Here is a 57671-nt window from a genome sequence, read left to right as displayed (position 1 = left end):
ATCCAGCGATTCAATCACACCCGGTTCGCTCATCACTTTAAGCAGCGAACGGAACACCTGTTGTGCATCGGTGACCGGCTCCTGGAAACCGATCTGTAGTGCAATACTGTTCATCGGTTAGTCCTCTCCTCTCACCAGGGTAAAGAAATCAACTTTGGTAGCAGCGGTCGCCTGCTGTTTCACCTGCTGGGACTCGCTAGCCTGCTGTTTCAGCGGTTCTATTACGTTGTCCGTCAGGTGCTGATGAAAGTCAGACAGTTGCAACATCGCATCCAGCTGCGCCGCCCGCAGCGCATGAGCCTTATTACGTCCGGCAACATAGCTGAACCCCAGAGAGTCCCCCTGACTGCGAACCACGCAACGGGTCACGGTCATATCCCCCATATTGAAGGCATCGCCTTTTCCACCCATCCGTGCACGCACCTGGGTCAGGCCAATTTCAGGTTCACGGATCAGCTCAAACTGCATATCACTAACCACTGAGTCAGATAGCTTCAGCAGAACTTCGGTAGGCGCTTTCGCCAATACCGAGATCCAGCGCTGACGCTGTTCAGTACTAATATTCATGGTGTTGGTTCCACTCGGTATTCAAAGTAATCACTGCGGCTACGGGCAATAGAGTATTCACGCAATACACCTGACTGCCGGCAGACGTTTCGGGTGTGTACCTCCATTACCGGAATCCCGCGACTGATAGCCAGTTGACTGCACTCATCAAAGGTAGGCATACGGGCCCTTAAACGGGTGGTGCCCCGCTGCAGCTCCAGATCAAAATTCTGTAGCAGATAGGCGTGCAGCGATCCCTCACTAAAGTTATTCAGAGCATCATCCGGCAGGCCAAACAGATAGTGGCGGATCAGACATACCGGATCAGTGCCGATAAAACGGCGGGTCTGTAATTCAATCACACTGACAGGTTCTGTCAGCTCCAGCTGATCTGTCAGAACGGCGGGCAACGTTGTGACCCGGCATCCCAGAATCTCAGTTTCCAGCCCCAATCCGATCTGATTCAGGTTATGGGAAAATGCCGCCCGGTCATGCAGGGCATAATCGATCGGTTTTTGCACCACTCGACAGCCAAGCCCCTGATGACGTCGCACCAGACCATCCTGCACCAGCTCATCGATCGCCCGCCGGACGGTATGCCGGTTAACATCAAAACGATCAGCCAGTTGGTTTTCCGGTGGTAACAGGTCTCCCGGCGTATACTGGGCACTGATCTCGTCTCTTAACTGAATCGCAATTTTGCGGTAAATAGCCATTTGTCTATACAAGTTCCGGGAGCTAAAAATTATCAGATAAATGCTTTGCGCAGCCGCTGCGACAGAAGGTCGGTCAGGGTGACGCAGATAACAATTACAATCATCACGGCACAGGTTTGCTGAAACTGGAAACCGCGAATACTCTCCCAGAGAATTACCCCCACACCTCCGGCACCTACCATGCCAACCACCGTGGCAGACCGTACGTTGGATTCAAACCGGTAAAGCGAGTAGGAGATCCACAAAGGCAGAACCTGAGGAATAACACCGTAAAGAATCTCTTCTAAAATATTGGCACCGGTTGCTCTGACACCCTCAACAGGACGTGGATCAATCGCTTCAACCGCTTCTGAAAATAGCTTTGCCAGCACACCGGTGGTATGGATAAACAGGGCGAGCACTCCGGCAAATGGTCCCAGCCCCACCGCCACCACAAACAGCATGGCGAACACCATCTCATTAATGGCACGGGTCGCATCCATCAATCGACGCACCGGCTGATAGATCCATACCGGCATCAGGTTTTCGGAACTGAGTATGCCGAATGGGATAGACAGCAGAATGGAAAGCACCGTCCCCCAGAGCGCGATATGGATCGTGACCGCCATCTCTTCAAGGTAAAATTTGATATCGCTAAAGTCAGGAGGAAAGAAGTCTGCGGCAAACTCCGCCATATTGCCCGCATCACGGATCAATACCATCGGGTTCATCTCGGCGCCTTCCCAACCCCATCCAAGCATGGCGAATAAAACACCCCAGCTCAGCGCAGCCATCCAGTTAAATGGCTTACTGACTATGGTATTTTTATTGACGTATGCATCTGTAGTCATCGTCTGATTCCGTTAAAAAAGCAGGAAACCAGCAGCGCTTGTACAAACGCTGCCAGTTGTTGTAACAATTAAAGTGCAGCAGCCTGAAGAGCTGCCATACGACGGTTCAGTACAGCCAGTTGCTCATCAATTTCCTGGATTTTTTCAGCTTTTTCAGCATCAGAGAGACCCGAGTTATTGATCATTTTTGCCCGGTTCTTAAACAGGGCCAGTTGACGGATAGGCAGTAACTGATCATCGCTGGACGCTTTGAACGGAGCCCACTGCAGTTCTTTCAGAATATCCAGCTCTTTAGCATCGTTGGTCTTTCCGTAAGACATAAAGAAGTCATAGATCTTGCTCTTGTCAGCTTCAGCCAGGTTCTTACGCCATACGATAGGGTCAGACGGAATCAGCGGAGATTTCCAGATCACCTTCACTTTATCGACCATTTCCGGATGAGTGATCGCAACACGAGCAAGGTTCTCAGTGTTGTTTGTAGCAACATCAACCTGACCGTTGGCAACCGCCATAAAGTTAGCTTCGTGGCTGGCATTGGTGACACGCTTAAATGCTTTTTTGGCATCGACACCGTTTTTAGCAAACACGTAGTAGCTAGGCACCAGGAAACCAGAGGTTGAGTTTGGATCACCGTTACCAAACGCCAGCTCACTGCTGTTCGCCAGAACATCTTCAACACTGTTCAGCTTGTCGTTGTTGGCAGAAGCCAGCAGCACACTCCAGTATCCAGGGTTGCCAGTGACATCAACGGTCTGAGCAAAGATCTCGCCACCTGCACGATCAACAGCTTCCATGGCAGATTTATTGCCATACCAGGCAACATCGACTTTATTGAAACGCATCGCCTGAATAATGCCAGCATAGTCAGAGGCAAAGAACGGCTTAACTTCCATATTCAGCTTTTTCGACATATCCGCCAGAAAAGGCACCCAGATAGTTTTCAGGTTCTGGGAAGTTTCGGTAGAGATAATGCCGAAATTCAGCGTCTTTAACTCTTCTGCCTGAGCAACACTGACACCAGTCAGTGCCGCAGTGATCGCCAGGCCAGCAGCCAGCTTAGAAAACACTTGCTTAAGTTTCATTGGATTTTGCTCCGGGTTTAGTTCAGTTTCACACAGGGTTAAGTTCAGGGTTTAGATCTAAATGAGAGTGTTTTACAGGTACTTCATGTGCCTGAGATCCAAGCGTTCCTTCGGATATCTGAGTACCGTAGAGATCGGTTAACAGAGAGGTTTCAAGCCCATCGATAGAACCATCAAAATAGATCTCTCCCTCTTTCAGCGCGATCGCACGACTACAATATTTCTGGGCATATTCAACCTGATGCAGCGTTACCACGACGGTGATACCCATCTCCTGGTTGATCCGTTGCAGAGTTTCCATCACCTGCCGGGAAGACTCAGGATCCAGCGATGCGATCGGCTCGTCGGCCAGAATAATTTCGGCTTCCTGCATCAGCGCTCTGGCGATTGCCACCCGCTGTTGCTGGCCGCCTGAAAGATCAGAAGCCCGCTTCAATGCATGCTGACGCAGACCGACAGATTCCAGCGCCTCAAGAGCTTTAAGTTTCTCTTCATCGGTAAACCAGCCCAGCAGGCTGCGATAGGTAGGGATACGGCTCAGCGCACCAATCAACACATTGGTCTGAACGCTGAGGCGGTTAACGAGATTGAACTGCTGAAAGACATTACCGATACGGGCACGGGTAGCCCGCAGTTCCTTTGCCGGCCGGCCGTTCTGCTGCACTTTGCGGCCCAGCACCTCAACCATTGATGGTGAATTACGATTGGCAAAGGTCAGTCCGGAAAGGTGGCGCATCAGCGTTGACTTCCCGGAACCGGAAGAGCCAATCAAAGCAACCATCTCGCCTTTTTGCACCTCAATCGACACATCTTTCAGAACAGCAACACGATTGAAGCTTTTGCGCAAAGCAGTAATTTTGATAGCAGGCATGAAATCCAATCCTCTATTTGATTGCATGCAAGCTTAGGGCGTTTTTATGACAGCAAAGTTATCTAGACATGTTGGTTTTCTTACAGTTTTATGGACGCTTTATGTCGAAACAAAGCGGGTTGTTCAAAGCACTTGATTTAACGGTACTTATTTACCAATACACATTTAACAGTACACATTTAGCAGTACTTAAGCAGAAAATCCTCGCCCGATAATACCCGAAAATCAGCCATTCGTTCAGCTAATAAAGCATCATCCCAGTCCCACCAGCACAGCCGGTTAAATCCCTGAATGACCTCATCGCTGAAGCGCTTGCGGACAGGCTTTGCCGGCACGCCTGCGACAATGCAGTAGTCTTCGACATCTTTGGAAACCACAGCTCCTGCCGCAATGACCGCACCATTGCCCACAGTAACTCCGGCAAGAATCACCGCCCCGTGGCCGATCCAGACATCGTTGCCAATGTTCACCGGCTGATCCCGACGCCACTGAAAAAAGGACTCATCATCGTCACCTAAGCCATACATAGAACTGCGGTAGGTAAAGTGATGCATCGCCGCTTTTTCGACTGGATGGTTGCCCGGATTCAGCCGGGTGTGGGAGGCTATCGAGCAGAACTTACCGATCTCCGTATTGATGATATCGGAGTCATTTCCAACGTAGGCGTAATCATCCAGGCGGGAATTCACCAGTTTACAGCGCTCACCGACTTCATTAAAACGGCCAAAATTAACCCCCTGAATCTCTGCATCCGGGGCAAGGGTAGGCTCTTCAGATAGCTTTTTCATCGTTGTATTCACGCTCTTTATCTTTATAGAAAGATCAGAGACTAATACCTGCCGATGAAATTAATATGACACCTAAGGCCCGGTGTTCCTGGTCAAACCGGAATTGAGTCATACAAAAACAGAGGGGAATTTAACCGCCCCAAGAAGAGTGGAAGGCTGATACGGGCGTATCAGCCTGACAGGCTCAGATCACCAGATCCTGCATCAGCATCTGTGTCAGAGAATCTCCTTCAGGATCGCGTCACCCAGCTGCTGGGTATTCGCGTTACCGCCCATATCCCGGGTCAGTGCTTTGCCCTCAGCTAATACGCTGGCCATCGCCTGCATCAGAGAATCGTGTACCGAATCATAGCCAAGATGCTGCATCATCATCGCACCGGCCCAGATGGTACCCAGCGGATTGGCGATCCCCTGCCCGGCAATATCCGGGGCCGAACCATGCACCGGTTCGAACATCGACGGAAAGGTTTTTTCCGGGTTGATATTCGCCGATGGCGCGATGGCGATGGTGCCGGTACAGGCAGGTCCCAGATCTGAGAGAATATCGCCAAACAGATTTGACCCCACCACCACATCAAAGTGTTCCGGCATGCGCACAAAGTTAGCCGTGAGAATATCGATATGGTACTGATCCACATTTACCTGCGGATAGTCTTTCGCCATCGCCTCGACCCGGCTGTCCCAGTAAGGCATTGAGTGATAGATGCCGTTGGATTTTGTTGCAGAACTCAGATGCTTCGCCGGGCGGCTCTGAGCCAGGTCAAACGCATACCTGAGAATGCGATCTGTCCCACGACGGGTGAAGATACTCTGCTGCGAAACCACCTCATGTTCGGTGCCCTCATACTGAATGCCACCCACAGAGGAGTACTCCCCTTCAACGTTTTCCCTGACCACGTAGAAATCGATATCGCCGGGTTTCTTTCCTGCTAACGGGCATGGCACCCCCTCAAACAAACGGACAGGACGCAGGTTAACGTACTGATCAAACGCCCGGCGAATCGGCAACAGCAATCCCCAAAGGGAGATATGATCAGGCACACCAGGAAAGCCCACCGCCCCCAGATAGATCGCATCAAAGCCTTTCAACTGCTCCAGACCATCTTCAGGCATCATCCGCCCGGTGCGATGATAGGTTTCACAGGACCAGTCAAACTCTGTCCAGTTAAACTCCACCCCATGTTTACGCCCTGCCGCTTCGAGTATCTGCATCCCGACAGGGATAACCTCTTTACCGATACCATCACCGGGAATCACCGCAATCTTTACTTTGTTCATCGTCGTACTCACTTGAAAAAGAGATCTTTTCGAATTCGGAAACAACCATCATATTCGATATGATACGTAGATTAAAAAGCCATAGTGTAAATACAAGGGTCACGAAACGTGAATCAACTTCCTCCCCTTAACGATATACAGGTGTTCGTAGTCGCTGCCCGATTGCAAGGCTTCAGTAGTGCGGCCGACAGCCTGGATGTCTCCCCGGCATATATCAGCAAACGGATCAACCTGCTGGAGAAGCATCTGGGCGTGCGCCTGTTTATTCGCAACGCCCGGCAGGTAATACTGAGCCCCGAAGGTAAAATTGCCCTGGAATGGTCAGAGCGCCTGCTGGAAACGATGGAGCAGATGGAAGCTGAAATTGTCAACGAACAGCTGATACCCAAAGGTAAACTAAGAATTGTCACCAGTAGCGGATTTGGCAGCCACTTTATCGCACCGGTGGTATCCCGCTTTAGCCAGCAGTATCCGCAACTGGAGATTGATCTGGAGTTGCTCGACCGTCCCGTCGATCTGATTTCAGAGGGGTTTGATATTGAACTGCGAGTCGGCGGTGAACTGCCTCAACAGCTGATCGCCAAACGCCTCGGTGAAAACCAGCGAATTCTCTGCGCCGCGCCAGCCTATCTGGAAGAGTATGGCACACCGCAACAGCTGGCTGAGCTGAACCGTCACCGCTGCATCGGCATCCGGGAACGGGATCAGAGCTATGGACACTGGCGTTTAGAGAGCAGAGCCGGCAAAAAAAGTATCAAATTAACCGCGCCGCTAACCACTAATAACGGCAGCGTGGCCAAACAGTGGTGTCTCGATGGCCGGGGTATCATGCTCAGATCAGTGTGGAATATCCGCGAGGAACTGAACAGCGGCCACCTTATCCGCATACTCCCGGACTATAGTCAGCAAGCTGATATCCACGCAATCTACCCATCACGGCTGGAGACCTCAGCAAAACGTAAAGTGTTTGTCACCCTACTCGAAACAGCACTGAAAAAGGTTTAAAGAGCCGCGTCTATAGGTTGACTGTATAACCCATATCAAAAAGCAATATTGTACTTATATCAGGCAAGCCAATAAGTTTGTTTCTATGCTGACTAAAGAAGGCTGGCTAACAAAACTGAATAAACAGTGCTGATATCGCACAGTCTATGTGCCAGCCCACTGAACATCTGATTGGGTATGAGAGATGAACTACGAAACTTTTTTTGCAATGCTTTGGCAGGACTATATCGACATCGCGCCCCAGGCACAGAAAATCCACGACCTGTTCACCAGCCTGGGGGAAGCCGTCATCAATGATCACGTGGCGTTCAGAACCTTCTCTGACTGTCCCATTGACCTGGAGCATCTGCAACCGGTTATTCTGGCGATGGGGTACAAACTGCAGGAGCACTATCATTTTGAGCAGAAGAAGCTGGTCGCCCGCAGTTATTCCCACCCGGATCCCGCTGCCCCCCGTATTTTTGTCAGTGAACTGATGCGTCACCTTCTGAGTGAAAAGAGTCAGCGCATTCTGGAGTCGGTTGTGTCCCAGATCGATCCCGGAGCAGTTGATGGTCCGGAGGTTTTTGCCCGGGGACTGCTGTGGCAACCGATCACTGCAGCAGACTACGATACCCTGTCAGAGGAGAGTGAATACGCCGCCTGGCTGACAAGTCTGGGACTGAGAGTTAACCACTTTACCGTCAGCCTCAACCACCTTAAATCCATCACTGATATGCAACAGGTGATCGATCTGCTGCAACAGCATCAATTCCCGATCAATCAGGCAGGCGGGGCGATAAAAGGGGTTCCGGCAGACCTTCTGGTGCAATCATCCACCATGGCAGATCAGACAGAGATGACCTTTAGCTGCGGCCAGACACGGACGGTCCCTACCTGTTTTTATGAATTTGCCATGCGCTATAAAAACGCCGGGGGCGAATTGTTTGATGGCTTTATTGCCAGTAACGCTGACAAAATTTTTGAATCCACTCACCGCACCTGACAGACAGTGCCAGAATCAACACTAAACGCATCATCCGGGCAGTTAGCACCCGCACCCTGCCCGACTATCTGACCATTAACGTAGAGAGTAAACAGCTGACTGATCTGTCGTTTGCGGCCCTGCATCTGGCCATAGTCCATTCCTATAGGGGAGTCATAAAAACAGTATTTCTGCTCGATCTGAGCCGGGAATATGATCGTGATATTGCGCACGCTTAACATTGCCTCAAAGTTGATCGGTTCTCTGCCCGTTTTATCCCATATACAAAGCGTGATCGGAGAGCTGATCAGATCATCGTCATGATGAATAGTACGATTTGAATGGAAACCCGACCATGAACAATCATCACATTATCCGGCACACACTTCCTGACTCATTGTGGGCAGCGAGTGCCTGCCCGGCTCCTGATACGGCCCCGCTTCAGGGACAGCACAGTGCAGCCGTCGTGATTATTGGCGCCGGCTACACCGGTCTTTCGACAGCGCTGCACCTGGCCGAAAAAGGGGTCGATGTAATCGTCCTTGAGGCCCAGGAGATCGGCTTCGGTGGTTCTGGTCGTAATGTGGGATTAGTGAACGCTGGCCTGTGGGTCAACCCTGACGAGATTGAAGCGACCTTAGGCTCAACCTATGGACAGCGACTCAATACACAGCTGGCGGGGGCTCCCGATCTGGTTTTTTCGCTGATAGAGCGCTTCGGTATTGGGTGTGAAGCCATTCGCAACGGCACCCTGCAACTCTCTCACTCCAGAAAGGGTGACCATATTCTAATGACAAGAGCCAGGCAATTACTGCAACGGGGGGCTCCGGTTGAGCTAAAAGACCCGGCAACCACAGCCCGGCTAACCGGCACCAGCGCCTACAAAAGCTCACTGTATGACCCCCGTGCAGGTACGATTCAGCCCCTCAGCTATGCCCGGGGACTGGCTCAGGCAGCACAATCCTTGGGGGCCAGAATCTATACCGGTTCCATCGTCACTGAACTCAGCAATAACCCTGCCGGAGAGTGGCAAGTGGCTACCGCCAACGGTTCGGTCGTTGCCGATCAGGTGGTTATCGCCACTAATGCCTACAGCGAACATCTCAATAAAACATTAAAGCAATCCTTTATTCCGCTCCGCTTTTTTCAGTATGCCACTCACCCATTGCAGCCCGAACAGTTGCAACAGATTCTGCCGGAAAAACACGGTTGCTGGGATACCCGTCAGGTGATGTCATCAATTCGCCTGGATGATTCAGGTCGTCTGATTATCGGCAGTATTGGTACGGTCGAGGACCGGGGGAATCGCTTTTTGCAAAACTGGGCCAGCCATCAGCTATCCAGACTGTTTCCGGGTCTTTTTCATCCCTCAACGGTCCGTAATGACGGTCTCTGGAGCCATAGCTGGTCCGGCCAGATCGCCTTTTCCAATGACCACCTGCCACATCTTCATCGACTTGCGCCGGGGCTGACCGCCTGTATCGGCTATAGTGGTCGGGGAATCGGACCGGGTACTATGATGGGTAAGTCACTGGCGGACCATCTGACAGGAATGCCGCTGGAAGAGATGTTTGTACCGGTCACACCATTGAAGCCGATTCCGGCCCGTCGTGTCCGGGAACTGTACTTTGCCCGGGGGGCCGATCTTTATCACCTGTATCAGCGCATCATGTAATCATCAGGTTAATTCTCATTGTCCAAACAGCTCTTCAGCGAGTTCTGACTTAACACTTTCAATCACCGACAGTAACAGCGGCGGTAACGGCTTATTACGGGCATAGGCCAGACCAACCACCCGCTCCAGCTGTAAGCCATTGACCTCGCGAATAATAATGTCCTTTCTGCCATCGGTGGATTGCTTCGGCACCACTGAAACCCCCAACCCCGCCGCCACCATATCCAGGGCATACTCTTCGGTACGCACAGTCGCTTTGGTATTCAGAATAATCCCGCGTTTTTGCAGCAGAAACTTCCAGGCATCATTAAAATCACAGCGCCGTCGACTGATGTACGGCAGGTTATTCAACAGCTCAAAATCGATTGAATCGTGGATCTCCAGCGGATGTCCTTTGGGTAGCGCCAGTACATAACGGTCAGTCCATAGCTTATGAAACGCTTCATCAGGCTCAACAATACTGCTAGAGACGATGCGCAGATCAGATTCCTCAGCGATATCCACCAGCGTCAGATCAAGCCCTGGAATCTCCCGGAATAGCGCTTTAATCACCCGGCCTATCCGCTTGCCCGACAAAAAAGGCATCAGGCCGAGCCGTACTGGCAGAAACTCAGGCTTATCCTGAAACTGCAGCTTAATCGACTGAATATCTCCCAGTACTTTGCGGGCATCGGGGTAGAGACGGGTACCCTCCGGAGTGGGCGTCACCCCTTTGGAGTGGCGCACAAACAGCGCACAGTCCAGTTCAGATTCCAGTTGCTGAATAGCCGCAGAAATGGATGGCTGAGCGACAAAGCAGCGCTTCGATGCCGCGCTCAGACTCAGCTCCTCATATACCGCAACAAAGTAACGTAATGAACGAAAATCCATAACAGTCTCTAATAGTTATTACCCCGAAGCCTATAGAATATCCTATAGCAATCATTTAACGATATAGTCTTTGACGATACCCCCTCCAGAAATTTAGTATTTTTTTATACGCTTCCCGACGACTAAGCTTGAGAGATCGCATAATCGCTATTAAAAGGGCTTACCATGAACATGAATTTTCTCGACAACCTTGGCCTTACCTCACTTTCGTCAGAAAACGTCTACTACAGCGTAATAGGCAACAACCTGCGTGAAACAGGTAAAGGGGATGCGTTTTCAGTGAATTCGCCCATCAATGGTATGGAGGTTGCCCGTTTCAGAAATGCCACCCCGGCTCAGCTTGAAGAGGTGATTCAAAACGCTGAAGCTGCGTTCAAACAACTCCGTACAATCCCTGCGCCCCTGAGGGGTGAACTGGTGCGTCGGATCGGCAACTTTGCCCGGGAGCATAAAGAGGATCTGGCAAAGGTCATCACCCTGGAATCCGGCAAAATCATGCCTGAAGCACTGGGTGAAGTGCAGGAATGGATCGATGTCTGTGATTTTGCCGTTGGTCTGTCCCGGCAGCTGCACGGTAAAACGATCGTCAGTGAGCGCCCCGGTCACCGGATGATGGAACAGTGGCAGCCCCTCGGGCTTGTTGCGGTTATAACCGCCTTCAACTTCCCAATGGCTGTCTGGGCCTGGAACACCATGATCGGTCTGGTGTGTGGTGACTCGATGGTGCTTAAGCCATCGGAAAAAGCCCCTCTCTGCGCCCTCGCCTGCCAGTCAATTGTCGAAAAAGCACTTGAGACTATGCCGGAGATACCTAAGGGTGTTACCAGCGTTATTATCGGCGATCGCGAGATTGGCGCACTGATCGCTCAGGACAAACGTTTCCCACTGGTATCGGCAACCGGCTCTACCGCTATGGGCCGCAGCGTCGGCGAAACCGTAGGCGCACGTTTAGGCCGTTCGTTGCTGGAGCTGGGGGGGAACAATGCCATGATAGTTTCAGAAACCGCGGACCTTGATCTGGCCCTGCGGGCGATTGTCTTCTCCGCGGCCGGCACGGCTGGCCAGCGTTGTACAACACTGCGCCGCCTGATCACCCATAAATCGATCCAGGACGATCTGGTTGAACGGCTCAAAAAATCCTATGCATCACTGCCCATCGGCGATCCAACTGTTGCAGGCTCTCTGGTCGGCCCGCTGATCGACCAGCGCAGCTTTGATACGATGCAAAACGCCTTGAACGCTGCAAAAGAGCAAGGCGGTGAAATTCTCTTCGGTGGCGAGCGCGTAACTGAAGGTGTCCCCGATGGCGGTTATTATGTTCGTCCGGCTATCGTCAGCATCGCTCACGACGCTCAGGTAGTTCACCAAGAGACCTTCGCTCCGATTCTCTATGTGCTGACCTACAGCAATATCGAAGAAGCGATCGAGATTCAGAACGAGGTTCCTCAAGGGCTCTCATCGGCAATTTTCACTGAAAGCATGCGGGAAGCTGAAACCTTTATGTCGGCTACCGGTTCTGACTGCGGTATCGCGAACGTCAATATCGGCACCTCTGGTGCAGAGATCGGCGGAGCCTTCGGTGGTGAGAAAGAGACCGGCGGTGGTCGTGAGTCCGGTTCCGATGCCTGGAAGGCTTACATGCGCCGTACCACCAACACCATCAACTATGGTGGTGAACTGCCGCTGGCTCAGGGCATTGTGTTTGAATAAGAAAAGCCAGTCGTTAGTCACCTGCCCGTGACTATACACTGCGAAAAGAGGGGCCCACACTATAGCCCGGCATGATTACCTGCGCGGGCTTCAGACCCTTACCACAAAGAACCGAGAGCCCACGGCGTTAGCGTGGGCTTATCAGACGATGCTGACTAACTCTGAATCGCGAATAAATTCAGCCTTTGTCGGCAAGCTTCTTGTGAATGTTGTTCATCCGGTAGTTGCGCTCCGGGTGTAGTTCAATCATCTCGAAACCCGCGCTCATCCAGCGACGGTCAAACACCGGCTTAAGACACTCACTGAAGGTCTCAAAGATCTTATCAGAAGCCTCTTTAAGCACTTCAGGCGAACGACCAGACCCCACTTTCGCGGTCAGATGCACAAACGTATTGTCGGGATCACCCTCACCTACCCGGAAATGCTCGCAGCGGATCGCCCGGCTGCGAATACCACCAATCGGGAAAACCCCGGTAGCAATCGCAGTAGCGTTTAACTTCTCAAACAACGCCGGAATATCCAGATCATCATCCAGGTTAGCTGAGTATTCCATAATAAAATGAGGCATAAAGTTTCCTCTGTTTAATCAATCTATCTAATTTACAGATCTACGCATCAGGCTCATAACACTTAAAATCAAAAGCTGGCTAAGATTACTCTAAACCAGCTTTTAAAAGCCGTGTAGCCAAACGCAATAGCTTGTCTAAGCGTCACGAGCGCAGATCAGACAAGGCGGAAGCAGGTAAAAAGCGCGCAGTTTAGTCTGCTAAATAAGTACTTTATACCTTCTCTCAACACCATACGATCAAACGCAATAGCTGTCTAAGCGTCACGAGCGCAGATCAGACAAGGCGGAAGCAGGTGAAAAGCGCGCAGTTTAGCCTGCTAAATAAGTACTTTATACCTTCTCTCAACACCATACGATCAAACGCAATAGCTGTCTAAGCGTCACGAGCGTAGATCAGACAAGGCGGAAGCAGGTGAAAAGCGCGCAGTTTAGCCTGCTAAATGAGCACTTTGAACCTGCTTCCAACGCCGTATGATCAAGCGCAGTAGCTTAGACGATTAGCGGCCGAGGACAGGGACCTTATGCGTATCATGCGCTATACACACATTCTTCGTTTCCATATAGAAATCGAAGCTCCAGTCACCACCGTCACGACCAATACCCGACATCTTAACGCCGCCGAACGGGGATGGCAGGTTACGGTTGTTTTCTGAGTTAACCCACAGCATACCGGCTTCTACTGCATGCGCCATACGCATTGCCCGACCGGTGTTGCTGGTCCAGATATAGCCTGCCAGACCATACACAGTCTCGTTAGCCAGCTGAACCGCTTCCTCTTCGGTTTCGAACTCAATCGCGGTCAGAACCGGACCAAAGATCTCTTCCTGAGCGATACGCATAGTGTTCTTCGCATCAACAAACAGGGTTGGGGTGACGAAGTTACCAGGGCCCATCTCATCACGCAGAGACTTGCCACCGACAGCGATAGTCGCACCATCCTGCTTAGCAATTTCGAAGTAGCTGGTGACTTTATCGTAGTGACCGGTATGAACCAGTGGACCTACTTCAGTTTCAGGGTCCAGTGGATGACCTACTTTGATGTTTTCTACACGCGCTTTCAGGGCAGCCAGGAACTTGTCCTTAATACCACTCTGGATCAGCAGACGGCTGGAGCTGGTGCAGCGCTGACCGTTCAGGCTGTAGATCATGAAGACCACGGCATCCAGAGCACGATCAAAATCGGCATCATCGAATACGATAACCGGGTTCTTACCCCCCAGTTCCAGATGCAGACGCTTCAGGGTTTGTGCCGTCTGTGCCTGAATCAGTTTACCGGTGGCAGAATCACCCACCAGCGCGACCGCTTTGATAGCAGGGTGTTGAGTCAGCGCTTTACCGGCTACCGTACCAAAGCCGTTAACCATGTTCCAGACACCTTTCGGCAGACCCGCCGCTTCAGCACACTCAGCCAGAATGGATGCAGTTAGTGGGCTCAGCTCGGCAGGCTTATGTACCACGGTACAACCGGATGCCAGTGCGGGTGCAATCTTCCAGGTAGACAGCATAAACGGCGTGTTCCACGGAGTGATTACGGCAACAGGACCGATTGGACTGCGCACGGTAAAGTTGGTGTGCTCCGCCTGATGCAGAGACAAGCCGTTGCGGGCCTCGGGTGCCTGATCGGCGAAGAAACGGAAGTTGGCTGCACCACGTACAGCCGCCTGACGCATAAAGCGCAGCGCCTGACCGCAGTCCATCGATTCAACCATAGCGATCTCTTCGGCACGCTTCTCCAGCTCGTCACCCAGACGATGCAGAATCTTACGCCGTTCAGCACCCGGTGTTGCCGCCCAGCCAGCCGCTGCAGCAGCCGCTGCTTCACAGGCAGCATTGACATCTTCTTCAGACGCCGCAGCCACTTTACCCAGATAGCTCTGATCAAAGGGTGTGGTGTTATCAAAGGTTTCACCACTGCCCAGCGTCCACTCGCCATTAATGTAATGGCCCAGGGTGTTCTCTTTAAAACGCGCCAGGTAGCTTTCTGCTTTACTGATATTCTCTTGTAGTTGTGCACTCATCAATCTATACCTCAATACTTATCGCCGTAGAACGTTTGCTCAGAAACGATGTGCGTTACCAGAGCACCTACTTTTTCAATTTCACAGACAACGGTGTCGCCCGGCTGCATATCTTTCAGACCTTTTGGCGTACCGGTGGCGATCATATCGCCGGGCTTCAGGGTCATAATTTTACTCAGGTATTCCACCAGGAACGGCACATCGAAGATGATATCCGCCGTGGTGCCTTCCTGAGTCAGCTCCCCATTCACATGGGTCGTCAGTTTCAGGTTGGTGATATCACCCACATCATCCTTATCGATCAGCCAGGGGCCAATCGGGCACAGTGAATCACGGCTTTTCACCCGCAGATTAGGGCGGTAGTAGTTTTCCAGATAATCACGGATGGCAAAGTCATTACACACGGTGTAACCCGCGATGTAGTCCATCGCATCTTCACGGGAGATGTTCTTACCCTCTTTACCGATCACCGCCACCAGCTCACACTCATAGTGTTGGAACTCGATGTTATCCGGACGGTAAGCATTCTGTTTATGACCGGTCAGGGTATTGGCACCTTTAAGGAACACCAGCGGCTCTTTCGGTGGTTCAAACGCCAGTTCAGCGGCGTGATCCGCATAGTTCAGACCCAGGGCGAAGATAGTACCCGGCTCTTTCACCGGACACAGCCAGGTGACATCCGCTTCGTTAATCAGCAGCCCATCAACTTTAGATTTCAGCTGTCCCGTTTCGGCAAATAAGTCTTCGACGGTGACATCCAGTTCGGAGCCATTAAAAAGTACGCGTGCGTGTTTCATTCTGAATGATCTCCTTACTGGCCAAGTGTGTTGTTGAGTTCGGTAACACCGTCAATCACGGAGTGGACCTTGTCGCCCGGTGCAACCGGTGCCCGCTGACCCGGGAAACCCACTGCGATCACATCGCCCGGCTGCAGTGTCATGATGTAGGAGATTGTGCTGATCAGCTCAGCAACGCCACGCACCAGTTGAGAAACCGGCGTCTCATTGACGACCGTGCCATTTACCGACGTAACAACCGTCAGAGCCTGCGGGTCGGCAACGGCAACCACATCAGCACCGATAGGTGCAGAGGTATCCAGACACTTACCTTTGATATCAGGGCGGTAGTAGTTCTGCTCTACCAGTGAGAAGTCATGTACCAGGGTGTAACCCTCAACATAGTTCAGCGCCTCTGCCTCGCTGACACGGCAGCACTCTTTGCCAAACACCACCGCCAGTGAAGCACCCACCACCATCTGCTCAGCGGGTGAACCATCAACCTGTGCCCACTCAACCACGGCACCATCGGTACTCCAGGTGTTGTGGGGTTTAAAATAGAGAACCGGCTGTTGTGGTGCACCTTTATACGGTGCTTCAGCAAACTCGGCTTGCATGGCGTTGAACTGTTCAGCGTCATTTAGCGCCACACAGACTAACTTACCTTTCACGATTGGATTTTTGCTCATTACACTTTCACCTAAACCTGTATCTAAACTTGTGCCTGAATTTAATATCCGCTGGAGCCAGTGGCATCAGATTTGTTGTCCCCGGACTGGAAGCTTTCTGCCAGTTGTCTGGCCGCATTGCCCAGTAACAACGTATCGACTCCCACACCAACAAACTTCGCACCTTTCTCAACATAGTGATGCGCTTTAGCAGGATTGATACACAACAGCCCCGCCGCTTTGCCCGCCGCATTGATCACCTTAAAGCCGTTTTCAATCGCCGCGACTACCTCAGGGTGATCGGGATTACCGATATGGCCCATCGAGGCTGACAGATCAGAGGGGCCGATAAACACCGCATCCACCCCTTCAACCGCAGCGATCTCTTCAAGGTTAGCCATGGCGGTAACCGTCTCCGCCTGAACGATCAGACAGATCTCATCGTTGGCTTTTTGCAGATAACCAGGGATACGGTTCCAGTTGGCCGCCCGGGCCAGTGAACTCCCCAGCCCCCGCACACCCATGGGTGGATATTTAACCGCTTTAACCAGCTCCCGCGCCTGCTCTGCGGTGTCACACATGGGCACCAGCACCGTTTGCGCACCGATATCCAGAATCCGTTTCAGCAATGCAGTCCGGCCCTCCTCCGGACGGACAATTGCAGGTACACCATAGGGTGCAATCGCCTGCAGATGACGCATCGTGGAGTCCAGTTCAAAGGGTGCGTGCTCGCTGTCGATCAGCAGCCAGTCAAACCCGGCCCCGGCAACAATCTCAGCGCAGGTTGCGTCGGGCAGCCCCAGCCACAACCCCCACAAAGGCTTGTCGCCTTTCAGGCCCTGCTTAAATTTATTAACAGGAAGATCCATAGCCACCTCTTAAACAAACTTCACTGAGATACCGCCCAGTGGGCCGTAATCTGCATGCACAGTATCACCGGCTTTAACCGGCACCGGACGGGTAAATGAACCGGCCAGAATCACCTGACCCGGCTCCAGCGCTACACCATGAGGGGCGAAGCGTTTACATACCCAGCAGATACCATTGGCCGGATGACCCAATACGCCTGCGGCAATACCGGTCTCTTCAATCTGACCATTCAGATAGAGCAAAGCCCCGGCCCAGCGCAGATCCATATCCATCGGTTTAATCGGCCGGCCGCCGAGAATGATGCCGCCATTGGCGGCGTTATCCGCGATCGTGTCGTACACTTTGCGGGTATAGCCCGTATCAGGGTCGGTACGGTGGCACCGGGCGGCGATCAGCTCCAGCGAGGGAATCACATAGTCGGTGGCATTGAGCACATCAAAGATGGTGACATCGTCACCCTCCAGTCGATCTTTCAGTACGAATGCCAGTTCCACTTCGATACGGGGATCGAGGAAATCAGACGCTTTGATCTCAGCCCCATCGGCGAAGAACATATCATCCAGCAGCACACCGTAATCAGGCTGATCGATATTCACCGCCATCTGCATCGCCCGGGAGGTGAGGCCGATCTTGTACCCTTTAACCTTAGCCCCGTTGGCAATCTTCTGATCGACCCAGGTCTTCTGGACGGCATAGGCATCATCCATTGTCATATCCGGGTGCTCAAGTGTGATGGCAGGAATCTGAATACAATCCTTTTCTGCCTGATAGAGCTTGTCCGCGGCTGTTCGTATCTGCTGTTCTGTTAACATATCTGACCTTCCGTTCTAACGTGCGCTGCACTCGGCAACCAAAAGAGTAAAGCCTAAAAAAGCATTCTTTAATCTGTGACCATTTACCCAGCGACAGGTAAAAGCTAACATATGCAGACAATATACTTAATATATTAAGTAATTTCCAGTATTTATTTACAGGCTTTAACATGTCAATCAATAGTATTAGCGCAAACCTCAGCAATCGCTGGCCTGGCGCCCGTGTTGCAGGCCTTATTGTTATCACGATGTGTCTGCTGACACTGTTGAATATCGTCGTTCCCCTGGGGCTGACCGGGGCAACGACCCTGCTGGCATGGCTCTATGTTGCGATTGAGTCTCCACGGCTGAAACCGAAACAGCGTAAGCAGATCCTTATCCTGTTTACCGCCGGAGTAGCTGCCGCAATACTCGCCTGGAGCCAGGGTTCAACCATCACGCTGCCAGCGCTGTTCGGTGAACACCTGAAGCTGGCCATGCTGCTGACGGCCATCAGTTTTATCGGGATGGCCAGTCAGATAGGCTGCGATGTCAGCAAACCGGGTAGCCGCAGCTTTATTACCACCCTGCTGGGCATGCACCTCTTCTCATCGGTGGCTAACTTTTCATCGGTGATCGTGGTGGGTGATCAGATTAAAAACGATAAAGGGATTGATCAGCTCTCTCAACTGGTGCTCAGTCGGGGTTTCGGCATGGCGGTGCTCTGGTCACCCTTCCTCAGCTTATTACCCCTGGTGCTGGAGCAGGTACCCGGTGTTGAACTGTCACAGATCTACCCTTTCTCTATCGCCATCGCGGCGACCGGCCTGTTCCTCAGTACACTGGAAGCCCGTCTCCGGGCAACCACTGCGTTGCAAAGCTATGCGGGATACCCCCTAAAACGGGAAACACTGGCCATGCCTTTTGCCCTGATCGGGATGATTCTGCTACTCAGTTGGCAACAGCCTCAACTGCCCACGGTGTTTCTGGTATCTCTGCTCTCCATTATTGTCCCTGTCGGCTTGCTGACGTTGCGAACAGGTATTGCCAGATCAGCGGAGAAAGTGTCACAGCATATTACCGGAAAGCTCTCAGAAAGCCGGGCTGAGATCAGCCTGTTTATGGCGGCCGGGGTACTCGCTGCGGGGGTAAAAGCCTGTATCGGGGTAGGCCTGATCAGCCTGCCGTTCACTGAAACCAATGCCGGGGTTGCTTCTCTGGTGCTGATGATGATCGTGGGTCTGGCCTATCTGGGTATCCATCAGTTGGCACTGGTCGCGATCTTCGCGGGTTTACTGGCCGATATCACAACCACGCCGAACCTGATGGCGATCAGCTATATCCTGGGGACCGCACTGGCGATGTCCGGCAGCACTTTCAGTGGCCTGAACTTTATAATGAAGTCCCGCTTTCATGCGACAGACAGTGAAATCATCCGCAACCAGTTGCCTTACAATCTGGTGATGATCGCTGTCGGGTGTGGGGTGATCTTTCTGATGCAGGCGTTGGGGGTACGTTAACCCCCTTCTGTCTGGAAGAATCAGATCAGCGATAGGTTGATCGCTTATAGGCTTCGATGATTGCCAGTGCCACCTGCTGAATCGGCAGCTTCTGATCCATGGCACTCTTTTGCAGTGTACGGTAGGCTGCCTCTTCATCCAGATTCATATTATCTTTGAGGATCGACTTGGCTCGCTCAACCAGTTTTCTCGCTTCCAGCGCCTCTTTAGCCCGTTGCAGATCCGATGTCAGATCGAGAATCTGTTTGCGTTGTTCTAAAATCAACGATTGAATCGGATGCGAAGGATTCGCTGCGTTTAACAACCCCCGCCCGATGACTTCATCCCTGTTCAGGTTGATGCTGGTCAACTCCGCAATCTGATCCTGCGCTGCTGAGCGGTTACGTTTTGCCAGATCGACCCGGTTATCGCAGAGTGTCAGAATCTGTTCGGTTGCCTGAATTTCAAGCCCATGCAGTTCATCAATATAGAGTGTGGCTTTTTCATACCAGGTATCAGCGAGCTCAGGATTCACCTGCTGGCCATCCTGCAATCGGTCTCTGAGGGTTCTCAGCTGTTTGAAATCAGCAATCAGAGCGCTGCTTTCAAGCTGAGACAGGGCGGTGTTTAACTCAGCGCTGGCGGTTTGCTGGAAGCCACTGAAAATTTCGACCTGCTGCTGTTTCACCCGCTCAAGCCGCTCACATAACCGGCTTGAAAAACTGCCTCTGGCAAACCCCACAACGGTCCAGGCACGCTCCTGACCCACCAGCTCCTTCCCCTGTATCAGATGAAACAGCGTACTCAACCCCTGGGTTACTTCCGGATCGGTGGCATGATCAGCCACCTCGAAAACAATCAGCAACAGGTTTTCGATCAGGCGACTATAGCAGGCCGTAGCATCAACCGGTTGCATCCGTGACTTTTCTATATCTGCGCGCAGCGCTTGTAATCCTTCCAGGGCCAGCAAAGCGGAAGCGATCAGGTTGAGCAGTTTCGCACTCACGGTGCACTCTATGGCGGTTTGATAAACCCCCACCAGCCCCTCATTCATCGCTTTGCGAGCATGGTCAGTCTGCGCCAGCTGTGCCATCATCTGCGGTCTGGTTTTTTCTCCGCCCCCGGCTAACAACCGGTTTGAGAGCCCCCGTTCCCGCTGCAGCTGATGAATAAACTCACAGATCAGCGTGACCCATCTGAGCATCGATTTGAGTTCAGTAATGGTATTGATCTCGGACTGTTTTGCAGCCAGAAAAAATGATTCGGGGGAAACAGCGGTTTGTTTCATAAGTTCAGAAGGTTACCTGACAGTTAAGCATTCAATGTTATGTTTCTGAACTAACTACAGCAATTACAGTGCCATCCTCCTGAAGCACAGATTAAACAGATCAGGCATACTCTTTGCTTTATTACTGATTAACAACAAATAAGATGACGATATTGTTTTCGTCGGGTAACGAAGCCCAAAGCTCATACGAGCTTTGGGCTTTTTTTGTTCATCGAAAACGGGAGTGAGCACTCATGATAAGTCTGGATTTTATGCGCTACCTGCGCGAGTGGATCGGCAACAGAGGCCGTTTAAGCGGCAGCGCATTGAGGCTTCACAGCCCGCTTAAACCTGCACCAATGGGGCGGGTAGACCTGGTTGGCGCGGGCCCCGGCGACCCTGAACTGTTGACGCTGAAAGCCTGGCGACTCATCAATGAAGCCGACGTCATCGTCTATGATGCGCTGGTCAGTCAGGAGTTACTGGCAGGCATAACGGGCCACCCTGAGTTGATCTATGTGGGTAAGCGAATGGGCAATCACAGTGCCAGCCAGGCGGAAATATGCTCCATACTGGTGCGACAAGCGATAAAAGGCAAACATGTGGTGCGCCTTAAAGGGGGCGACCCTCTGGTTTTTGGCCGGCTTGGAGAGGAACTTGATGCACTACGGTGCGAAAACATCCCCTACAGCATCGTTCCCGGTATCACCGCCGCCTCCGGTTGCGCAGCCAGCCTGGGTTTCCCGCTGACTGAACGGGGACTATCAACCCGCCTGAGACTGATAACAGCGCAGTTCAGCCAGCACCACGAGATCGACTGGAGCCACCTGGCGAGAACCGATGAAACCCTGGTGTTCTATATGGGCGTTTCGAAAGCTGCGATGATCAGCTCTGAGCTGATTAAAGCGGGGTTAGCGGAAAACTATCCGGTCCTGATCGTCGAAAATGGCACCCATAACGAGCAACGCGCCATCGAAACAACCCTTAAGCAGATGGCTAGTGCGATCACCGCTAACCAGATTGAGGCCCCGGCGCTGATCTATGTTGGCCAGGTTGTCACCCGCGCCCACAGGCAGAGTCAAAGCCGGGTCGACGCGATGATAGTCTGAAAGGCGTTAATGCACCGTACATGGTTTTATAACTCAGTATTGCTTTTACTTTTCAATTAGTTAAGTCTTAATTTTGGGTATAAAAAGCACATCAAAACTGTCTTTTTATGCTTATTAAACTCAATAACTTAGCTTTGAGTTTTCCGAAAACTCAGCCCGTATAATATGGATTATATAGCCGAGCCTACGCTGGCAGTCCTCTACCTGGACACCGACATAAATTTAAACATGAGGGATACATAGTGAAAGGACTTATATTTGGACTAGCTTTCCATGTATATGCTTCGTAACAATAAGACGCCTGAAACAACTTTTCCCATTTGACAAACTTGCAAAACGTTCCATTTTTGGTACACTACACCCATGGAAGATAAACCTAAGAAAATTATCCAAGCTGTCTTTTTTAAAACTGAAATTGGTAATGAGCCTGTTAGAGACTGGCTTAAAGACCAAAAAAAAGAAGATAAGTCAGCAATCGGAAAGGATATAAAAGAAGTCGAGTTTGGATGGCCTAAAGGAAAGCCCCTGGTTACCAAAATGGACAAAGACCTCTGGGAAGTAAGGAGTGATATATCTGACTCTCGTATTGCGAGAGTCCTTTTCACTGTATACCAAGAGGTAATGGTTCTTTTACATGGGTTCATCAAGAAGAGTCAGAAAACACCTAAGCCCGACCTAGATTTAGCAAAAAACCGTCGCGATGATGTGCATCGTTAGTAGAATGAGAGAATTATATGACTAATCAATACCTTGGAAGTGGGTTTGATGATTTTCTCGAAGAAGAAGATATTCTCGAGGAATGTACTGCAGAAGCAATGAAACGTGTAATTGCTTGGGAGATACAGCAAGCACTTGCAGAAACTCAGCTCACAAAAGCCCGTTTTGCCATAGAAATGCACAGCAGTCGATCTCAAGTTGATAGATTGCTGGATCCTGCTAACACAAGCCTTAGCTTAAAAACTTTAGCAGCAGCAGCTCAAATTATTGGAAAACAGGTAAATATATCATTTACCGATATTCCTACCGCAAAAGAAGGTGAGGAGATCCGAAAAACTTATAAGCAGCAAACCTCACGTGCTTAGAAACGACCACTACGACTAAAAAAGCTTCCGTGGGAGCTTTTGTTGCTTCTGGCACTCCACAATGGGTACAAGCCCCTATTCCCTTCTCCGCTGATCTCGGGCAATCTACACGCCCAATCTCAACTACGTTAAGGAAAACGCATGGCTATTAATACCCAGCACTATACAGACGCTAAAGCAGCCCAAGCCCATATAGGCTTTCTCCTCCTACTGTTGCTTGATCTATTATCCAAAGATCAAATTACAGGCTATCAATCGTTCGCATCAATATTCATTGGTATAGCAATTCCTGCTCTAGTCCTATCCCTTATCCTTCTTCCTAAAGAAGATGAAACACTAGATACCACTCCAAAATTTCAATTCAGGTTGGCAGTACTATCCAATCTGATAGGCCATGGAGCTGGCATATTCGCTATAGCATCTATTCTATGTGGTTTTAACTTCCTCGCTGGCATCATGTTTCTTGTCGTGGCCGTAATCGCTTACTTCATTTTTATTGTTGTATTATTACAAGATTTGGGCTTTGCGACGCTAAGCAATATTTATGAATATGTATATGGAAAACCCTTATTTGAAAGCGAAGAAACAGAGATCCAAGATAAGCCCGCACTCATAGAAGAACATAATTCAAAATAAATCAGCCAGTTGATGAGATGGCATATTGACGAAAAGCACTTTATCCAAGACAGTCGATATAATACCGACTACAGATGTCGCGCTGCTGGTTGAGGCCTTTGAAACAATAGCCCGTAGCTTCTGCCTTGCGCTCCTGAATAATGACCATGTGGGCAGAAAGCTTAAGATAGATGTTAAAGTGGCAAGGTACAGAGTTTGAATTCACTACCTGGCAGGGTGATGCGCTGCTGTAGTAGACCAGGCGGCAACCTAGCAGTCGTGATTAAAGTGAAGTGACTGCGATATACCTCAGTGTTTCAGATATTGCTCCTAAAGAAGAGATACCGCATCTTGGTAGTCCATACTTGGTGACTGATGCAACGGGGAATGTAGTTTAAACTATTCACACGCTATAGATACACCATATCCATAGGAAGCTAACCCCATAAACCAAGAATAAGCGAAGCCGTCGGTGACTGCAAATACTCAGATGAAAGCCATATTATCTAAGACCGTTAATACCACTGATATCAACTCACTTGTCCAGAAGTTTGATCCTATTGCCAAAGGGTTTTGTCAGCAGCTACAAAGCCAGGGAATGGTAGGATGAACGTTAAAGGCGTTAATGCACCGTACACACCATACATGGATCGAATGAGCGGACAATATGCTGTACCGACACCGGGTCTTTCTCACCCTCCATCACCTGGGTACCCTGCAACGCCTGTTCGAGGGCGCCTGGAATCCCCTGACTATCCCGGGGGGAGAAGTTCCAGGTAGTCGGTGCGATAATCTGGTAATTACTGATTCGCCCCTTCTCAACACTGAGCCAGTGTCCCAGACTGCCCCGGGCGGCTTCGACCATACCAACACCGATGGCGCTATCAGGCATCGCACTGTGCAAACAAAACCGCTCTGAGGGATCGATCTGTCGCGCCCAGCGTTCCATCTGCGGTACCACTATAGCCAGCTCCAATAATCTTGCCAGTATCCGGTTATGGACATTAGCGCCGCTACGGGCAGCCAGGTCCATCATCAGAGGGTGTCCATTGTTCAGTTGACGGGCCAGGGCACCGGTTTCCATCACCTGTCCATCCAGCCGCGGGGCTTTACACCAGCTGTAGCCCTGTTGATTCTCCAGAGAGGGCTGAGTCACGCCCAACTCTGGGTGCTGAGGCCTGTCCTGCCCTGTCAGCCAGGCATGAGAAAGGTCTTCAGTAATCTGGTTGCTATCCAGCGGTGTTCGCGTCCCCTGGGCATCGATAACACCGGGACGGAACAGTCGCTCCCCCTCCAGCGGATAGTTGCCGTAACTCATAAACGGCACGGTCGTGGCTCCCAACTGATCCAGTTGCAGCTGTTGAGACAGGTGCAGAAAGGTTCTCAGATCAGAACTTTGCCAGGGTTTCTGGGCCGCCCACTGCGACAACTCAGCGGCTGAGGTCAACTGAACGATGGTTTCCAGTGTGTCGCCAAACAGGCGGCGTTCCAGAAACCGGCGAAAACCGGCCAGTATTGCCAGCATTTTCAACCGGTCATGGGCTTCTACCGGTTTGGCGCTGCCACCCGGCTGAATACTCAGACTATGGGGCCACTTGCCAGCCAACAACCCCATCAGGTGCAGAAACTCTGCCCGGGCTGGCAGCATCTCCCGGGCCGCCTCCCCGCTCGCCGCACGATAACGTCGCGCCACGGTTTCATACCAGGGTTGGGCAGCATACACGGGCCGGGCAAAATCCGGCATAAAGAAGAGATAGAAATGAGTTAAAAGGTCTGCCATATTTTCATTGGCAAGGATCAGATTGGTGCAGAGTTCACCATTGCGCGGCATCCCCATCTGCATCGCATCAGCCAGTGCATAGGCACAGGCCACCGACTGACTGACCGAACAGATACCACAGATCCTGGGCGTATAAACCAGCGCATCGAGCGGGTTTTTGCCCTGTAATATCTGTTCAAAACCGCGATACATGGTCGAGTTAACCTTTGCACTTTCAACCCGGCCATCAGCGATATCCAGTGTAATTTCAAGATCCCCTTCCACCCGGTTAAACGGGCCTACCAGAATTCGACTCATCAGCTCAGCTTACTACAGTTACTGTTTTTCATGTTTCTGCTTACTGGGGGGATAGATGATCCGCTCAGAGACAGCGTTAGTTTTCAGTCGCTCCGGGGTTGCCGCTTTGGAGAGTGATGCCAGTGCGACAAACCAGGCTTTCGGCATATCGGTGGGCAGGCCCACCGGAATACCGGCAATTTTACGGGTTTTGGTGAACGCGTAAGATGGCTCTTCAAACTCAGGGGCGGTGCAGTTAATGCAGGCGTACCCTCCACTGGTGCACGAGCCTTCGCCATTCCAGGGACGGATATTGCAATCCGCATGCGCCTGAGTGCCAAGGCACCCCATATTCTCCATCATACAACCCTGCTGCCCAGGCTGTTCGGCACTGGCCTTATATTCGTAATACTCATTGCGGGTGCAGCCATGGTGAACCAGATGATCTGCATAGCTTCGGGGACGTCCCAGATTGTCCACCTGCCCTGGATCAAATTCATCAAGGGCGATCTGTAGCAGTGTCTCAGTCACCCAGTTTGGATGGGTGGGGCATCCGGCGACATTGATCACTTTGTCACCACTGGCGGAACGGTAATCGGCCCCCAGCAAACCACCACTCAGGTCCCCATCAAACTGCAGACCGGTCGCTTCGGTAACGTTATCACCGGCGGCACTGATGCCACCATAAGCCGCACAACTGCCGACGGCAACGGTATATTGCGCTTTTTCTGCCAGTTGCCGTACCCAGTTGATCATTGGCACACCGGTGCCTCCCATCAGGTGAAAACGGCCCGTGCCCATCGGTCCCATCAACATCGACCCCTCTATACAGAGGATATCCAGCGGAATCGCTCCATCAATCACCTGCTGCAATATCGCAATCACTTCCGATCCACTCTCCTCACTGAGGGAGGGGTGCCACAGCAAACGGATTCCGGCAGCATCAAGGGTGGTCATCAGATCCGGCGATTCAGCATTCAACAGAGACATGCTGCAACCGCCACATCCACCGGACTGTAGCCAGAGTAGATTAGCCATTTCTATCCTCCTGATGTGCGGTTAACGGCACTTGCTTAGGCAGTTCCAACCTTACCATCACGCCCCCGGAAGGATAATTATGCAGTGATAATTTGCCGCCATGCTCGGTGACAATGCCATAGCTGATGGAGAGGCCGAGACCGGTTCCCTCACCCACTGGCTTGGTGGTAAAGAACGGATCAAATACACGGGACAAGTGCTCCTCTGGCAGACCCGGACCATTATCGAGTATGGTGAACCACACCCGTTCAGCGGTTTCACCTGCACTGAGCTCAAGCCGCGCCTGGGGTTGCTGTTGCATCGCATCGACGGCGTTCTGAATCAGATTGACAATCACCTGGTGTATCTGCCCGGAATGCCCCAGTGCCATCAACTGAGGCGGAAGATTAAGATCGACCTGCACCGGTCGGTTGCTCTCTTTGATAATCCAGTGCAACGCCGTTTTAATCACGTGATTAAAATCGAACAGGGTTTTCTCCGCTTCCTGACAGGAGGAGAACTGGCGCAGATCACGGACAATATCCCGCACCCGGTCCGCGCCTTCCATAGTGCCGGCGACCAGCGAATTAAGATCCTGAATCGCTCGGTCGAGACGCAGATTTTCCCGCAGTGCCCGCAACTCTTCTCTGCTGCTGTTTTCACCCACCGCATTAAAGTAGGTCACCAGTTTTTCGGTGTATCGGCGCAAGGCATGCATATTGCCGTAGACAAAACTGATCGGGTTATTCAGCTCGTGGGCAACACCGGCCACCAGGCGACCCAGGGATGCCATCTTTTCTGACTGAATCAGGCGCTCCTGTGCCAACTTAAGCTCTGCATGGGTTTTGTTCAGCTCTTTATAGGCTTTCTGCAGTTCCCCCAGCGGACGGCCAACCATCACCATACCCGCCATCCGGCCCCGTTTATCTTTACGGGGACTGCAGTTCATGGCCAGGGGTACACTCCCCTCATGCCCCATCAGTTCCACTTCACAGTCCCGCACCGGTGTAAGCCGTAACTGATTCTGAATAGCGGTGATTTTGCTCTGATAAGGCTGGGCAACCAGCTCGACGAAGGGTTTACCTATCAGACGGTCGGCCTGTTCACCGGTCAGTTGCTCCAGAGCACTGTTAACCTGCTGAATAACGCCCTGTTTATCGCACACGATCAGCACGTCGTTCATGGCGCTCTGGACACTGTCGAGAAACCCCTGGGTCTGCTCCAGTTCGAGGTTTTTCCGCTCTATCTCAACCTGGTAATGCACCAGGTCAGCATAGGTTTCATCCATTTTCTGGATAACACTGACCCAGGCTTCATCGGCCAGTTCAGGGGTTTCAGCAATATCCTTTGATTTTTTCGAGGCCATCGGCTGTATCACTGATTATTAAAAGCACTTGTTCAACATCTGCAATCCAGCTTACTCTGCGGATAGGACAAGTGCAAAGCGATCATTGAGTGCGCTCCACTGCTGACTGGCAGCTGAGACAGAACCGACTTTCTGGACGGGCCAACAGGCGCGGCAGACTGATCACACTATCGCAATGTTCGCAGTAACCATACTCAGCCTCGCTGAAACGCTGTTCTGCATGCATCACTTCCTGCATCCGCTGACGACACTGTTCAAGATTGGCCAGCGCCATACTCTGTTGTTGCATCGCATCCCCCCGGGAAACCCGGCCAACCGCCTGCTGATCCAGTTGCACAGGCCTGGCACTCTGTTCCAGACTGGCTATCTCTTCGCTCAGCTCCTGTTTCAGTTTAATCAGTGCCTCGTGACACCGCTCCAGCTGCTCACGATCCATCAATACATTACTCCGCAACCTGTTGAGGGGGCTGTAGCAGGTGGCTGATCAACGCCCGCAGTTTTCCCGGCTTAACCGGCTTATTCAGCACTGGCAACTGCCGCTCACGAAAGAGCTTACGCCCTTCCGGAGAGCGGTCAGCGGTGATAATAGCAGCGGGAATATCATAACCGGCATAGCGCCGCACCTGATCAATCGCTTCAACACCGGTGGCATCATTATTCAGATGATAATCGGCCAGAATCAGCTGCGGTTTTACCCCTTTACTGAGATAGTTTTCAATCGCTTCTGCCGGGTCAATAGCCATACAAACCTCGCAGTGCCACTGCTCCAGCAGCGCCTGCATGCTGACCAGAATATCCTGTTCATTATCGATCACAAGAACTGTTCGACCACTAAGATCCTGCTGCGGCATCTGTTGTGGTTGCAGGATCGGCTGCACCGGTTCACTACTGATCGGTACCGAAACACTGAACATGGTGCCCTTACCCGGCGTGGAGCTGACTCTGATCGGGTGATCGAGCATTCCGGCAATCCGTTCAACAATCGCCAGCCCCAGACCGACCCCTTTGCGGCCGGTCTGATAGTGATGATCGATCTGCTGAAACTCTCTGAAGATATCTTCGAGCTTATCTTCCGCAATACCCGGACCGGTATCCCACACCTGCAGTTCAAGATGATCTCCCCGACGACGTGCCCCCAGCACAACCCGGCCCGCCGGGGTATAGCGAAACGCATTGCTGAGAAAATTGCGCAGCACCCGCATCAATAGCCGGGTATCACTGTAAATATTGAGACCACTACTCAGCACCCGCAACGAAACAGAGCGCTGTTCGGCCACCGGCTGAAACTCCACCTGCAACATCCGGAACAGATAATCCAGAGGGATACTGGTCAGATCAGGTTGCACCGCGTTCTGATCCAGACGGGAGATATCCAGAAGATCACTCAGCAGCTCCTCCGCCCCCTCCAGCGCCATATGGATCCGCTCAACCAGATGATTATTCTCTTCAGCCAGCTCCCGCTCCTGCAGGGTGGACACCAATAACCGGGCGGCATTCAGCGGCTGCAACAGATCGTGACTGGCGGCCGCCAGATATTTATCTTTACTCTTATTCGCCTGTTCTGCAGCATCCCGCGCCTCTTTAAGCGCCTGCTCTATACTGCTGCGTTCATTGATCTCGCTGACCAGTTGCTGATTCAGAGAAACCAGCTCCCGGGTGCGGTCTTCAACCCGCTGTTCCAGCTCTTCATTCAGTTTCTTGAGTTTATCCTGAGCTTTCTTGCGCTCAGTAATATCGGCAACAAAGGCTTCCATCAGGCTGCCCTGGCCATCGTCTTTTAACAGCACATTTAACGATACATCAACGGCACTGCCATCCTGACGTAACAACCGGGTTTCATAGCCGAACAGCTTGCCGTAAAGCTTGAGTTTCCCCAGCAGAAGCGGGTATTCATGAGGATCAAACAGCAAGCCTGAGGCAAATGACTCAACCCGTCGGCACAGCTGCTGCGGGTCGGTATAGCCGCAAATCCTCGCCAGTGCCGGATTCGCCGCGACCAGGCCACTGTCCAGCCGGGCCTGAAAAATGCCATGCTGGGCATGCTCAAAGATCGATTTATACCGATTCCGCTCCTCTTCCAACTCTTCAAGTTTGGCAACCAGTTCAGGATAGTGACTTTTACGGGCTGACTGTCCACCCAGCCCCATCAACCGTTCTATCGTGAGTTTATCGCTGGAAGAGTGCTCAACCTCAGAGCGCTTCTTCATAGACCACCTCGACATCCCGCTTACTGGACCTGCGTGGATTGGTCAGAATACAGGGGTCCTTAATCGCCTTGGCAGAGAGTGTCGGTATATCGCTGAGATTAACGCCCCGGGAGGCCAGCCCCTCCACTAATCCCACATCACGCTTGAGCTGTATCACCCGATCCTGCAGACGTTTATGCACCATCAGATTACTCATCCCCCGGGTGTCGATCCCCATGGTTTCAGCCACCACACGAAACTTATCTTCCGCCGATTTAAAGTTAAAACTGATCACATGTTCCAGCAGCATCGCGTTGCACATCCCGTGGGGCAGATCGAGAAAGCCTCCCAGACTGTGTGACATAGCATGCACCGCCCCGAGAATCGCATTAGAAAACGCCAGCCCCGCTTTCATGCTCCCCAGCATCACCTGCTCCCTCAGTTTCAGGTCGGTCGGGTCTTTCACCAGCGCTACCAGATTATCATTTACCAGTTTAATCGCATCCAGCGCGTGCATATCGGTCAGCGGGCCTGAACCGGTTGAGACAAACGCCTCGATCGCATGTACCAGCGCATCCACCCCGGTACAGGCGGTCAGAAAAGGGTCCATAGTGACGGTTGTTTCCGGATCGATCAGGGAAACATCCGGGACCACCGCTTTACTGACAATGGAGATTTTCATTCTCTCCTGCTGATCATTAATAATGGCAAACTGCGAGACATCTGCCGAAGTCCCGGCAGTGGTGGGGATAAAGATCAGTGGAGGGATTGCCATCTCAATGGTATCCACCCCTTCAAACTCCAGAATGTGGCGATTGTGAGTCGCTACGATACCGATCCCTTTAGCACAATCCATCGGGCTGCCACCACCCACGGCGACGATCAGGTTACAGCCATGCTGGGTGTAGATCTGCGCGCCTTTCATCACCTCTTCGGAACGGGGATTGGGGGATACGTCGGTAAACAGTTCATACTCGAAACCGCCCATCTGCAGGTCCTGGGCAACCTCTGTAACCCAGCCGGCAGCCTCAACACCCGGATCGGAGACCAGCAGAATTTTTCGGGCGCCAAACGAGCGGGCAAAGTTGGCGACTGTTTTTCTGGCCCCCGCCCCAAAGACGATTTCAGGGGCCACAAATTTTCGCAGATTAGCAATATCATCACTCATTTCAGATCCCGACAAGGCCTTACGCCCTGTATATACTTATTGTTCTGGCGCATCAGTTGCTAATGCGTAATCGACCAATTATATCAGTGTAACAGACATAAAAAAGGCGACCAGTGGTCGCCTTTAGTAACAACATATAGAGTTAGCTGATCAGATTCAGCAGCAGCTTATTGAGACGTCCCACATAAGCGGCCGGATCATCCAGCTGCCCACCGGCGGCCAGTTGCGCCTGCTCAAATACCACCAGTGCCAGCTCACCGAAGCGGTCTTCATCGGCTTCGTGATCCAGCTTGCTGATCAGCGGGTGCTCGGGGTTGATCTCAAAGATAGGCTTGCTTTCCGGCACGGCCTGACCTGCGGCTTCCATGATCTTGCGCATCTGCATACCCATATCATAAGCGCCCAGCACCACACAGGCTGGAGAGTCTGTCAGACGATGGGTGATGCGCACTTCACTGACCTGAGCATCAAGGCTGTTCTTCAGACGCTCAACCAGGCCTTCCAGCTCTTTGGCGGTCTCCTCGTGAGCTTTCTTCTCCTCTTCGTTCTCGGTTTCACCCAGATCCAGTTCACCTTTACTGACATCCTGGAAGGACTTACCGTCGAAGTCGAACAGCTGGCTCATCAGCCACTCATCAACACGGTCAGACATCAGCAACACTTCGATACCCTTCTTGCGGAAGATCTCGAGGTGAGGACTGTTCTTCGCAGTGTTGTAGTTTTCAGCCACGGCGTAGTAGATCTTCTCCTGACCTTCCTGCATGCGGGAAACATAGTCTTCCAGGGCAACGCTCTGATCAGAGGAGTTGTTATGCGTAGAAGCAAAACGAAGCAGCTTAAGGATGGTTTCTTTGTTGGCGTGATCTTCCGCGGGTCCCTCTTTCAGCACTTCACCAAATTCAGCCCAGAACTTAGCGTACTGTTCAGGATCATTCTTAGCCAGTTTACCCAGCATATCCAGGGCACGCTTAGTCAACTGAGTTTTCAGTTTATCGACTACAGGATCTTTCTGCAGAATCTCGCGGGAAACGTTCAGTGACAGGTCACTGGTGTCAACAACCCCCTTCATAAAGCGCAGATACATCGGCAGGAACTGATCTGCCTCATCCATGATAAACACACGCTGCACGTAAAGTTTCAGGCCACGCGGCGTATCACGATTCCACAGATCATAGGGAGCATGAGCCGGAACATAAAGCAGACTGGTGTAATCCAGCTTACCCTCAACCCGGTTATGACTCCATTTCAGTGGGTCCTGGAAGTCATGAGAAACATGCTTATAGAACTCTTTATATTCGTCATCACTGATATCGCTCTTAGAGCGGGTCCAGAGCGCGGTCGCAGCATTGACGGTTTCATCTTCTGGTGCCGCTGGCTCTTCACCCTCTTCCACCGGAGCCGCTTCTTTCTGCATAATCACCGGCAGAGAGATATGATCAGAATACTTACGCACCAGACCACGCAGACGGAAGCTATTTGCGAACTCCAGTTCTTCATCTTTCAGGTGCAGAATAATGGTGGTACCACGTTGTGCTTTTTCAACGTTCCCAACGGTGAACTCACCCTCACCCTGAGACACCCAGTGAACCCCTTCAGACGCCGGCTGGCCGGCACGGCGGGTAATCACTTCCACCTCTTTTGCGACGATAAATGCAGAGTAGAAGCCAACCCCGAACTGGCCAATCAGCTGCGAATCTTTTTTCTGATCGCCACTCAGCTGAGAGAGGAACTGTGAGGTGCCGGATTTTGCGATAGTCCCCAGATGCTCTATGACATCCTGACGGGTCATACCGATACCGTTGTCATCGATGGTGATCGTTTTTGCTTTCTCATCAAACTCGATGCGAATACGCAGATCACCATCACCCTCATAGAGGTCGTCATTAGACAGTGCTTCAAACCGCAGTTTATCCGCGGCATCGGAAGCGTTGGAGATCAGTTCCCGAAGAAAGATCTCTTTATTTGAATACAGAGAATGAATCATCAGGTGAAGCAGTTGCTTCACTTCGGTTTGAAAGCCAAGAGTTTCCTGCTGAGTTTCTGTGCTCATCTATCAATTCCCAATCTTATTGTGACAAAGATTTACTGTTAAAACGAAAATCGTTGACACTAAAGATGGGGACAGCCCCTTCCATTTCAAGGGGCCTGACAGGAAAAGCGCGACAAATTATTCCATCCGGCTGATCACCAGTTGGCGCAGGGTACTGGAGTTAAACTCCCGGCGATAGAGAATAAAGACCACGCCGGTAACCATCAGCATAAACAACCAGGGATTGATAAACCAGGCCAGAACAGAGAGGCTGAAATAGTAGGTGCGCAGTCCCAGGTTAAAGTTATTAGCGGCCATCGAACTCATGACAGCCAATCGGTTCGCATGGGCTTTCAACTCTGATTCGCTTGCCTGATCCGGTTGTGGCGCACCGCCCATCATCACCGAGGTAAAACCATACTGACGCAGACTCCAGGTAAACTTGAAAAATGCGTAGATAAACAATCCTATCAGCACCAGCAGTTTCAGCTCCCACTCCGCCTTGGTCGCGTGATTGACAAACGGCAGATCCCCAACCACATCGATCGCTTTCTCTGTAGACCCAAGTACGGTCATCAGGCCGGCCAAAATAAGCATGGTTGATGAGGCAAAAAATGATACGCTACGCTCCAGATTGGTAATCGCCGCAGCATCGGCGATACGCACTTCACGGTGAAGCATCCGGTTCATCCACTCCAGGCGATAGTTATGCATCACACTGGCGAGACAGTGGGTATCTCTGGCTCTGCGCCGGGTGTAGGTGTTGTAACCCTTGAAACAGGCAAGAAACCAGATGAGTGCAACAACGTTAACCCAGTTTGTTTCAACAAAGCCGATCAGCAATTCCATGGATATTCCCGGGAAGTAGATGTAATAAGCTATTGTAATTAAAGCAACAGGATAGACAACCTTGCCCCAACAATATTCCAATCTTATTCGCGGCGCGGCCCTGGCAATGGCAACGACGCTGTTAATGAGCCTGGCTGCTGCCGCCACTAAATATACCGCCGGTTTTGTCTCAATCGAACAGATCGTACTGGTTCAGTACGGTATCTGCACCCTGATGATGCTGCCCTGGCTGGGGCGGAAAGGGTTGCGGGTCCTCAAAACCGAAAAGCCCTGGTTGCATCTGATACGGGGGCTCTCCGGCTGGCTCTGCTTCTACACCTACTATCTGGCGCTGAATAATATTCCCCTGGGCGAAGCTTCACTGCTGCGCAATGCCGCCCCCCTGATGGTGCCTTTGCTGGTGCTGATGTGGCTTAAATACCGGATGCCACTACTAAACTGGTTGCCCATTGTGATCGGTTTTCTGGGTATTGCACTGGTGCTCAAACCCGATGGCAGCCGGTTAAATCCCTGGCATCTGGCCGCAGTGGCCTCCTGCCTGCTGCTAGCGGTTTCCATTGTCACCACCCGGGTTCTGGCCCTCTCAGAACCCACCAGTCGTATTCTGTTCTACTATTTCGCACTCTCAGCACTCTTCTCTCTGCCGCTGGCATTAGCCAGTTGGCAACCGGTTCCACTCGCCAGTGTGCCACTGATGATCGGCATCAGTCTGTCGATCTGGTGCACCATGTGGCTTTACACCAAAGCCTACAGCTATGCTAAAGCAACTGTGATTGCGCCGATCAGTTATTTTGGCGTGCTGTTTGCCGGTCTGCTGGGCTGGCTTTTCTGGCAGCAGGTTCCTGATATGATCTCAGTTATTGGCGCAGCACTGGTTATCAGTGGTGGTATCGGCTCGGTATGGTTAGGACGGGAGAAAAACTGATGTATCTTGATCTGGGAGACCTGTTCTGGCTAACCCTCATTGTGCTGCTTTTGTTGCACTGGTGGCAGTCACTGAAAGTGAAGGAGATCGCCCTCAAAGCGGCCACCAACCACTGCCGTGAACTGGACCTTCAATTACTGGATCAGAGTGTCTATCTGCGGGGAATATGGCTGAAACGGGATGACAACGGCAAGATTCGAATCTGGCGCTCCTACCTGTTTGAATTTACCGCAACCGGTGAAGACCGGGCCCGGGGTCGTGTTGTTCTGTTAGGCCCCCGGATCACCGGCATCACACTGGAAGCTCACCGGATCTGATCACAGCCAGCCATAAAAGCATACTTTAGAGCAAGGATGTACGCTCAGAGCCACACCGTAAGGACGATAGAATGAGCTGTTCGCATCTGTTAGGGTTGGTTGTCCATCAACGATAGAGAAAAAGTTGCCGCAATATGTCAGCGTCCTCCTTCATTAAGCTAAATTCATCAGATCATTGATCTCATGCAGTTTTCTTCGTTGCTTTAACCTGGTGGAAAAACAATAGTAAAAGTAGAGAAACCGTGAGAAAGCCGTCATGTCAGTATTAGACGACCTGTTAGAGAAAATTGATCAGCAAGAATTTGTCCGCCTGTCTGCTGATATCCGCACGGTGTTCCATCAGCACCTGCGCTGGTTTAACTCCCTGAATCTTGCCCTGGTGTCACAGGAAACAGTTCTTAAAGAGGAGGACTATTGCTGCTGCTCCCATTCCCATTGCCAGTTTGGTCAGTGGATTAAGCGGATTCTTGATAATCCGAAATTCCATCATCCGTTTTTTCTTGATCTCGATATCCAGCACAAAAATTTTCATGCCGTTGCCAATCAGCTACTGACCGGCCTGCAATCGCAACAACCAGTCAACCTGCTGCTTTATAAAGCGCTGATAGAGGCGCAGGAAGCCTTTACACTTGAGGTTCTGACACTGTTTGAATTCAGCGTTGTCTCTACTAACCAGTTTGATACTGTCACCGGGTTAATGAATAGACGCAGCATCTACTCTGTACTCAACTACGAGAAAAACAGAATGTCTCGGGACAGCAGCCGCAGCTGCTGTATCGCCTTAGTTGATATCGATCACTTTAAACGGGTCAATGATCGGTACGGACACGATGCCGGCGATAGCGCTCTGTCTCAGGTTGCCGCAGTACTACTCTCATTTACCCGACAGAGTGATTCGCTGGCACGCTATGGCGGGGAGGAGTTTCTTTTTGTCTTACCCGATATTGAGATCGCCGAGGCGCAAACGGGGATTGAGCGGGTGAGACGTAAACTGGCTGATACCCCCATTGTGACAGCACAGGGAAATATTCAGATAACCGCCTCCTTCGGCATTACTCAGCTAAGCGCCCAATGCGACATCGAAAACTCCATCAAACGTGCCGATGAAGCCCTGTATCTGGCTAAAAACAGTGGCCGCAACTGCAGCGCCTACATTGATCTCGACAGCTTTTCAGCAGCTGACCGGGAAACAGCTAACGGACAGATCGATGATCATCTGCATCAGTTACTGGCCCGTTACAGCAAACGGGTAAATTCAGAGTTGTAACACCACCAGTTTCAGGGGAAATCTGCCATCCGGAGAGGGAAAGTCACTTTCCGGGGTTAACCGGGTAACCTGCTTTATGGGACAACCGGCTTTAACAGCACAACGCTGAACGATGTCCAGCCACTCGTCATAATCAACACTGGCAACATTATTGGCACACACCAGTTGACCGCCTGGTTTCGTTGCCAGCAATGCCGGTTTCAGCACACTGGGATAATCGCGGATCAGATCCACAGTACCAAATGTACTTTTCGCCCAGCGAGGCGGATCCAGAAATACCAGATCAAATTTTTCCTGCTGAATCCGTGGAAACGGTTTAGGTTTTCGCCCCCGCCCTACTCTCTGCTTAACCGGAATACCTGCCAGCTGTTTCGCAGCGGTAAAGAAGTCACTCTGAAAAAAATCGATCTGCTGATCGCTTAGGTTGTTAAGCCGGGCATTCTCCCGACCGATATCCAGCGAGCGGGTTGAGAAGTCCACATTCAATACGCGACTGGCTCCAGCCACAGCGGCAACCACGCCGACCCCGCAGGTATAAGAGAACAGATTTAAAACAGACTTCCCGGCAGCATTCTTCTGTATCCAGCGACGACCCACGCGCATATCGAGAAATAGCAGAGGGTCCTGGCCTTCGTGCTTTCCCTTTATCCGGTAGCTGATACCCAGTTCATGGGCAACCCCCTGCCAGTCATCAACACGAAAATCATCGCTGCGGCGCGAGTTCGCTGAGCTGCGGTCGTTGTACACCCGCTCAAGCGTGCAACCAAGAAAGCTTTCTACCGCACGGTGAATCTGTTCGCACTGTTCCTCTGTGACCGGCTCATGAAAGGTCTGAATCAGTAACTGCGGACCGTAGCGATCAACTGTCAGGCCGGGAATCCCCTCATTAATACCATGAAACAATCGATAGCAGTCGCTGTTTTCCGCATGCAGGGTTTCCAGTAGCGGACTACGACTCACCAGCGCCGTTTGAATCAGATCGAGCATCAGTATTCCTTGAGAAGAGTATAAATCGATTCCAGTCGTGCCACAGGATCATCGAGTTCCAGTAACCGCTGCTTGTCGGCGCCTGAAAAAGGCAGCATCGCTGCTAACTGGTAGCTGAAAGCATCAGCAGTTTCAGCACTCACCCGGGCCGGACTGAATGATAACAGAGGATGCTCTGCAAGATGAGCGATAATCTCCGACAACCTGATCGATTGCGGTGCTAAGTCGACCGGATCAGCGGAGCAAAGATACTCCACCTCCCCCAGCAACAGTCCGTCACTCTCTTTCTTTATTGCAGCAACCCGGACCCTCTGCTCTCCCTGCAACTCAATACCGATCATCTGGTTCGGCAGCGGCTGCCAATCGAGGATGCTCCCCGTTGTACCCGTAGTATAAAAATCGATATCCGGAGTGGAGGGATGTCGGGCCTGAAGAATAACCAGCGGTTCCTGACGGGCAAGACACTCTTTAACCATGCGACGATAACGCAGTTCAAAGATCTGTAGCGGCAATAAAGTTCCGGGAAACAGAACCACAGGCAGTGGAAATAATGGCAGGGTTTTCATCCTCTCAGTATAGAGAGTAAAACACCTGTCGACGATGCCTGGAGCAATAAAAAAGCGCACTGCAGAGTAGACAGTGCGCTTTGGCCATACGAGGCATCAGCCGATTCAGAAATTAAACACCCGGGTATCAGAGTCCATTAATGCGTCGGCCATCACCGGCGGTTTAGCGGCACCCACTCCGTCCAGTAAAGCCTCCATCCCAACACCTTTATTGGGCAGATAGAGCGCGCATACATCGACTTTAGCGCCACCTGAGATCAGCTTCTGCAGCAGTTGCTCTGGGGTAACATTCTTAGGCTTTAATGGCTCGGATTTATACTCTTTAAGGGCCATATCACCCGCACTATCACACAACAGCACACTGACTTTAGCGCCTTTTGCCTGCATCATGTTACCCAGCACCATCGCCATGCCCCGGGTTTGCTGTTCTGCACTGGTCAGGGTGATCAGCACTTTATCCACGGTTTCTGTTGCAGAAGCCATGATCGGAGCGACCAGAGTTGCGGCCAGTACCGCAGATATCACAATTTTTCTCATTTCGATCAAATCCTTAATTCCATTTATTTATTCGGCAGGGTGCCAGGCAACCGCAGGGTCGACCTTATAGCTCCAGGGAAGACCGGAATTACGCCAGCCATTAACCGCACGAACCCCTTTGGAATCCCCCTCTTTCAACGCCCCCCCTTCAAAGCCATTTACCACTGACCAGACATTGTTATATCCCTGGGCGGCAAGCAGATTAACGGCAGAAGCGCTACGGGAGCCGGAGCGGCACATCATAAAGATAGGCGTATCCTTGTTAGCACCGAGCTGATTAAGCTTGTCGGTCAACTGGGTGTTAAACGCAGGATTTTTTTCCATCGCCCAACTGCTTTTCTTATCGTTCCAGCCTTTTGGATTGGCAATCATCAGAGGCACATGAATACGGGTTGGGGTGGCAAAGCCGGTAAACATCACCTCAACCGGATCACGCACATCCACCAGAATCGCTGAACTATCCTTTTGCAGCACATCCCAGGTCTCAGAGGGCGTTGCATACAGATCAAGTGTGGTCTGCGCCGATGCTTTTTCAGGTTTTTCGGCAGCAACCGTTGTCAGTGCGATAATGCAGCTTAACAACCCGGCAGCCAGTATCGTTCCTTTCATAAATTTCTCCATTACAGTATGCCCCCATTGAAGCAACAGAATATATTAGATATCTCTAATAAATAAAACCCTAAAGTTAAATAGCGGCATAAAAAAAGGTTCATCGCACTTTACCGGGGAAGGCTGCCTTGATTTTGAGGAAGAAGTAAGCCTTGTCCCGGTAACCATATGCCATGCGCTTGATCACCTTAATCTTGTTGTTCACCCCTTCCAGCAGGCTGGTGTGCATCGGAAACTTTGCGCTGGCGAGGATGCCTCGCGTGTATCGTTTTAGATTATGGGCAAAGCGCTGTAATGGCTCCAAGCCGCTTTCTTTGGCATACCTTAACCACGCTATCCAGCGACACCCCGCCTCCCACACCGATGGCGCATACCAAACCTCTTTCAAGGCGTCTTTGAGCACGTAGACGGTCGCCAGTGACTGGTTCGCATCAAGGATCTCCTGCAACCGAACGCTTTGCTCTTCCTTCAGGTTTTCCTTATTTCTCAGCAACAACCAACGACTCTGCTTGATCACCTGTCGGGCGGGTTTGTCTGCCTTTAACGCATTGGCCTGGTCGACTCGTATGCGATCCATCACCTTGCGCCCATACAAGGCCACTACATGAAACAGATCGAACACAACTTCGGCTTGCGGACAGTGCTGGCTGACTTCAGAGTCAAAGGCGGTATTCATATCCATAGCAACCGCTTCAATCTGCTGGCAGCGCTCGCCCAGCTGCTCGAAGAATGGGCGGATAGCCTTTCGGCTATTACCTTCACCCACCCAGAGCACTCGAGTACGTTCGGCATCCATGATGACGGTGGCATATCGGTGCCCCTTATGAAGCGCAAATTCATCCATGACCAAGCGACGAACATCGCCCGGATCAAAGCCACCAACAGAGGCCTCCAAGCGCCGCTTATCAAGGGTTTTAATCGTATGCCAGTGCAGCCCTGTGAGTTGACTGATGTGACTGATCGGCAGTAGTGGCAGCAGCGTTTCAACCCAGGCGATCATCCGCAGTGTCAGCCTTGCGCCAGGCCGTAGCCAATCGATATGCTCGCTGACACGACCACAGTTAAGGCAATCAACACGCCGGACCAGCAGGTGCAGTTCGACACGCTTATCGAACAGGTCACGATCACGAATTTTGCGGATACGCCGATCATGAATAAGGGGGCTTGGCTGGTGACACCGGCTGCAACGGGGAGTCGTCTTCGGGCAAGGTTCCAGGTGAATAATCAGAGAATGGTCATCGAGCGAAGTGTAAGTGCTGGGTTGAAAACCTGGCCAGAAAGAGTCGAACAGAATAGTATGCATAGTGACAGCAGAGTTGAAGGCTTGGTGTGTTTGGCGACTACCAATTTACCTTCTTCTCTGTCTGTCCACCTCATTTTTCCCACGATACCGCGATGAACCTAAAAAAACCACTCCGAAGAGTGGTTTTGATTTTTAAAGACAGCGGTCAGGCCTGATAGTCGCGATCAAGGTTCAGCGTGGAGAGAGTCCGCTTACGCACTGACCGCAGTAATTGACCATCCTCTATCAATGACTGTCCGTATGAAGGCACCATCTGTTTCATCTTAGCCTGCCACTCTGGCGTGGCCAGCCGCTCAGGGAAACAGCGCTCAATCACATTGATCATTGTTGGCGTTGCCGTAGAAGCGCCGGGAGATGCCCCCAGCAGTGCAGCCAGTCGTTTATCTGCAGAGGAGATAACCTCTGTGCCAAACTCCAGCTTACCCTGACCTTTCTCATTCTTCTTAATGATCTGAACCCGCTGCCCCGCATAGGAGAGTTCCCAGTCTTCATCTTTCGCTTCCGGGTAAAAACGGCGCAGGGAGTCAACCCGGTCTGAGTGAGACTGCATCACCTCACTGATCAGATAACGGGTCAGGTCCATATTTTTGGCCCCCACCTGCATAATCGGTTTCAGGTTGTTAAGCCGCATACTCAACGGCATATCCAGCGCCGAGCCTTTCTTCAGGAACTTAGTGGTAAAGCCAGCGAAGGGACCAAACAGTAATGCGCGCTTGCCATCAATAATACGACTATCGAGATGGGGAACTGACATCGGAGGCGCACCGATCGGTGCCTGTCCATAGACCTTAGCCATATGCTGTTCAACGATCTCCGGCTTCTTGCACACCAACCACTGACCGCTGACAGGAAAACCGCCGTATCCATCTCCTTCGGGAATACCAGACATCTGTAGCAAGGGTAAAGCCCCACCACCGGCACCAAAAAAGAGGAACTTTGTGCGGATATGCTCTTTTTCGCCAGTATGACCATTTTTGAGCTCAACCCGCCAGTCACCATCGCTGTACTGAGACAGATCTTCAACAGAGTGACTCAGCTGCAGATCAAACCCTTCCTGCTGTTCCAGATACCTGACCATGTTGCGGGCTAAAGCACCAAAGTTAACATCGGAACCATACCGTACACGGGTCGCGGCAACCGGTTCTGTGATATCCCGGTTATTCATGATCAGTGGCATCCACTGACGCAGCACGTCCGGATCTTCGGAGTATTCCATCTCAGAAAACTGCGGTGTCGCACTCAGTATTTCAAACCGCCGACGCAGAAATGCCACATTCTCTTCACCCATCACAAAACTCTGATGCGGTACATTATTGATAAAGTTATGTGGCTCGGGAAGGTGTCCCTGCTCTACCAGATAGGACCAGAACTGCAAGCTGGTTTCAAACGCGGCGTTAATAGCAAATGCCTTGTCGGTATTGATACTGCCATCATCGTTTTGAGAGGTATAATTCAGTTCACAATAAGCTGCATGACCAGTACCCGCGTTATTCATTGCATCGGTACTTTCTTCAGCTACATGGTCTAACCGCTCAACCATGGTGATTGTCAAAGATGGATCCAGCTGCTTGAGCAGAACCCCCAGAGTGGTGCTCATCGCACCTGCACCAACCAGCAGCACATCAACAGATTTTGAGGTCATACTAACTTCGCCATTCAATTATAAATAATGGAGGCTAAGATGATTTCAGGGGCGGGCTTGTGGCCTGACAGTTATATATCAACACAAAAAATAAGGATATAACTCGTTGATAAGTCTGAAACTATCTTAGCTAGCCGTGATAGATACGTTGCTCGCTTCAATAACACCAGAACAACTCATATCTCAGGCAGAAACTGTGTCGCTGATTATACGCATTCCTAAGAAAAAATCTTGTGCATTGCAGTAAATTGTCATCATCCCTTAGGCTTATTGTCATCCTAAAGTGGTACAAACCTGGTTGATTTTCTACCCGGAAAGACAAAACAGGAAGAAATTCTAACCTGACCTCTATATAAGTATTTTTACTCTGTTTACTACGCCGCTGAAAGACAGGTTCAGTCACACTGCTGACAACAACGTTTTATTCATCTGCACTGACAACATAACTCTCTGCCCACAAAACTCAGCTCACAAAAAAGGGGCCGAAGCCCCTGAATGAAATAGCGAGAATTAAAACGACTTATGCGACTTTAAACCGGCCCACCAGTTTCTGCAGCTTACCTGCCTCCTGGGCCAGATCCTGTACCGCCTGATTATTCTCCCGGGCGATCTGTGAAGACATCTCCGAATGGCCAGCAATCTCGGTCACGGTCTGATTCAGGTTTTCACACACCTGGCTCTGCTCTTCTGCGGCCGTGGCGATCACCACAGACATCTCCTGAATCAGGTCCATATGTCCGGACACTTTTGACAGTTCTGACATCCCCTTCTCTGACTGGGTTACCGCCAGATCCGACTGTTTAAAACTGTGCTGCATCGTTTTGACGGCATCACTGGATGCCAACTTGAGCTTTTCGATACTCTCATGAACCTGCAAAGTGCTCGCCTGAGTGCGGGTTGCCAGCGTACGCACTTCATCGGCCACTACCGCAAAACCACGACCCTGCTCACCCGCCCGGGCCGCTTCGATCGCCGCATTCAGTGCTAACAGGTTGGTTTGTTCCGCTATCTCCTGGATGACGCCAACTACGGAGATAATATCCTGCACGTTATTCTCCAGCGTCGAAATAGCCTGGTTAGAGCCCGCGACATCATCTGCCAGTGTTTTCACCGCTCCGGTCAGTTCAACCACACTGCCTTCGGCCTGATTGAGGTTATCCCGGGACTCATTGGTGGAGTTTGCAGTTTCCGCAGTGTTATGGGCGATATCCTGAGCCGTGGCCGACATCTGTGACATCGCCGAAGCGGAGTGTTCAATCTGTACCTGCTGTTGGTGCAACAGATTGGAGACCTGCTCCATCTGTTTACTGATCGCTGAAGAGCGCTGAGTCACTCCGGCAGACAGTGCAATTACTTCGCCGACCATCTTCTGCAGGGTTTCAATAAACCGGTTAAAGCTCTGGGCCAGATCACCCAGCTCATGATCCCCATCAATTTTGAGGCGGGAGGTCAGATCCCCCTCTCCAGTGGACAACGATTTCATCGATTCATTAATACTGTACAGGGGGCGCATAATCGACGCTTTGACAACTGAACTGAAGATAACTGCCAGCACCACCAGAACGACGCTAGCCAGAGCAAAGTAGATCAACAGCGTATCAAGACTATTTAAGGACGCAGTATCAACGTCTGCCAGGATCGCTTTGACATCATCAAGATAAAAGCCCGCGCCTATCATCAGATTCCAGCGGTCCAGATAGAGAGCATATGAGAGTTTCGCTTCGGCTATATCCTGACCCGGTTTGGGGAAATAATAGGTTACAAAACCGCCCCCCTGCTTACCCGCTTTGACCAACTCTCGGATAATATATACGCCATTGGAGTCTTGCAGATCCCAGAAATTTTTACCAATCGACTTATCCATCTCCCCCATAAAGACCCGCTCACCTTTATCGGTATAGCCAAAAAAGTAGCCATTCTTACCATACTTAAGTGCCCGCAGAATCGGCAGAGCATCTTTCAACTCTCCCCCCGCATCATAGATATGCTTGATGGAGTTCAGTGCAACCTTATTCAGCGACTCCAACTCTGCACGTTTCATCTCTAACAGCTTGCTCTCTGTGACCTGAAGCTGTTCATGGCGCAACTCATTATTTTCAAAAACAGTCAATATCAGCAGAATAACCGCTAAGAGGATAACGGGGGCAGTCCCCATAATCGTAAGACGCTTGCTAATCGACACAGTCATCAGGATCACTCACTTTATAAATGGAATAACTCTATTACACACACAAACCCATCAGTTATCAAAGTTATGAGTCACCATTTCGTGTTCATCGTTGATTTGTCTCAACGTCAGAGTTTTCAGAAGCGAGTCGAAGACACACACACAAAAAAGCGGCCCAGTGCCGCTTTTCATTTCAGACAGATAACACTGGCCTGTCAGATATCGATGACATCAAATTCAACCAGTGGGCTGACATCCGCATCATAATCAACGCCCGCGACACCGAACCCAAACAGTTTCAGAAACTCATCCTTATACAGTTGATAGTCAGTCTTTTCAAACAGGTTCTCTGTGGTAATCGTCGGCCACAGCTCGCGACATTTCTGCTGAATATCATCCCGCAGTTCCCAGTCGTCCATGCGCATCCGGTTTTCATCGTCCATTTTGCCAGTATCACCGGCAATAGCGGTGTTGAACAGACGGAACACCTGTTCCATACAACCTTCATGAACCCCCTCTGCGCGCATAATCTTAAACACCATAGAAAGATACAAAGGCATCACAGGAATCGCAGAACTGGCCTGGGTGACAACTGATTTTAGCACCGCAACGTTGGCACTACCGCCCTTCTCTGACAGTTTACTGTTGAGCGCCGCCGCTGCGCGGTCCACATCTTTCTTCGCCTGCCCCAGAGCACCATCCCAGTAGATAGGCCAGGTAATATCGGTACCGATATAGCTGTAGGCGACGGTCTTACACCCTTCAGCAAGGACTCCGGCATCATCCAGCGCGTTGATCCACAGCTCCCAGTCCTGCCCGCCCATAACGGTGACGGTATCAGCTACTTCCTGCTCGGTGGCGGGTTCAACTTCAGCCTCGATAATCACATCTTTGTTTGTATCAATGGCGGTAGAACGATAAGTTTCGCCGATAGGCTTCAGGCAGGAACGGATGACCTCTCCGGTTTCCGGCAGCTTACGAACAGGAGAAGCCAGCGAGTAGACCACCAGATCGATCTGTCCCAGATCCTCTTTAATCAGATCAATAGTTTTCTGTTTAGCTTCATTGGAGAAAGCATCACCATTCAGGCTCTTGGCATAGAGACCCGCTTCATGGGCTTTCTGATCGAAAAAAGCCGCATTATACCAACCGGCTGTACCGGTCTTTCTGTCGCTGGCGGGCTTTTCAAAAAACACACCGATGGTGGCTGCACCACAACCAAATGCGGCGGAGATGCGTGACGACATACCGTAACCGCTGGAAGAACCGATCACCAGCACCCGCTTGGGTCCGTTTTTGATCGGTCCCTGCGCTTTGGTGTAATCGATCTGTTCCTGAATATTGCGCTCACAACCTGTGGGATGTGTTGTGGTACAGATAAAGCCACGAATCTTCGGTTTGATAATCATTATGGATCCACTTTACTTGTCATTCTCTCTGTCCGGCTCGCTTACCCGCCCCCAGCAGAGATTATTGATATCGTTCTTGAAATCGATGTCTGAAACAGCCGGTAAAGATACCCGATTTTAGTCTTCTAATACAGCTAAAGCGCTCTGAACAGCTATAAAAAAAGCCCGCTTTTACTGAAAAAAGCGAGCTCTTATCCTGTCAAAGGTGGCTTTACCACCCAACAGCGTCAACCACTACTTATCAACAACTAAGCAGATATCCAGGGAAAAAACCTACAGTTTGCCATCCAGCTCAGGCACCGCATCAAACAGATCAGCCACCAGACCATAATCCGCCACAGAGAAGATCGGAGCCTCTTCATCTTTGTTAATGGCAACAATAACTTTGGAGTCTTTCATCCCGGCCAGGTGCTGAATCGCCCCGGAGATACCAACCGCAATATACAGATCTGGCGCAACAATTTTACCGGTTTGACCCACCTGCATATCATTCGGCACAAAGCCGGCATCGACCGCTGCCCGGGAAGCCCCCACAGCCGCCCCCAGTTTATCCGCCAGAGACTCAAGCAGTGCAAAGTTCTCACCATTACCCATGCCCCGGCCACCGGAAACGATAACACTCGCTGCGGTCAGCTCCGGACGATCACTCTTAGCCATCTCTTCGCCGATAAAGGTTGAGATACCGGCGTCATGGACCGCGGTAACCGCCTCTATAACAGCTGAACCACCTTCAGCCGCAGCTGCATCAAAACCGGTGCCGCGGATAGTAATCACTTTGATTGCATCCAGGGATTTAACGGTAGCAATCGCATTGCCAGCATAGATAGGCCGGGCAAAGGTATCTTCGCTATCAACACGGATCACATCGGAAAGCTGAGCAACATCCAGCAAAGCGGCCACCCGTGGCATCAGGTTTTTACCCGCCGTGGTCGCCGGTGCGATAACATGGCTGTAATCAGTTCCCAGTTCAGCGACCAGCAGGCTGACATTTTCTGCCAGTTGATGCTCATAAGCCGCATTATCAGCCAGCAGTACTTTACTCACACCCGCCACTGCTGAAGCCGCATCAGCAACCGCCTGACATCCGGCTCCAGCCACCAGAATATGGACATCCCCACCGATCTGAGTGGCGGCTGTAACCGCGTTAAGGGTTGCACCTTTAAGTGATTGGTTATCGTGTTCAGCAATAATCAGAATAGCCATCAGATCACCTTCGCTTCATTCTTCAGTTTGTCCACCAGCTCCTCCACGGAGGCAACCTTAATACCCGCCTGACGCTGTGCAGGTGGCTCAACTTTCAACAGCTGAGTATGTGCTTTAACCGCCACGCCCAGATCCTCCGGGGTTTTGGTTTCCAACGGTTTGCGCTTGGCTTTCATGATATTGGGCAGAGAAGCATAGCGGGGCTCATTCAGACGAAGATCGGTGGTAACAATCGCCGGCATAGTCAGTTCAACCGTTTGCAGACCACCATCTACTTCACGGGTGACCTGAACCTTATCACCGGACACTTTAACTTCAGATGCAAAGGTACCCTGAGGCATCCCCGTCAGAGCAGCCAGCATCTGACCGGTCTGGTTGTTATCAGTGTCGATCGCCTGCTTACCCATGATCACCAGCCCTGGCTGCTCCTCCCCGATCACCTTAGCCAGCAGTTTGGCGACTGTCAGAGATTCCAGGTTTTCATCGGACTGCACCAGAATCCCCCGATCAGCGCCCAGCGCCAGAGCGGTACGGAGCTGCTCCTGTGCAGCCTGGGGTCCCAGAGAGACCACTACAACTTCAGATGCGACACCCGCTTCCTTCAGACGTACGGCTTCCTCTACAGCGATCTCACAAAAGGGATTCATCGCCATTTTCACATTATTCAGATCAACGTCACTGTTATCCGACTTAACGCGTACTTTTACGTTGTAGTCGATAACACGTTTGACAGTTACCAGCACTTTCATCTGTCTACCGCCTTTGCATGTCTATTATCAATAAAGTTTCTTCTACCCAGAAAAAACATGGGCTTGCTTTCATTCTACAGCGAGACCGTTATTACACAACAACCCTAAAAGGGGAGGATCCCGTTGCTCGTTATTGCCCAGCACAAAACCTATGCAACAACTTTCTTACAAAGTTCATCACTCAAATTCAGACCTTCACTTAAATGAAGGCTTTTATCGAGCAACGGACAAGTCTCGCCTTTTGTGACGTCGAGCTACGAGCAACGGCTCTTACCTCATCCCCGCGCGATCCATCATCTCAGTAATCTCTGCCAGAATACTCTCATCATCAATGGTAGACGGCATCTTATACTCATCACTGGCTGCTATCTTGCGCAGAATGGCACGCAAAATCTTGCCGGAACGGGTTTTCGGCAGACGTTGTACCACAACAGCCCGGCGGAAGCAGGCCAGCGCCCCCACCTGATCACGCACCATCTGCACCAGTTCAGTTTCCAGCTGTGACTCATCCATTTCCACACCCGCCTTCAGCACAATCAGCCCGGCGGGAACCTGGCCTTTGAGGGTGTCGTTGACACCGATCACCGCACACTCGGCCACTGCAGGATGGGACGAGACCACCTCTTCCATCTCACCCGTTGACAAGCGATGACCGGAGACATTGATCACATCATCGGTGCGCCCGGTGATGTAAACGTAGCCATCTTCATCTTTGAAGCCACCATCGCCGGTGTGGTAATAGCCCGGAAAAGCGGTGAGATAGGAATCCGTAAACCGCTGCGGTTGATTCCAGATATCCCAGGCAACCCCCGGCGGCATCGGTAGGGTGACCACAATATTACCGGTTTCATTCGGCTCAACCAGCTGTCCCTCGCCATCAACCACCTGAATATCATAACCGGGAATCGGTTTATTGGTTGATCCCAGCCGGGCCGCTGAGGGGTTATCCCAGCCCATCATTGGCGCAGTCATGGGCCAGCCGGTTTCGGTCTGCCACCAGTGATCGATCACCGGCACCTGCAACAGCCCATCAAGCCACTGATAGGTGGAGGAATCGAGCTTTTCACCGGCAACAAACACCCAGTTAAGGCTGGAAAGGTCATACTTCTGCGCCAGCTCACCTTCAGGATCTTCCTTGCGAATCGCCCGGAATGCGGTCGGTGCACAGAACATGGAATTCACCCGATACTCATCGATCACCCGCCAGAAAGTTCCGGCGTCAGGGGTTTTGATCGGTTTACCTTCAAAGAAGATCGCACTGCAGCCGCCCATCAGCGGGCCATAAACAATAAAGGAGTGTCCCACTACCCAGCCAATATCCGAGGCTCCCCACCAGACATCACCGGGGTTCATGCCATAGACATTATGCAGCGCATAGTTAAGCGCCACGGCGTGGCCTCCGTTATCCCGCACGATCCCTTTCGGCGCCCCAGTGGTGCCTGAGGTATAGAGAATATAGAGCGGGTCGCTGCCTTTCACGGGCACACAATCGGCAGGCTCAACGCCTTCCTGACACCCATACCAGTCCAGGTCACGTTCCGGATTCATCTCTGCCGGCAACATCGGCCGCTGACAGACAATCGTATAGGCGGGCTGATGAGTTGCCAGATCAATCGCTTTATCGACCAGGGGTTTATAGGCAATTTTCTTATCAAACTCGATACCGCAGGATGCAGTCAGAATCAGTTTGGGTTTCGCATCATCGATGCGGATCGCCATCTCATTGGCGGCAAAACCACCAAACACCACCGAATGCACCGCGCCTAAACGGGCACAGGCAAGCATCGCCACAGCCGCCTCGGGGATCATCGGCATATAGATCACCACGGTATCGCCTTTCTCCACACCCAGCTTTTTCAGGGTTCCGGCAAACAGCGCCACTTTCTGATGCAGTTCGCGGTAGGTGATCTGTTGTTTACTGCTGGTCGCAGGGGAATCGTAATAGAGGGCAACCTGATCGCCGCGGGTTTGCAGATGCTGATCCAGTGCCAGATAGCAGCTGTTGAGCTCACCATCGGGATACCAGCAGAAAGTGCCGTTGGCGGTTTTTTGGAGGATCGTTTCAGGTTGTTTAAACCAGTTGATCCGTTTAGCCTGCTCAGCCCAGTATGCTTCGGGATTCTGCTGTGCAGCCCGGTATTCGTCGTTGTAACCCATGACCTACTCCGGTTTTGTTTTTATAGAGGGAGTCTGCCGGCTGGCATTACCGGCAGTATGTGGTTGCTGATGTCAAATCATAAGAAAATCAGCTGTCCTGATAGAGCTTCAGGATGCTGGAGAAATCCAGACCGCCGTTGCCTTTGGACTTATGCAGCGAGAACAGTGAGCGCGCCGCTGATCCCATCGGCACCGGCGAATTACTCTGCTGACTCAGCTCCATCGCCAGCCCCAGATCCTTAAACATCAGATCGACCTGAAAACCGCCCTGATAATTGTTTGAAGAAGGCACCCCTTCCATCACCCCCGGTACCGGGTTATACACCTGCAGCGCCCAGTTATTGCCGGAACTCTGCTTCATAATTTCAGAGAGCACCGCCGGATCGAGGCCATTTTTCATCCCCATGTTCAGCGCTTCACTGGTACCCGCCATCAAAATCGACAGCATCATATTGTTGCACGCTTTGGCGATCTGGCCTGCACCGCTCTGACCGGCATGGAAAATATTCTTACCCATACACTCCAGAACCGGTTTTGCTTTAGCAAACTGCTCATCGGTGGCACCGACCATAAACGCCAGGGTTCCGGCGATAGCGCCACCGACACCACCGGATACCGGTGCATCGATAAAGCTCAGTCCCCGTTCGGCGGCCGCCGCCGAAACCCGTTGAGCCGTGGCGGCATCAATGGTAGAGGAATCAATAATCAACGCATTGTCAGAGACCACATCCAGCAGCGGAGCCTCCCCTGTCAGATATAACCCCTGCACATGCACTCCGGCAGGCAGCATGGAGATCACAAAATCAGCACCGGTAGCCGCCTCAACCGCAGAAACCACAGCGGTGCCGCCCTCTGATACGACATGCTCTACTGCTGTCTGAGACAGGTCAAACGCCTTTACTTCATGACCTGCTTTCAGCAGGTTGATCGCCATGGGTCCGCCCATGTTGCCCAGACCGATAAATCCGATAGTTGCCATAACACTTTGCCTCTTTTAATTCTTATTAACGTTCTTGTTAAACGGCTAAATTAGAGTGACGCCAGTGGGTTAACCTCCCACGGGGATTCGAAGAACTGATCGACAAATGCCGGATCAACTTCCCCGACTGTCTTATAAATCCATTGCGGAGCACCATCTTTATCCACTAATAGTGCCCGTACACCTTCGGGAAACTCCCGCTGCTTACAGCACTGTACCGACAGAATCATTTCACTTTCAAACACCTGTTTCAGTGACATATGCTTAGTCACTTCCATCTGCTGCCTGATGATATGAATCGCCAGTGGACTACCATGACTGATCGCTTTCTGTGCCCGATTGATCCACTTGTCATCGCTGTCGACGGCCAATAAACCTTCAACCAGCTCCGGCAGAGAGTCTTTGTCGGTAATCTGCTGAATAAACGAGTAGTGATTCTGCACCGGTGAGTCCGCATTAAACGCCGCCTGAGACTGCTGCTCCAGGTCGCGCAGCACCCGATTGGTGGCAGCATGGGCACAACCCTCCCAGCTTTCAGCCTGTAGTCCATCCAGCATCTGGCTACGCAGCTCTGCGGCGATAAACCGATCCGCCAGCCCCAGGAACAAGGCATCTGCGGCATTCATCGGGTTGCCGGTGAGGCCCAGAAACAGACCGGTACGACCCGGCATATGGTTCAAAAACCAACTACCACCAACATCAGGATAAAGGCCGATAGTCACTTCAGGCATCGCCATATGAGTTTTCTCGGTGACGATACGGTGGCTACAGCCGTTCATCAGCCCCATACCACCGCCCATCACAATGCCATGACCCCAACAGATAATCGGCTTGGGATAGGTGTGAATGGTGTAATCGAGAATATATTCCCGGGTAAAAAAATCGGTTGGAAACTGCGGATCACCATCACCGGTCATCGACTTGTACAGGTTGACCACATCACCTCCGGCGCAGAAGGCTTTCTCTCCGGCGCTATCGAGGAGCACAGCAACCACGGCATCATCGGTTTTCCATTGATCCAGTTTTGGCTGAATCAGATCGATCATCTCCAGCGTCAGCGCATTCAGACTCCGTTCTGCGTTCAGCTGGATCTCAACAATTTTTTTGCCGTCGCGGGTCGGGTATTCATTAAACAGTACACAGCTCATCAATTCTCTCCTGTATGCCGCTTAGCGGTTTTTCCACTGTGGGGCACGTTTACCCAGGAAGGCATTCACCCCCTCTTTCTGATCTTCGGTAAAGAACAGATCGACAAACAGTTCCCGCTCGAGAATATAACCGGCACTCCAGTGCTGGGTGCGGTTGTTCTGGATCAGCTGCTTGCAGGACGCTACTGCGGTTGGGCTCTGCTGAGCCACGTTTGCCGCCAGCTCCAACGCTTTTTCCAACGCCTGCCCCTGCGGCACAACCTCTTCCACCAGGCCTATCTCCTGAGCTTTCGCGGCTTTAATGCGCTCACCGCAGAGGATCATCCGTTTGGTCCAGCCCTCACCCACCAGCATAGTGAGGTTCTGGGTGCCACCAGCACAGGGCAGCAAGCCTACTTTGGCTTCCGGCAGCGCCATCTGTGACTGCTCTTCGGCGATACGGATATCACAGGCCAGTGCGACCTCCAGACCACCGCCCATGGCAAAACCATTGATGGCTGCGATAGAGACCCCGCGGAACTGGCTCAGGGTTTCAAACGCTTCACCAAAATAACGCGCTATATCCCGGGCTACACTGCGATCGCCCTCGGCAAACAGGTTCAGATCCGCTCCGGCTGAGAAGAATTTTTTGCCCTGTCCGGTAATCACCAGACTATAGATATCACGATCAGCGTTCAGCTCTTCCACCAGCGTTTTAAGCCCTTTAAGACTCTCTTCTGTCCAGGTATTAGCTGGCGGATTATTCATTGTCAGCAAGGCAATACTGCCCCGCTTCTCAACTATCAGCTTGTCGGTCATGGTGATCTTCCTTTCTGTTCAACTCTGTTCTTTATCCGGGAAGCTAACAACCCCGGTTCTGGTTAATCTAACCCGCGATTTACAGCAGCTCTGCGGCATTTTGCATTAGCAAACGACGGGCGATAATCACATTCATAATCTCGTTAGTGCCTTCAAGAATCCGGTGCACCCGGTTATCCCGCAGGAAGCGTTCCATCGGATACTCTTTGATATAACCGTTCCCCCCAAAAATCTGCAGCGCTTCATCGGCAACGTTATAACCAACATCAGTGGCAAAACGCTTCGCCATCGCACAGTAGGTGGTTTTATCCGGATGGTTATTATCCAGACGGGCTGCCGCCATACGCACCATCTGCCTGGCAGCCACCAACTCGGTGGCAGCGTTAGCCAGTTTAAACTGCAACGCCTGGAAGTTCGCCAACGACTGACCAAACTGCTTTCGTTCATGCATATATTCGGTGGCTTTATTCAACGCCTGCTGAGCGGTACCCACAGAGCAGGTGGCGATATTGATGCGCCCACCATCCAGGCCCCGCATCGCGATCCTGAAACCATCGCCTTCCTGACCAAGAAGCGCCGAAGCTGGAATACGCACATCCTCAAAGGTAATCATCCGGGTTGGCTGACTATTCCAGCCCATCTTCTCCTCTTTACGGCCATAGGTGATGCCGGGCAGTGTGGCATCAACGGCAAACGCGGAGATCCCTTTCGGCCCTTCCTCTCCCGTACGCGCCATCACCACCAGGCAGTCGGTTGCACCGGCACCAGAGATGAAGATTTTGCTGCCGTTCAACAGATAGTCATCGCCATCACGGCGGGCAGAGGTTTTCAATGATCCGGCATCGGAACCGGCATTGGGTTCCGTCAGGCAGTAGGAGGCCAGCTTCTCACCGGCGGTCAGTTGCGGACACCACTGCTGACGCACATCCTCTGCGCCAAACTCGGAGATCATCCAGGTGGCCATATTATGAATCGTGATAAAGGCGGTGGTCGAGGTACATCCCATCGCCAGCTGTTCAAAGATAATGCTGGAATCTAACCGGCTCAGGCCCAGACCGCCAACATCCTCATGGGAATAGAGGCCGCAGAAACCGAGCTCTCCCGCGGCTTTCAGCACATCAACGGGAAAGGTCTGCTGCAGATCCCACTCCCCGGCATTGGGTTCCAGTTCATTCTGAGCAAACGCGCGCGCCATATCGGCAAACGCCACCTGTTCCTCATTCAGTTCAAAATCCATAGATGCTCCGTACTTAACACAGGTAGATTCTTATTATTACTCTGAAGAGTCAGAGTGTATTTAACGACTAATCCCATTTTTGTTGGCTGAGCGTAATGAGCGCCGGTGAATCAAGGCAAAAGCTGGCGCAAAGGCGGAGTTGACTGTTGTCAATATTCGCAAAGCTCACCCTTACGGGCCGTCCTTCGGACGTTGTGGCAGTTAACTGCCGCTGAGCACTTTAAGCCAGCTTTTAACGCAGAGTCACCAAGCGCAATAGCTCAGGCGACAAAAATTATTTCAGATGTATCGTGGTGTTAACCCCGGTATCAATATCATCCTCAAACCAGCGTGCAGTGACGGTTTTAGTCTCGGTGTAGAACTTAACTGCTTGCTTCCCATAGGCATGCTGATCACCGTAGAACGATTTTCTCCAACCAGTGAACGAGAACATAGGCAGTGGCACGGGTACCGGTACGTTGATACCAACCTGACCCACTTTAATCTCGTGCTGATACTTACGCGCAGCTGCACCGGATGAGGTAAAGATGGAAGTACCATTACCGTAAGGGTTTTCGTTGATCAGTGCGATCGCTTCTTCAATGGTATCCACTTCCAGTGTAATCAGTACCGGCCCAAAGATCTCTTCCTGATAGATGGACATATCCCGGGTGACGCCTCTGAACATGGTTGGGCCAACCCAGTTCCCGTCGGGAAATCCTTCAACGACACACTCAGAACCATCCAGAATACACTCGGCACCAGCATCTTTACCTTCCTGAATAAAGTTCAGGATTCGTTGTTTGGCCTGTGGGTTAATCTGTGGGCCATAACCCGCTTCAGGGTCATTCCAGGCACCGGGGCGCACTTTAGCCAGGGCATCACGAACCTCTGGAATCCACTCCCGTGAATTACCGACAAATACGGCGACCGAAATTGCCATACAGCGCTGACCTGCGGCACCGACAGAGGCTCCGGCAATGCTGTTGACCACCTGATTCTTAGCGGCATCCGGCATAATCACCATATGGTTCTTAGCCCCGGCAAACGCCTGTACCCGCTTCATCTTATCAGTACCGGTACGGTAGATATGCTCACCGACCGCGACAGAACCAACGAAAGAGATCGCTGGCGTATCTTTGTGCGTCAGCAACTGATCAACAACATCTTTGGTGCCGTGAACTACCTGCAGCAGACCATCCGGGGCACCGGCTTCTTTAAACAGCTCTGCCAGACGCATCGGCGTCAGCGGGTCTTGTTCGGATGGTTTCAGGACAAAGGTGTTACCACAGGCAATTGCCATGGGGAACATCCACAGAGGAATCATCGCCGGGAAGTTAAACGGGGTAATACCCACACAGACACCCAGTGGTTGAGTGATGCTGTAGCAGTCGATCTTGCGGGCCACGTTTTCAACCGTCTCCCCCATGCTCAGTGAAGCAATATTGCAGGCGTGCTCGACCACTTCGATACCGCGCCACACATCCCCCTTAGCGTCTTCAAAGGTTTTACCGGTTTCCTGTGACAGCAGCTCAGCAATCTGATCATGATTCTCTTTCAGCAACGCCTGATAACGCAGCATCAGACGGGCACGCTCACCGACAGGGGTCTCTTTCCAGGATTCAAACGCGGCTTTTGCGGCTTCGACCGCCTGATCTACTTCGGCAGGCGTCGCACAAGGTACCTGAGCAATGACTTCCTGGGTGGCAGGGTTGGTTACCGGAATCCAGTTTTCACTGCGGCTCTGAACCAGTTCACCATTGATCAGTAGAGGGACTTGCTGAGACATGTTTTGCACCTTTTTTATAGTTCAGTTTTTATAATTCAGTTCTTGCTTGTTTTTGTCACGGTTAGAACAGGACCGTTTTCCCGAATACAGAGGGGGCACCATGGATTCAATTAAAGCACAGCTTCTGACTGCAGATGATTCATAATGTTGCTATATTAATGGACTATATTGCTATTTAATACATGAATACCCTTACAAACCCTTTATACCCTATACTACCTTAGTCGAGCAGACCCGATGAGCACACCGTCAAACTGGCCTCTTCCGCCCCAGAGCATCCGCTTTATCATACCCCACAAAATCATCGAAAAACTCAGTAATAACAAGCTTTCAAAGGATCTTTACCCACTCGGCGCCGGCTATTATAAAGAGGCAGAAGGCCACCGTATGGAGCGCCTGGAACATGATGATCATCTACTGATATATTGCCTCGATGGCAAAGGTAAAATTCGCGTTAACCAGAAGAATATTGCGGTAAATAGCGGTGATCTGATTGTGTTACCCCGGGGCACAGCTCATCAATATGCATCCAGTCTGAATATCCCCTGGACCATCTACTGGTGTCATTTTGAAGGGGCGCTGGCAGATGACTTTATTACTCATCTGCAAATCTCAGAACAGAAACCGGTGGTTCACTTAGGGCTGCACAGTAGTCTGGTGAGTGAGTTCGATGCCCTGCTGGAAGCACGACATAGCAGCTACCATCTGAACGCCTTTATCAATGCGGCAAACCAGTTGCGGCAGATACTCACCCATATTGCGCTGCTACAGCCGCTGGTACGCAGCCAGGATGCCGACAGTTTTGATCTGGAAAAAATTCACAGCCTGATGCAGGCTCGTATTCATGAACAGCTGGATATCGATACCCTGGCGGCCAGCGTTAACCTGTCAAAATATCACTTTATTAAGAAGTATAGAGATATCACCGGCACCACACCGATCAACCACTTTATCCATCTGAAAATTGAACGCGCCTGTCACCTGCTGGATATCAGTAGCAGAACCATTGCAGAGGTGGCCTTTATGGTGGGCTATGAAGACGCTTATTACTTCTCCCGCGTTTTCAAGAAGGTGATGGGTATATCACCCACCCAATATCGCAAACTGCAGGTCGGCGCCTGGTCGTATAAGAGCTTTAAAACCGCAACCGTTTAATTTAGTTTATAGTGACTAAACGATTACCTGACACAGTTTTAGCAGAGGTGAATATGGCACTTAACATTGCCGGAATTGATCATATCGTATTACGCACTACCCGGCTGGGGGAGATGCTGGCGTTTTATTGCGGAGTCCTGGGCTGTATCGTTGAACGGGCCCTACCGCCGGAAACAGGATTGGTGCAACTACGCGCAGGGGATGCGCTGATCGATCTGGTGATGGTCGACAGTGAGTTAGGACGCGAAGGTGGCGGCCCTCCGACAGCAACAGAGAATAATATGGACCATTTCTGCCTGCTGCTTGAGCCGATCACTGAAGATGAGATCCGCGAGCACCTCAAAAAGCATAAAATAGCCTTCGGGGATTTCACAGAACGCTATGGCAGTGAAGGCTTCGGACTATCCACTTATATTCAGGACCCTGAAGGCAATACCGTCGAGCTCAGAAGCAAGAACGGGTAATAAGTGAAAACACCT

The 57671-nt window shown here is 51.5% G+C and carries 55 protein-coding genes (1 of these 55 cut by a window edge); 14 read left to right on the top strand and 41 right to left on the bottom strand.

What is annotated here, in order from left to right; translation table 11 throughout:
• The 8 genes from phnH to BMY09_RS02305 form a co-directional block, all read right to left on the bottom strand.
• Positions 1–114 carry the start of a phosphonate C-P lyase system protein PhnH gene (gene phnH, locus BMY09_RS02340; protein WP_091353372.1) on the bottom strand. It extends 492 nt beyond the left edge of the window, so 114 of the gene's 606 nt are visible here — the first part of the coding sequence; it begins with the start codon at positions 112–114; its stop codon lies beyond the left edge, outside the window.
• Positions 115–117: 3 nt separating this feature from the next.
• Entirely contained in the window at positions 118–567 is a 450-nt protein-coding gene (gene phnG / locus BMY09_RS02335; RefSeq protein WP_091353369.1) for a phosphonate C-P lyase system protein PhnG, read from the bottom strand.
• The gene (gene phnF / locus BMY09_RS02330; protein ID WP_091353367.1) at positions 564–1262 is read right to left on the bottom strand and encodes a phosphonate metabolism transcriptional regulator PhnF; all 699 of its coding nucleotides are present in this window, start codon (positions 1260–1262) and stop codon (positions 564–566) included. Before phnF ends, phnG begins: the two co-directional genes overlap by 4 nt.
• 32 nt (positions 1263–1294) lie before the next feature.
• Positions 1295–2092, bottom strand: a complete 798-nt coding sequence (gene phnE, locus BMY09_RS02325; RefSeq protein WP_091353365.1) for a phosphonate ABC transporter, permease protein PhnE — start codon at positions 2090–2092, stop codon at positions 1295–1297.
• A 68-nt stretch (positions 2093–2160) separates the two neighbouring features.
• A complete protein-coding gene (gene phnD, locus BMY09_RS02320; RefSeq protein ID WP_091353362.1) occupies positions 2161–3174 on the bottom strand; it encodes a phosphonate ABC transporter substrate-binding protein in 1014 nt (337 codons plus the stop codon).
• A gap of 28 nt (positions 3175–3202) precedes the next feature.
• A complete protein-coding gene (phnC, locus tag BMY09_RS02315) occupies positions 3203–4045 on the bottom strand; it encodes a phosphonate ABC transporter ATP-binding protein (RefSeq protein ID WP_091353359.1) in 843 nt (280 codons plus the stop codon).
• A 179-nt stretch (positions 4046–4224) separates the two neighbouring features.
• Entirely contained in the window at positions 4225–4833 is a 609-nt protein-coding gene (locus BMY09_RS02310; RefSeq protein WP_091353358.1) for a DapH/DapD/GlmU-related protein, read from the bottom strand.
• A gap of 216 nt (positions 4834–5049) precedes the next feature.
• Complete coding sequence (locus BMY09_RS02305) at positions 5050–6111, bottom strand: tartrate dehydrogenase (protein ID WP_091353355.1); 1062 nt, start codon at positions 6109–6111, stop codon at positions 5050–5052.
• Positions 6112–6219: 108 nt separating this feature from the next.
• On the opposite strand from BMY09_RS02305, the gene BMY09_RS02300 reads away from it, so the two are divergent.
• Both BMY09_RS02300 and BMY09_RS02295 read left to right on the top strand, forming a co-directional pair.
• The gene (locus tag BMY09_RS02300; protein WP_091353352.1) at positions 6220–7116 is read left to right on the top strand and encodes a LysR family transcriptional regulator; all 897 of its coding nucleotides are present in this window, start codon (positions 6220–6222) and stop codon (positions 7114–7116) included.
• A gap of 184 nt (positions 7117–7300) precedes the next feature.
• Positions 7301–8101, top strand: coding sequence for a DUF1338 domain-containing protein (locus BMY09_RS02295; RefSeq protein ID WP_091353350.1), 801 nt, complete (start codon positions 7301–7303; stop codon positions 8099–8101).
• Here the strand turns inward: BMY09_RS02295 and BMY09_RS02290 are convergent.
• Positions 8089–8313, bottom strand: a complete 225-nt coding sequence (locus BMY09_RS02290) for a hypothetical protein (protein ID WP_139203118.1) — start codon at positions 8311–8313, stop codon at positions 8089–8091. The two genes, BMY09_RS02295 and BMY09_RS02290, sit on opposite strands and share 13 nt — an antisense overlap.
• 122 nt (positions 8314–8435) lie before the next feature.
• Here BMY09_RS02290 and BMY09_RS02285 point away from each other — a divergent pair, with 122 nt between their 5' ends.
• Positions 8436–9755 (top strand): NAD(P)/FAD-dependent oxidoreductase, encoded by a 1320-nt coding sequence (locus BMY09_RS02285; RefSeq protein WP_091353345.1) that lies wholly within the window; start codon positions 8436–8438, stop codon positions 9753–9755.
• 15 nt (positions 9756–9770) lie between these two features.
• Here the strand turns inward: BMY09_RS02285 and BMY09_RS02280 are convergent, their stop codons facing one another.
• Positions 9771–10625 (bottom strand): LysR family transcriptional regulator, encoded by an 855-nt coding sequence (locus BMY09_RS02280; protein ID WP_091353344.1) that lies wholly within the window; start codon positions 10623–10625, stop codon positions 9771–9773.
• Between the two features lie 165 nt (positions 10626–10790).
• On the opposite strand from BMY09_RS02280, the gene amaB reads away from it, so the two are divergent.
• Positions 10791–12335 (top strand): L-piperidine-6-carboxylate dehydrogenase, encoded by a 1545-nt coding sequence (amaB, locus tag BMY09_RS02275; protein ID WP_091353339.1) that lies wholly within the window; start codon positions 10791–10793, stop codon positions 12333–12335.
• Between the two features lie 178 nt (positions 12336–12513).
• On the opposite strand, the gene BMY09_RS02270 is transcribed toward amaB, so the two are convergent.
• The 6 genes from BMY09_RS02270 to hpaH form a co-directional block, all read right to left on the bottom strand.
• Entirely contained in the window at positions 12514–12903 is a 390-nt protein-coding gene (locus BMY09_RS02270; RefSeq protein WP_091353337.1) for a 5-carboxymethyl-2-hydroxymuconate Delta-isomerase, read from the bottom strand.
• 497 nt (positions 12904–13400) lie between these two features.
• Complete coding sequence (hpaE, locus tag BMY09_RS02265) at positions 13401–14921, bottom strand: 5-carboxymethyl-2-hydroxymuconate semialdehyde dehydrogenase (RefSeq protein WP_091353336.1); 1521 nt, start codon at positions 14919–14921, stop codon at positions 13401–13403.
• 11 nt (positions 14922–14932) lie between these two features.
• Positions 14933–15718 (bottom strand): fumarylacetoacetate hydrolase family protein, encoded by a 786-nt coding sequence (locus BMY09_RS02260; protein ID WP_091353334.1) that lies wholly within the window; start codon positions 15716–15718, stop codon positions 14933–14935.
• Between the two features lie 14 nt (positions 15719–15732).
• The gene (locus tag BMY09_RS02255; RefSeq protein ID WP_091353332.1) at positions 15733–16386 is read right to left on the bottom strand and encodes a fumarylacetoacetate hydrolase family protein; all 654 of its coding nucleotides are present in this window, start codon (positions 16384–16386) and stop codon (positions 15733–15735) included.
• 41 nt (positions 16387–16427) lie between these two features.
• Positions 16428–17234, bottom strand: coding sequence for a 4-hydroxy-2-oxoheptanedioate aldolase (gene hpaI, locus BMY09_RS02250; RefSeq protein WP_091353331.1), 807 nt, complete (start codon positions 17232–17234; stop codon positions 16428–16430).
• A gap of 9 nt (positions 17235–17243) precedes the next feature.
• Positions 17244–18047 (bottom strand): 2-oxo-hept-4-ene-1,7-dioate hydratase, encoded by an 804-nt coding sequence (gene hpaH / locus BMY09_RS02245; protein ID WP_091353329.1) that lies wholly within the window; start codon positions 18045–18047, stop codon positions 17244–17246.
• 170 nt (positions 18048–18217) lie between these two features.
• Between hpaH and BMY09_RS02240 the strand changes: the two genes are divergently transcribed.
• A complete protein-coding gene (locus BMY09_RS02240; RefSeq protein ID WP_091353327.1) occupies positions 18218–19546 on the top strand; it encodes a hypothetical protein in 1329 nt (442 codons plus the stop codon).
• A 25-nt stretch (positions 19547–19571) separates the two neighbouring features.
• Here BMY09_RS02240 and BMY09_RS02235 read toward each other — a convergent pair whose 3' ends face one another.
• A complete protein-coding gene (locus BMY09_RS02235) occupies positions 19572–20813 on the bottom strand; it encodes a nitrate regulatory protein (RefSeq protein WP_091353325.1) in 1242 nt (413 codons plus the stop codon).
• A 233-nt stretch (positions 20814–21046) separates the two neighbouring features.
• On the opposite strand from BMY09_RS02235, the gene cobA reads away from it, so the two are divergent.
• The 4 genes from cobA (at position 21047) to BMY09_RS02215 (ending at position 23619) form a co-directional block, all read left to right on the top strand.
• Positions 21047–21901, top strand: coding sequence for a uroporphyrinogen-III C-methyltransferase (gene cobA, locus BMY09_RS02230; RefSeq protein WP_091353324.1), 855 nt, complete (start codon positions 21047–21049; stop codon positions 21899–21901).
• Between the two features lie 363 nt (positions 21902–22264).
• Positions 22265–22618 (top strand): type II toxin-antitoxin system RelE/ParE family toxin, encoded by a 354-nt coding sequence (locus tag BMY09_RS02225; RefSeq protein WP_091353322.1) that lies wholly within the window; start codon positions 22265–22267, stop codon positions 22616–22618.
• Positions 22619–22635: 17 nt separating this feature from the next.
• Positions 22636–22983 carry an XRE family transcriptional regulator gene (locus BMY09_RS02220; RefSeq protein ID WP_091353319.1) on the top strand — a complete coding sequence of 116 codons (348 nt, stop codon included), beginning with the start codon at positions 22636–22638 and terminating at the stop codon, positions 22981–22983.
• A gap of 141 nt (positions 22984–23124) precedes the next feature.
• Entirely contained in the window at positions 23125–23619 is a 495-nt protein-coding gene (locus tag BMY09_RS02215; RefSeq protein ID WP_091353316.1) for a hypothetical protein, read from the top strand.
• Between the two features lie 601 nt (positions 23620–24220).
• Here BMY09_RS02215 and BMY09_RS02210 read toward each other — a convergent pair.
• From BMY09_RS02210 to BMY09_RS02175, 8 genes are all read right to left on the bottom strand, one after another.
• Positions 24221–25675 (bottom strand): nickel-dependent hydrogenase large subunit, encoded by a 1455-nt coding sequence (locus tag BMY09_RS02210; protein ID WP_091353313.1) that lies wholly within the window; start codon positions 25673–25675, stop codon positions 24221–24223.
• 18 nt (positions 25676–25693) lie between these two features.
• Complete coding sequence (locus BMY09_RS02205; RefSeq protein WP_091353311.1) at positions 25694–26692, bottom strand: NADH-quinone oxidoreductase subunit B family protein; 999 nt, start codon at positions 26690–26692, stop codon at positions 25694–25696.
• On the bottom strand, positions 26685–28037 hold the full coding sequence (locus tag BMY09_RS02200; RefSeq protein ID WP_091353941.1) for an ATP-binding protein: 1353 nt from the start codon (positions 28035–28037) through the stop codon (positions 26685–26687). The genes BMY09_RS02205 and BMY09_RS02200 overlap by 8 nt, the downstream gene beginning before the upstream one ends.
• Positions 28038–28119: 82 nt before the next feature.
• Positions 28120–28473: a TraR/DksA family transcriptional regulator gene (locus BMY09_RS02195; RefSeq protein WP_091353308.1), complete on the bottom strand. Its 354-nt coding sequence runs from the start codon at positions 28471–28473 to the stop codon at positions 28120–28122.
• Between the two features lie 7 nt (positions 28474–28480).
• Positions 28481–30244: a PAS domain-containing hybrid sensor histidine kinase/response regulator gene (locus BMY09_RS02190; protein ID WP_091353305.1), complete on the bottom strand. Its 1764-nt coding sequence runs from the start codon at positions 30242–30244 to the stop codon at positions 28481–28483.
• On the bottom strand, positions 30228–31391 hold the full coding sequence (ercA, locus tag BMY09_RS02185; protein WP_091353302.1) for an alcohol dehydrogenase-like regulatory protein ErcA: 1164 nt from the start codon (positions 31389–31391) through the stop codon (positions 30228–30230). The genes BMY09_RS02190 and ercA overlap by 17 nt, the downstream gene beginning before the upstream one ends.
• 142 nt (positions 31392–31533) lie before the next feature.
• Complete coding sequence (gene htpG / locus BMY09_RS02180) at positions 31534–33441, bottom strand: molecular chaperone HtpG (protein WP_091353300.1); 1908 nt, start codon at positions 33439–33441, stop codon at positions 31534–31536.
• Positions 33442–33558: 117 nt separating this feature from the next.
• Complete coding sequence (locus tag BMY09_RS02175) at positions 33559–34269, bottom strand: DUF599 domain-containing protein (protein WP_217647372.1); 711 nt, start codon at positions 34267–34269, stop codon at positions 33559–33561.
• Between the two features lie 61 nt (positions 34270–34330).
• On the opposite strand from BMY09_RS02175, the gene BMY09_RS02170 reads away from it, so the two are divergent.
• The 3 genes from BMY09_RS02170 to BMY09_RS02160 all read left to right on the top strand — a co-directional run bounded on the left by BMY09_RS02170 (position 34331) and on the right by BMY09_RS02160 (position 36778).
• Positions 34331–35194, top strand: coding sequence for a DMT family transporter (locus tag BMY09_RS02170; protein ID WP_091353298.1), 864 nt, complete (start codon positions 34331–34333; stop codon positions 35192–35194).
• Positions 35194–35511: a DUF3301 domain-containing protein gene (locus tag BMY09_RS02165; protein ID WP_091353295.1), complete on the top strand. Its 318-nt coding sequence runs from the start codon at positions 35194–35196 to the stop codon at positions 35509–35511. The genes BMY09_RS02170 and BMY09_RS02165 overlap by 1 nt, the downstream gene beginning before the upstream one ends.
• A gap of 256 nt (positions 35512–35767) precedes the next feature.
• Positions 35768–36778, top strand: coding sequence for a diguanylate cyclase (locus tag BMY09_RS02160; protein WP_091353292.1), 1011 nt, complete (start codon positions 35768–35770; stop codon positions 36776–36778).
• On the opposite strand, the gene BMY09_RS02155 is transcribed toward BMY09_RS02160, so the two are convergent.
• From BMY09_RS02155 to BMY09_RS02080, 16 genes are all read right to left on the bottom strand, one after another.
• Positions 36767–37765 (bottom strand): class I SAM-dependent rRNA methyltransferase, encoded by a 999-nt coding sequence (locus BMY09_RS02155; protein WP_091353291.1) that lies wholly within the window; start codon positions 37763–37765, stop codon positions 36767–36769. The genes BMY09_RS02160 and BMY09_RS02155 overlap by 12 nt on opposite strands.
• Complete coding sequence (locus tag BMY09_RS02150) at positions 37765–38331, bottom strand: LON peptidase substrate-binding domain-containing protein (protein WP_091353288.1); 567 nt, start codon at positions 38329–38331, stop codon at positions 37765–37767. Before BMY09_RS02150 ends, BMY09_RS02155 begins: the two co-directional genes overlap by 1 nt.
• A 105-nt stretch (positions 38332–38436) precedes the next feature.
• Positions 38437–38868, bottom strand: a complete 432-nt coding sequence (locus BMY09_RS02145) for a DsrE family protein (protein WP_091353286.1) — start codon at positions 38866–38868, stop codon at positions 38437–38439.
• A 27-nt stretch (positions 38869–38895) separates the two neighbouring features.
• Positions 38896–39477, bottom strand: a complete 582-nt coding sequence (locus tag BMY09_RS02140) for a rhodanese-like domain-containing protein (RefSeq protein WP_091353936.1) — start codon at positions 39475–39477, stop codon at positions 38896–38898.
• Between the two features lie 100 nt (positions 39478–39577).
• Positions 39578–40780 (bottom strand): ISL3 family transposase, encoded by a 1203-nt coding sequence (locus BMY09_RS02135; RefSeq protein ID WP_091353283.1) that lies wholly within the window; start codon positions 40778–40780, stop codon positions 39578–39580.
• A gap of 145 nt (positions 40781–40925) precedes the next feature.
• Positions 40926–42422: a malate dehydrogenase (quinone) gene (gene mqo, locus BMY09_RS02130; RefSeq protein ID WP_091353279.1), complete on the bottom strand. Its 1497-nt coding sequence runs from the start codon at positions 42420–42422 to the stop codon at positions 40926–40928.
• Positions 42423–42942: 520 nt separating this feature from the next.
• Entirely contained in the window at positions 42943–44610 is a 1668-nt protein-coding gene (locus BMY09_RS02125) for a methyl-accepting chemotaxis protein (protein ID WP_091353277.1), read from the bottom strand.
• A 194-nt stretch (positions 44611–44804) separates the two neighbouring features.
• Positions 44805–45998, bottom strand: coding sequence for an enoyl-ACP reductase FabV (fabV, locus tag BMY09_RS02120; protein WP_091353275.1), 1194 nt, complete (start codon positions 45996–45998; stop codon positions 44805–44807).
• Between the two features lie 273 nt (positions 45999–46271).
• Positions 46272–47201: an electron transfer flavoprotein subunit alpha/FixB family protein gene (locus tag BMY09_RS02115; RefSeq protein WP_091353273.1), complete on the bottom strand. Its 930-nt coding sequence runs from the start codon at positions 47199–47201 to the stop codon at positions 46272–46274.
• The gene (locus BMY09_RS02110; protein ID WP_091353271.1) at positions 47201–47950 is read right to left on the bottom strand and encodes an electron transfer flavoprotein subunit beta/FixA family protein; all 750 of its coding nucleotides are present in this window, start codon (positions 47948–47950) and stop codon (positions 47201–47203) included. The genes BMY09_RS02115 and BMY09_RS02110 overlap by 1 nt, the downstream gene beginning before the upstream one ends.
• 270 nt (positions 47951–48220) lie before the next feature.
• Positions 48221–50107, bottom strand: coding sequence for an AMP-binding protein (locus BMY09_RS02105; protein WP_091353269.1), 1887 nt, complete (start codon positions 50105–50107; stop codon positions 48221–48223).
• Positions 50108–50195: 88 nt separating this feature from the next.
• Positions 50196–51086 (bottom strand): 3-hydroxyisobutyrate dehydrogenase, encoded by an 891-nt coding sequence (gene mmsB, locus BMY09_RS02100; protein ID WP_091353267.1) that lies wholly within the window; start codon positions 51084–51086, stop codon positions 50196–50198.
• Between the two features lie 50 nt (positions 51087–51136).
• On the bottom strand, positions 51137–52234 hold the full coding sequence (locus BMY09_RS02095) for an enoyl-CoA hydratase/isomerase family protein (RefSeq protein WP_091353265.1): 1098 nt from the start codon (positions 52232–52234) through the stop codon (positions 51137–51139).
• A gap of 21 nt (positions 52235–52255) precedes the next feature.
• Complete coding sequence (locus tag BMY09_RS02090; protein WP_091353262.1) at positions 52256–53032, bottom strand: enoyl-CoA hydratase; 777 nt, start codon at positions 53030–53032, stop codon at positions 52256–52258.
• 79 nt (positions 53033–53111) lie between these two features.
• Positions 53112–54269, bottom strand: a complete 1158-nt coding sequence (locus BMY09_RS02085; protein ID WP_091353260.1) for an acyl-CoA dehydrogenase family protein — start codon at positions 54267–54269, stop codon at positions 53112–53114.
• Positions 54270–54543: 274 nt separating this feature from the next.
• Positions 54544–56037 (bottom strand): CoA-acylating methylmalonate-semialdehyde dehydrogenase, encoded by a 1494-nt coding sequence (locus BMY09_RS02080; RefSeq protein ID WP_091353258.1) that lies wholly within the window; start codon positions 56035–56037, stop codon positions 54544–54546.
• 237 nt (positions 56038–56274) lie between these two features.
• On the opposite strand from BMY09_RS02080, the gene BMY09_RS02075 reads away from it, so the two are divergent.
• Together BMY09_RS02075 and BMY09_RS02070 are read left to right on the top strand one after the other, a co-directional pair.
• Positions 56275–57192 carry an AraC family transcriptional regulator gene (locus BMY09_RS02075; protein WP_175483415.1) on the top strand — a complete coding sequence of 306 codons (918 nt, stop codon included), beginning with the start codon at positions 56275–56277 and terminating at the stop codon, positions 57190–57192.
• A 53-nt stretch (positions 57193–57245) separates the two neighbouring features.
• On the top strand, positions 57246–57656 hold the full coding sequence (locus tag BMY09_RS02070) for a VOC family protein (protein ID WP_091353255.1): 411 nt from the start codon (positions 57246–57248) through the stop codon (positions 57654–57656).
• Positions 57657–57671 lie beyond the last annotated feature (15 nt).

The organism is Amphritea atlantica, assembly GCF_900111095.1.
In the GTDB taxonomy this organism is placed as follows: domain Bacteria; phylum Pseudomonadota; class Gammaproteobacteria; order Pseudomonadales; family Balneatricaceae; genus Amphritea; species Amphritea atlantica.
The sequence above is the reverse complement of the archived record's forward strand: the minus strand, read 5'-3'. Positions and strand labels throughout refer to the sequence as shown.

Coding starts and splice junctions, on each gene's coding strand:
- phnG (WP_091353369.1), bottom strand. CDS start 567: ATGAATATTAGTACTGAACAGCGTCAGCGCTGGATCTCGGTATTGGCG.
- phnF (WP_091353367.1), bottom strand. CDS start 1,262: ATGGCTATTTACCGCAAAATTGCGATTCAGTTAAGAGACGAGATCAGT.
- phnE (WP_091353365.1), bottom strand. CDS start 2,092: ATGACTACAGATGCATACGTCAATAAAAATACCATAGTCAGTAAGCCA.
- phnD (WP_091353362.1), bottom strand. CDS start 3,174: ATGAAACTTAAGCAAGTGTTTTCTAAGCTGGCTGCTGGCCTGGCGATC.
- phnC (WP_091353359.1), bottom strand. CDS start 4,045: ATGCCTGCTATCAAAATTACTGCTTTGCGCAAAAGCTTCAATCGTGTT.
- BMY09_RS02310 (WP_091353358.1), bottom strand. CDS start 4,833: ATGAAAAAGCTATCTGAAGAGCCTACCCTTGCCCCGGATGCAGAGATT.
- BMY09_RS02305 (WP_091353355.1), bottom strand. CDS start 6,111: ATGAACAAAGTAAAGATTGCGGTGATTCCCGGTGATGGTATCGGTAAA.
- BMY09_RS02295 (WP_091353350.1), top strand. CDS start 7,301: ATGAACTACGAAACTTTTTTTGCAATGCTTTGGCAGGACTATATCGAC.
- BMY09_RS02285 (WP_091353345.1), top strand. CDS start 8,436: ATGAACAATCATCACATTATCCGGCACACACTTCCTGACTCATTGTGG.
- BMY09_RS02280 (WP_091353344.1), bottom strand. CDS start 10,625: ATGGATTTTCGTTCATTACGTTACTTTGTTGCGGTATATGAGGAGCTG.
- amaB (WP_091353339.1), top strand. CDS start 10,791: ATGAACATGAATTTTCTCGACAACCTTGGCCTTACCTCACTTTCGTCA.
- BMY09_RS02270 (WP_091353337.1), bottom strand. CDS start 12,903: ATGCCTCATTTTATTATGGAATACTCAGCTAACCTGGATGATGATCTG.
- hpaE (WP_091353336.1), bottom strand. CDS start 14,921: ATGAGTGCACAACTACAAGAGAATATCAGTAAAGCAGAAAGCTACCTG.
- BMY09_RS02260 (WP_091353334.1), bottom strand. CDS start 15,718: ATGAAACACGCACGCGTACTTTTTAATGGCTCCGAACTGGATGTCACC.
- BMY09_RS02255 (WP_091353332.1), bottom strand. CDS start 16,386: ATGAGCAAAAATCCAATCGTGAAAGGTAAGTTAGTCTGTGTGGCGCTA.
- hpaI (WP_091353331.1), bottom strand. CDS start 17,234: ATGGATCTTCCTGTTAATAAATTTAAGCAGGGCCTGAAAGGCGACAAG.
- hpaH (WP_091353329.1), bottom strand. CDS start 18,047: ATGTTAACAGAACAGCAGATACGAACAGCCGCGGACAAGCTCTATCAG.
- BMY09_RS02240 (WP_091353327.1), top strand. CDS start 18,218: ATGTCAATCAATAGTATTAGCGCAAACCTCAGCAATCGCTGGCCTGGC.
- BMY09_RS02235 (WP_091353325.1), bottom strand. CDS start 20,813: ATGAAACAAACCGCTGTTTCCCCCGAATCATTTTTTCTGGCTGCAAAA.
- cobA (WP_091353324.1), top strand. CDS start 21,047: ATGATAAGTCTGGATTTTATGCGCTACCTGCGCGAGTGGATCGGCAAC.
- BMY09_RS02225 (WP_091353322.1), top strand. CDS start 22,265: ATGGAAGATAAACCTAAGAAAATTATCCAAGCTGTCTTTTTTAAAACT.
- BMY09_RS02220 (WP_091353319.1), top strand. CDS start 22,636: ATGACTAATCAATACCTTGGAAGTGGGTTTGATGATTTTCTCGAAGAA.
- BMY09_RS02215 (WP_091353316.1), top strand. CDS start 23,125: ATGGCTATTAATACCCAGCACTATACAGACGCTAAAGCAGCCCAAGCC.
- BMY09_RS02210 (WP_091353313.1), bottom strand. CDS start 25,675: ATGAGTCGAATTCTGGTAGGCCCGTTTAACCGGGTGGAAGGGGATCTT.
- BMY09_RS02205 (WP_091353311.1), bottom strand. CDS start 26,692: ATGGCTAATCTACTCTGGCTACAGTCCGGTGGATGTGGCGGTTGCAGC.
- BMY09_RS02200 (WP_091353941.1), bottom strand. CDS start 28,037: ATGGCCTCGAAAAAATCAAAGGATATTGCTGAAACCCCTGAACTGGCC.
- BMY09_RS02195 (WP_091353308.1), bottom strand. CDS start 28,473: ATGGATCGTGAGCAGCTGGAGCGGTGTCACGAGGCACTGATTAAACTG.
- BMY09_RS02190 (WP_091353305.1), bottom strand. CDS start 30,244: ATGAAGAAGCGCTCTGAGGTTGAGCACTCTTCCAGCGATAAACTCACG.
- ercA (WP_091353302.1), bottom strand. CDS start 31,391: ATGAGTGATGATATTGCTAATCTGCGAAAATTTGTGGCCCCTGAAATC.
- htpG (WP_091353300.1), bottom strand. CDS start 33,441: ATGAGCACAGAAACTCAGCAGGAAACTCTTGGCTTTCAAACCGAAGTG.
- BMY09_RS02175 (WP_217647372.1), bottom strand. CDS start 34,269: ATGGAATTGCTGATCGGCTTTGTTGAAACAAACTGGGTTAACGTTGTT.
- BMY09_RS02165 (WP_091353295.1), top strand. CDS start 35,194: ATGTATCTTGATCTGGGAGACCTGTTCTGGCTAACCCTCATTGTGCTG.
- BMY09_RS02160 (WP_091353292.1), top strand. CDS start 35,768: ATGTCAGTATTAGACGACCTGTTAGAGAAAATTGATCAGCAAGAATTT.
- BMY09_RS02155 (WP_091353291.1), bottom strand. CDS start 37,765: ATGCTCGATCTGATTCAAACGGCGCTGGTGAGTCGTAGTCCGCTACTG.
- BMY09_RS02150 (WP_091353288.1), bottom strand. CDS start 38,331: ATGAAAACCCTGCCATTATTTCCACTGCCTGTGGTTCTGTTTCCCGGA.
- BMY09_RS02145 (WP_091353286.1), bottom strand. CDS start 38,868: ATGAGAAAAATTGTGATATCTGCGGTACTGGCCGCAACTCTGGTCGCT.
- BMY09_RS02140 (WP_091353936.1), bottom strand. CDS start 39,477: ATGAAAGGAACGATACTGGCTGCCGGGTTGTTAAGCTGCATTATCGCA.
- BMY09_RS02135 (WP_091353283.1), bottom strand. CDS start 40,780: ATGCATACTATTCTGTTCGACTCTTTCTGGCCAGGTTTTCAACCCAGC.
- mqo (WP_091353279.1), bottom strand. CDS start 42,422: ATGACCTCAAAATCTGTTGATGTGCTGCTGGTTGGTGCAGGTGCGATG.
- BMY09_RS02125 (WP_091353277.1), bottom strand. CDS start 44,610: ATGACTGTGTCGATTAGCAAGCGTCTTACGATTATGGGGACTGCCCCC.
- fabV (WP_091353275.1), bottom strand. CDS start 45,998: ATGATTATCAAACCGAAGATTCGTGGCTTTATCTGTACCACAACACAT.
- BMY09_RS02115 (WP_091353273.1), bottom strand. CDS start 47,201: ATGGCTATTCTGATTATTGCTGAACACGATAACCAATCACTTAAAGGT.
- BMY09_RS02110 (WP_091353271.1), bottom strand. CDS start 47,950: ATGAAAGTGCTGGTAACTGTCAAACGTGTTATCGACTACAACGTAAAA.
- BMY09_RS02105 (WP_091353269.1), bottom strand. CDS start 50,107: ATGGGTTACAACGACGAATACCGGGCTGCACAGCAGAATCCCGAAGCA.
- mmsB (WP_091353267.1), bottom strand. CDS start 51,086: ATGGCAACTATCGGATTTATCGGTCTGGGCAACATGGGCGGACCCATG.
- BMY09_RS02095 (WP_091353265.1), bottom strand. CDS start 52,234: ATGAGCTGTGTACTGTTTAATGAATACCCGACCCGCGACGGCAAAAAA.
- BMY09_RS02090 (WP_091353262.1), bottom strand. CDS start 53,032: ATGACCGACAAGCTGATAGTTGAGAAGCGGGGCAGTATTGCCTTGCTG.
- BMY09_RS02085 (WP_091353260.1), bottom strand. CDS start 54,269: ATGGATTTTGAACTGAATGAGGAACAGGTGGCGTTTGCCGATATGGCG.
- BMY09_RS02080 (WP_091353258.1), bottom strand. CDS start 56,037: ATGTCTCAGCAAGTCCCTCTACTGATCAATGGTGAACTGGTTCAGAGC.
- BMY09_RS02075 (WP_175483415.1), top strand. CDS start 56,275: ATGAGCACACCGTCAAACTGGCCTCTTCCGCCCCAGAGCATCCGCTTT.
- BMY09_RS02070 (WP_091353255.1), top strand. CDS start 57,246: ATGGCACTTAACATTGCCGGAATTGATCATATCGTATTACGCACTACC.